The following is a 57,671-nucleotide window of genomic DNA, read 5'->3' on the forward strand; positions in this document are numbered from 1 at the left end:
CCTTTTTGCTCGAAGAAGTGATCAAGCGGCCTTATATACTGGTGGGCGCAGTGGCGTATAGTATTTTGCTTTTGCTCAGCGTAACGTCATTTATGATGGTTAGAAAGAAGATGGGTAAGCGTTGGCAACAACTGCATAATTGGGTTTACCTAGTGGCTTTATTGGCACCCATTCATTTTTATTGGTCAGTAAAATCTGAAATTATTGAGCCCAGTATTTATATAGTGATTTGTGTGGTGCTGGTATATTTACGCAAACAAAAGCTAGCAAAATACTTACCGCAGGGCTAACTGTTGTTAAATAAGTCGCTTCATCTTTAGTGTTGCGGCTTAATAATATAAATGTAATCCTTTGTTGCGTTTTGTTAAGCCATTGCAGCAATAGGCTGCAAATAAAGTAAAAGTCATCACGCCACCCATAATACACGCCAGTCTAATCCAGGGCGCATCCATTGCCATACGCATTTGCACAAAATCAACCGTTGATACTCCCCAAACAAAAATACAGCTTAAAACTAAACCTAACTGTAACAATCTGGTCACAACGATATGTTTTATAAACATCAAGCTCGGTAACATTGCCGCAGTAATGGCTAATTCAATCTGGTTGAATCGAAGAAAATGCGCACCAATTAATAAATAGGCGATTGAAATAATCAACACTCTCCACCACATAAATCCCCTCCGCAATCAATTTTTGGTTATTCTACGCCCGATTAAAGCAGTATTATGTTTGCTTGTTCACAATTAATGGTTTTACTTCAATTATTGCAATAAAAAATATTGATGATTTTTTGTAAAAATATTTAAAATCAGTAATTTATGTGTTGGTGGTGCTGTTTTTTTAGGTGTGTTTAATCGTAAATGCTACGAATGAATTGTGTAGTTAACAATGAAAACAAAGGCGAGGGGAACTTTGAAAAGTCAAACCAACAATGAAAAACAGGTTCGCTTTATCATGAACCTGTTGTGATCAGTTGTCGTAAGTGCGTTAAGCTAAAATTGTGCCGTTAAGCTCGGGTAAACTATTCTGGCTTACAGTATGCCTCAACATTGCTTTGATTATGTTCAAAACCCGCTTGTTCAGCTAGCTCCCATGGTCGTTCACACTTATTGGTTTTCGCACACCACATATAACCTGCCGAGGCGATACACCCATGTTCATCTTTATCTGCCCCAACGGCAGCTTGTCCTGTGGTTTCAGCATTTTCACTGCATCCAATTAAAGATGTCATTAATATTAAGCTTAGTAGGCTGATTTTTTTCATTTGTATGATCTCCTTAGTCCATTAGGGGGAAATAAATGCTTTTTATAATACATTTCAATAGAACAACTAAATCATAATATCGTGTTAAATATTTATGGTAATTCTTACTGCACTGATATCGATTATTTTAATGTTTTGATCGTTAACCCTGTTGATCGTGTGGCGCATTATTTAAATACTGATTAATGTCCACATCATCTATCTGACTTGGGGCTAAAAACTTTTTGGCGTACTCAAGATAGACGCCGCTAGTGAGAAACAACTTAAACACCTCATAATCGATATGCTGATCTAATGCCATCTTGTGTAAAATATTAATGGCGACACTCATCGGCTTAGCTTTTTTATAAGGTCTATCAGCTGCGGTAAGGGCTTCAAATATATCCGCTAATACTAGAATTCGCTCTGGAATTGATAGATCTTCGGCACTCAGTTTTCGCGGATATCCTGTTCCCTTAAGGGTTTCATGGTGAGTGGATGCATAACGCGGAACCTTAGCAAGCTCTGGCGGAAACGGTAAGTTCTCTAACATTTTAATCGTACTGGTGATGTGCTCATTAATCTTAAATCTGTCTTCGGCGGTGAGTGTACCTCGCCCGATGGATAAGTTGTGCAGCTCACCTTGGTTATAAAGGTGTTCGGGGATCTCCATTTTTATGCCAAATTTTTCATCAAAATGCACCGGAAAATCGCGCTTAATAATGTGTTGTGGTTTATTACTCAATAAAGACTCAGTCACAGGGAGCGATTTTTCGCCTTTAGGGTAATTGAGTTCTTCGACAGGTGAAAGGCCTAGCTTGTCACTGAAATGCCTAACCCAAGGTATTTTTGCTAGCTGATTTAATTTATCGATATGTGCCTGATCCATAAATTCACCGCCTACATTGGCATTGGCTATAAAGGTAAAATCTTCTGTCAGCTTGATAAAGGCTACATCTAGCTCTAATTTATGTACTTCTTGTTCATTGGGACTGGCAATGCATTGGCTGTAGTAATGGATTTGTGCGTCACGCCAAAGCACTTCAAAGCGCATTCTAATCTCATGAATACGGTTATAAATGACCTCTAATTTAGTGCCTTTATCGACAATATGTTCCGGTGTAGTAATTTTACCGCAATCATGTAGCCAGGCAGCAATTCTAAATTCTCGTTGTTCATCTTCATTTTTAAATCTAAAATCTTTAAATGCTGGTGACTTAGACTTTGAGGCTTGTTCAGCCAGCATTAACCCTAGTTCTGGCACCCGGTTACAGTGACCTGCGGTATAAGGGGATTTATCATCAATGGCCTGTGCAATGAGCTTAATAAAGGCTTCCATCAGCTCTTTTTGATTTTGCTCGTGTACTTTTATTGATTCAGACATGTCCACCATAGAGTATGCTAAGTCATCAATCTCTTTAATGAAAGATTCAACTCTCACTACATCATCATATTGACGATGCTTAATTTTATTATTTTCTAGCGCTAACAAATTGATTGGCTTGATAATAGGTGAAGCAAATAGCCAAGACAGTGGCAATACCAACAGTAAACAAACTCCAGTCACTAAAATCGATTTTTTTACCTTGTCATGTGTCGATGCTAGTAACACATTGGTTGGCACTACAATAGCAAAATACTCGTTTTGTGATGCGGCATGCCCCAAGGGAGTAACGTAGACAAATCGTTCAACGCCATCAATTTTTTGTACGTTTAATTTTTTTTGCAAGTTCGGGGTAGCCGCTATTTCGATAAGCTGCTTGTAAGGAACGGTTCCTTGAACTATTTCTGGCGCACTTTTTTTGCCATGAGAAAACCACTTATCACGAAGAGCTTGAAACTGCGCAGGAGTAATATTTTTGATTGCTAAATTTATTATTTCAACCAACGGTGCATTTTTAGGTTGCATAACAATGCTAAGGCCGGATTCTATTTGGACTGGCGAGTAATCAATGGTTTCATGAAATTGTAAATTCTCAATAAAATAATGTTTTGCCGTGTAGTGCAGCACAATACTGTTGTCTAAGGTGGCAAACACCTGTTTTTCTTTAACGGCCTTTAAAGTATCTAAAGTCGATAGATACTCGACCACCTCAATTCGGGGAAAGTGCTGCTGAATCATTTTTGTGATTGACCAGCCCTTTGGGATTGCGACTCTTTTGTTGTTAAGTTCACTTATGTTGGTAATAGGGCCGACACCATCTTGAGTGACGACCGCAAAAGGCAAACTCAAAAAAGGATCACTAAACACACCTAAATTGGCATTTTCTTCAATTTTCATCATGGAATGCAAGATATCTATCTCACCCTTTTTGAACTTCTCAACAAACTCAACCCAAGTAAAACCATTATTGTATTTGATGGTCAATCCGGTCATTTGCGCCACAATATTGAGCAGGTCTATGCTGTAACCTTGGGGCTTACCTGCAATAGTAAAATCAATCGGTGGCCAGTTGGTCTCGTTTGATGCAATCAATGGCAAAGTATTCGCTATGAGTGACTGTTGCGCTTCAGTTAGTTGTAATGGTACTGAGGGAGGGATCTCCATGTCATTAATGGGTTCAATATTTGAGGCAATAAGATCACCGCTAGCCTCAAAGATAAATACTTCTTTGGTTTTGTCGCCTTCCGTGTTTTTACCTAATCTATTTAAATAATCTGACAGGCTAGATAAGGCAATATCCACTCCTAATACTGCATTACCTTGGGATACTGGGATCGAATAGGTTATACCTGGGGACTGTAAATTTTGAAAAAGGTAAGGCTCGGTTTTAGTGACAGTATCTGCAACCGCATTGATGTACCAAGGACGAAGTGTTGCATTAAATTCGGCATGTTCGCTGTTCATTGTTCTTAGAGTAAACTTATGATCATAAAAGCGCTTATTACGCACTTTTTTACCTTGTTCATTTTTAATATCAATAATGACCCAACGATCTGAATGAGATGCGCCAAGTTGATCTCGTACAATTGGGTGCGCATTGAGGTTAACTAATTCAAATAGATCACCATTGTTAGAACCAATATAAATGGCGTAAATAAATGGGATTGAGCCCATCACATCGGCAAATATATTCAATGATTCCAGCGTTAAACCATTGTCGTCATATAAGGTATTATAATGCGCCAAAAGACGTGTCGTATTAATGGCTTGGTTATCGACTTGCACGAGGAATGAGCCAGTGCTGTTGGCACTGTGGTCATACAACTTTAGTGCAGCCTCAGTTGCTAGGCGTTGGCTAAAATAAAACTGTAATCCGATAGCAATAGTGGCTGTAAATAGGGTGGCAATAATAAAAATGCTCACAACAGTAAACCGTATCGTTAACCGTTTGTATTTTCCTGCTGTCCCTGCGTTCATCAGCTATTCCTATATGCTTGCAATCTAAACTCGTTCAAATAGTATAACAAGTTGACAACAAGTCAATGAATTATGTAAAATAAAACAATAAAATCAATAGCTAAATGGGTATGTAGTTATCCATGCCATAAAGGTTTATAGGGGCGTGAGATGGCTGTTAAACCGAATAATTTGAAATATTGGTGTTTATTGACACTTTGCATAGATAGCTGAAATTGATTGTTATTTGATGGATAAAAAGCCGCCAAATAATTAAGATTTGGTTATTGATAGGTTTAGCCACAGTGTTTCAACCAACAACCTGACGACCCAGAGCTGCATGATGAATTCAGTAAAGACATCGCTCTTGTTATTCCATTGATACTTACCTTAGAAATGAACATTATCGCCATTTGATATGGCGTCAATTCTAGACGCTAAATTCATATTATGAGCAATAATTAGCGGGGAGCTGAGGTGAAGATAAATGTGGCCTCTAACTTAGATATGTTCTAGTTCGCATTTGAGTAAATTCAATGTAGCTCTTAACTAGAAATTCGCTGTTAATGCTGTCAATTTGAAGAAATATGTAGCTATAGTTAAAGGTATCAAGAATAGTGATGTGGTAGTTAAGCGGGTAAGGATGATTTAAAGGGGTCTTATGTAATATGCTCACGTCAGGCTGTACAAAGCATTAGCTCCATGAAGGTAAATGTTCAAAACAATGTTCCTTTTGGTTCATGCAAAGTGACAGTGGTGAAGCAGTATTTTTTGAATGAATTATTAGCTTTGTTTTAGCGGTATATCGCGCAGCCTTGTCGCCAGATCATATGTCTTGCGAAAAAGGGGGGGCCGAATCTGTCATGTTAGAAAAGCAAAAAGCCAGCTATTAAGCTGGCTTCTTTAATTTGGTCGGTATGAGAGGATTCGAACCTCCGACCCCTTCACCCCCAGCGAAGTGCGCTACCGAGCTGCGCTACATACCGAATTTTGTTGCATTACTAAGTTTCAAATTAATGGGGTAAACCTAGCGAGAAAGCACTTTAGCAATTGCCAGAGCTTGACGCAAGTACTTCGTTAATCAGTAATTATTGACTGATTATTATCTATGCAACTGACTAGCAAAAGATAACAAAAACAACCTAAATTGCCCTTGAAAACAATTAGTTTTGGTACAGCCGTCTGCCTTCGCGCATCACTTGAATCAGTTCTGGAGCACTCATTTTTTTGTCTAAACGCTTATTAAAATCTAGATTGTAAATGCGATATTTACCGTAACGACTAAGCACAGTGATCTCGTCTTTTTGGTAAATGGCAAACTCACGGCTATTTCCTATATATATCCAAGATTCACTATTGGGCTCTAAAAGACTTCTGCCTGAACTGTATTCTTCACTAGGAGTGGTACAGCCTAATACTTTGCTTAAAATGGTTGGCGCGATACCGTAATGGCTTGTACGGTAGTTTATTTCGCCGTTTTGCATTTTTGACCAATGAATTATCAACGGTACCTTCACATTACTTGGAGATAAGTCGCGTCGTGCATCTTCAATATCACTGGTGAATACTTGTCCGTGGGTACCAGTAATCAAGACTATAGTATCTTGGGGCAGGGTAGGTAAAAGTTCACTGAGTTGGTTATCAATAAATTTTAACGACTGGCGATACTGATTAAACAACACTTTTTGCGCAGGCTTTAGGGGCACTGGTGATTTAACTGTTTCAATCCCTAAAAATCCCACTGGCGTATCGTAATCTTGTGGTGCGCTTAAATTAATAAGGCTAAACCAGGGCGAGGTTTGAGTTTGTTGCCATTGGTTAAACGCGGCAATATTTTTGAGATCGGTTGTTGCTGTACCATCATCACTTTCACTAATTGTGGGAGTAAAACCGTTAAATATGGCTCCCATTGAGGCTAATTCAGTTGCTGTGCGTCCAGTAAACAAACCTAACTGGTAGCCCTGACGTGTGAGCTCTTGGTTCATTACGGGAGCGATAATATTAAAATCTTTTTTATCGCTATAGTTGCCCTGTAGTCCATACATCAAAGTAAACATACTGCTGTCAAACTGAGTTCCACCACTATAATGCTGAGTGAATTTGAGTGATTTATCAGCATATTGGCTTAAAAACGGCATAGTGACATCATCAACCATGTCGGCACGTAGACTATCAATGGTCAGTAAAAGGATATTGGGTTGGGCTTTTTCAGCTTTACATTGTAATGGCACAATTGGGTATTGTAAGTTTGATGTTTTGTGCACCTCAGTTTCATCCATGTCGGCTTGGCTGTCTACGCCATGGTTTTCCATAAAGCTTCTTGCAGTGGCTGGATAAGAAACCGGATAGGCATCATCAAAACGGGTTATGTCAGTTACGTTGGCTGCATCGGCCCAAATGTGCACCAAATGACTACTCACAAAACATATGCCGACAAACAGTACAACTTTATTACCCCATTGTTTCTTTTGGATTTTATCGATTCTCTTCCAAATAAAGTTAGCTGCGGTGAGTTCGATTACGATAATTGCAAGTGGGGTAATGATGTAAGACGTGCTGTGTAATAAGGCGTTTAAATCTTGCCAGGCAAGGTCAAATGCAAATGGACTAAGGTGGATACCGTAATCGTCATAAATGATGGTGTCGTATAACAGAATATACAAACCCATCGAGGCAATGAAAGCGGCATAACCGCGCAGGATTTTTGAATAGGGCAAAAGTAGGCTGATTGGAAAAACAAACAGCACATAAACAATAAATGCTAAAAAGGTGAAGTGGCCAATAGTGCTGAGGGCAAGATACCCCCAGCTAATTAGCGAGTCTGGTTGACCTACACTACTGATGTAACGCGAGCCGATGATCATGGCGAGTAAACCATTAAAGAAGGCAAACCAGTGCCCCCAATTAATCAGACGCGAGACTTTGTCTCGAGTCATCTGTTTTCTGCGCTCGATCATGGGTTAAATCATCCCTAAATTATCAACAGTAGAATAAGGCAAATAAAAATTCACAATCAATTCGTTACTTAAGTGATTGGGTTAACGCTTTAGCAAATTGTTCTGCTACCACTTTACGAGACTCTGCTGGTACTTTCTTTTCTAAAAGATGCGTTACGCAATTGCCTAAAACCATTAAGCTTAAATCGGTTGGGGCTTGATGCTTGTTAAGTAGCGCTAACATTTCGGTGATTAGGGCTTCTACTTGGGTGTTACTGTATTTTGATTGAATGGCCATAATATTTACTAGTGTGAATGAGTTATCAATTAATCCATATGATAACGGATTTCAATCAAGCTCGCCTCATGTTTTCTATACCGTCGTGGCTAAAATCGTTATATCATAGCCGACTTCCTTAACAATATCTTGGTCACTAAAGGTTAGCGGATTTATGACGATTAGTATCGAACAAGCCATTATTCATGAAATTTCACTCGACAGTCAGGGGCAAATGGCCTGCCGATTACGTCCACAACCTTTACTAAATAGTCAGGCTGTTGAGGCTATGCTTGAAGAGTTACATCAAACATACTCAAGCAAAGCGGGTAAAGGTTTTGGCTATTTTGGTGTGCCGAATGAAGATGGTGATGCTAATGATGCCTTTGCTAATGCGTTAAAGGCGTATCGTGATGGGCAATCCGGTTTTGTTGACTTTACTGTTGCCGCCAGTCAATTGCTGCAAGCCGAATTAGCTAAGTATGATTTCTCGCAGGGCGGATTTTTGCTGATGTCTTGTTATTCAGCTATGGCAAGTGATTATCTTTTTGTTGCCTTGTTAAGTGCTAAATCATCGATGACGGTGTTAGATGATATGGAGCTATCGCAAAATAACCACCTTGATTTGAATAATATTCAGCTTGCTGCACGTATTGATTTAACTGAACTACAGGCAGATAAAGCTTCGAAAAAATACATTTCGTTTATTCGTGGTAGAGCAGGGCGCAAAGTTGCCGACTTCTTTTTAGATTTTATGGGCTGTGTTGAAGGGGTAAATACCAAAGCACAAAATAAAACCCTTATTCATGCCGTTGAAGATTTTGTCGCAGGAAGTGAGTTAACCAAAGATGAAAGACAGCAATGCCGTGACAGAGTATTTGAATATTGCTCAGAGCGTGCTGAAGTGGGTGCTGATATTGAAGTAAAAGATTTAGGTGACACCCTAGCTGATCAAGGAATGGACTCATTTTATGATTTTGCCTGTGGTGGCAACTATGAGTTAGATGATGAGTTTCCTGCAGATAAAGCCAGTCTCCGTAGTTTGAAAAAGTTTTCGGGTACGGGGGGCGGAGTAACACTCAGCTTTGATGGCGGCCACTTAGGCGAACGAGTGATTTACGACCCTATCTCAGACACTATCTTAATTAAAGGTGTTCCGGCAAACCTTAAAGACCAATTAGATCGTCGTTTAAAAGGTGAGTAAGCCTCAACGGTCTGTACAGTGAATAAAGCAGTGAACAAAAAAACATCTTTTTTAAATTAAGCACCGACTAAAGGTGCTTTTTCTTGTCGATAAAGTGGCAAAATACTGCTTTGAGGCTAAATTTAGGCATAAATCGATTTAATTCACGCTTTTTACTTTTCATTGCATTCAAAATTAGTAAACTAGCGCCAGTTTTTACCAACACCTTTGTGTTATACATTTGTGTGCACCACATGTATATGGGGAACTTCTATGATCACCGCTTACGCCTATCAAGACCGCAAACTCACAATCACTGAGCTGTCTGTTCAAGACATTTTGCCAGATAACACTCTATGGCTAGACTTATACAAGCCCAATGATGAAGAGCGTAATTGGTTACGTCGATTTTCTGCAGAGGAAGTTCCCGACGAAGAAGATATCAAAGAGATTGAAGCATCTGCGCGTTTTTTCCAAAATGAAGATGGCTTGCATATTAACTCATTATTTCCGCAAAGAGCCGGTTCTGATGTACGTGCTGTCAACGTGTCGTTTAACTTGCGTGAACATTTTTTACTGACCATGCGTGAAGAAGACATTGGTCTTATTCGCTTGTTACGTAACTATATGCGCTTAGGCCGCCTTGAGACCGAAACGCCTGAAGGATTATTGTTAGAACTGTTTACACTAAAGGTAGATTACTTATCTGACTTAATTGAAGATGTTTACACAGTGCTGGATAATGTAAGTGAGCAGGTATTTAGCGACGAAGAGCTTGATGCTGTGTTTAAGCAAATTACTTTGCAGGAAGACTCAAACGGTAAAATTCGTTTAAGTTTGCTGGATACCCAGCGCTCGTTAAGGCATTTACAGCGTTATTATCGCAAACATTTGTCTGATGAAAACTTAAAAGACATTCGTGAAATGCTGTCTGACATTGAGTCACTTATGCCCCATAGTCAGTTTATTTTTGATAAGTTGAAGTTTTTATTGGATGCGGCAATGGGTTTCAGTGGCTTGCAACAGAACAAGATTATTAAAATTTTCTCGGTTTCTGCTGTGGTATTTTTACCGCCAACGTTAATTGCGAGCAGCTATGGGATGAACTTTGCGTTTATGCCTGAACTTGCCTGGCAATATGGCTACCCATTAGCGGTAGGATTGATGTTTGCCAGTGCTGCGGGGACATATTTATTCTTCCGTCAAAAGGGCTGGTTGTAACTTCACCGGTTGTTATAGCCCCAGCATAGAAAAACGGACACTGTTAAGTGTCCGTTTTTTGTTAGGCTAACCTTTGCCAAAGGCATAGCTAATATTGTCTCGTGGACTTAAATATTTATGGATTTTTTCAGGCAATGCAGCTGCAGGCAAGCTACGAACAATACTCATGCCTTCTTTTTCTAGTTCAACTATTGGTGCTTGTGCAACGGGGACGATAGGGTCATAAGCTATGATGGCAGGGTAGAGAATATTTTTTAGATTGACAGACATTACCATACCAAAATGACCGTTAGATAATTCAACGACACTGCCGGGAGGATAGATCCCCAGTAACTTAATTAGTTTTTGAACGTATTCTAAATTGAGTTTCTTTTGATAATTTTTATACAGTAGCCCAAGCGCCACGCTAGGTGTTTTGGCTTTTATTAGCAAACTGCCATTACACAGGTTGTCATATTCATTTACTACGGCAAGTAGCTGAGAAAACTTATCTAACTGTTCAGCCTTTAACCCTTGAGGCGTGCCACTACCATCTAAAAACTCATGGTGGTTGGCTATCATAGGCTTGGCTTCTTCTGGGAAGGTATCGGCCAATTTTAAAAAGTTCAGGCTCATTAAAGGATGCTGCTTAACCAGATTTTCTTCTGGTGTTGATAATGGCACCACTTTATTCAAAATACTCGATGGAATTTTGAGCTTGCCGATGTCATGAAATAGACACCCAATACCGATCAATTCAATTTCTTCTCGGGTCCAATTTAATTCTTTGGCCATTAACATGCACATCATCGACACATTCAACGAGTGGTGATGAATAACATCGGATGAATTGGCATCACTCATTAAGTGTAAGGCAAGGTTGTCTTCATCAAGTAGCATATTAGTCAAGCTACTGATTAAATCTTTGGCATCATTAATAGCATTAAGAGGGCGACTAGACACTTTGCTGACCATTGAGCGCATCATTGAAATAGAGCGTTCAAATTGTTTTTCGGTTTTTTTAATATTGCGCTTTAGTTGTTGTTGTTTTTCAATTCGCTCTGATTTGTAATCGAGCATTTCTTGCCTGATACCCTCTAGCGATGTTGTATCAACAGGTGCTGAAGCATTTTGGTTTTCAGTTGTCGTTGGCGAAATGTCGCTACGTTGTGGGTCGTAAAGTACTTCTTTTACGCCTAATGATTTTATTAATTCAATTTGTGTTTGTGAGGTAATTTTGAACTTACTAAAAAGAAAAGGATGATCTTTCCACGATACTGGCAGGCTGACATAAACCCCAACTTTGAGTTCTGAGACGGCGATTTTTACATTTTTTTTCATAAAGATGGGTGATTAGGCTCAGGTCAAATACATTCAAAAATTGGGTTTAACTTCAACTTAGTATAAAACTTCGTCTGACTTTACAAATTGGTCACTTACATGCAGCATATTAACATTAACTTTGGAAATTAAGCAGTGAAATATGGACTTTATTGAAGTATACCCGAATGCAATCAGCGATGAACTATGTAACAAGTTAATTGATGCAGTAAAACATCACCCAAGTGTTATTCAAGGTGTAACAGGCAGTGGTGTTGATGTTACTAAAAAGTTGAGCCGAGATTTAATGTTAGATCAACACCCTGATTTAGCAGATCTTAAAAATGAATTACTGCAACTGACACTTGCGAACAGTGTGGAATATTTTAAAAAGTACGCCTTAGCTTTAATGGGGGCGGTATCAGTATCGGTTAATGATGAAAATGGCCAGGCAGTTGCATTGCAACCTGATAATTTCGATAAATTTGGGGCGGATAAAGTCAATGCCATTGTACGTTATCTATTTCGCAGTGGCACAATTAACGTACAGCATTATCAGCAGGGTAAAGGTGGATATCCGCATTGGCATTCAGAACAGTTCCCTCAGCAAGGGCACAATGAAGCTTTACACCGCGTAGTTCTGTATATGTTTTACTTAAATGATGTGGAAGAGGGCGGCGAAACCGAGTTTTATTATCAACAACGTAAAATAAGCCCGAAAAAGGGCACAATGGTGATAGCGCCTGCAGGTTTTACCCACAGCCATCGTGGTAATGTGCCTGTTAGTGGCGATAAGTTTATTGCGACCTCCTGGATTATGTTTAACCGAGCAGAGCAGCTATATGCAGCGATTTCACCCAGTAAGTAAGGCCCTGTGAATAAATGCCAATTACCCCTTATAAGGCAGCTGAATAATAAAGGCTGCTCCTTGTAAATGGCTGGTTTTAATTTCAAATGAGCCGCCGTAACTGCTGACAAGTTCCACACACACAGCTAAACCTATGCCTTGCCCTGCGTACTGTGTATCTGCACGAACACCTCTTTGGGTGACTTTTTTACGATAGTGTTCATCAACACCCGGGCCGTCATCGTCTACCTGTAACTTAAGTAAGCCATTTGTTTGTTGCTGCGCCGTGATCTCAATGGTACTTATGCAAAATTTGGCGGCATTTTCTATCAAATTTCCACAAAGCTCCATTAAATCGCCTTTACTGACAGGAAAAGCCAAATCGTCAGGGCAATGTATGATGAAGTTGATATTTTTATTCTGATACAACTTAGACAACATTTGGATAAGCTGGTCAAGAACAGGCCTAATGTCGGTATACTCTTTTAATAATCCTTGTCTACCCATCATGGCTCGTTTCAATTGATACTTAACAAGGTGGTCCATATCTTGAATCTGTTGCTGTATTTGTTGGTCTTTGTCTTGTTGTGTTAGAGATGAATCATCAATTAATGCGATACTTGCCGCCAAGCGTGTTTTCAAGCTATGGGCAAGATCATTCATGGCATCCTGGTAACGACTTTGTCGTTGCTGACTTTGAATAATCAATTGGTTGAGTGCCTGCGTGATCTCTTGTAATTCAACGGGGTAATCATCGGACAAACTTTGCTGTTTGCCTTGCTTTAGTTTAAGTAACTCTTGCTTAAGTTGCTTTAGCGGTAGCATTCCCCAATAAGCGGCACTGATTAACAAAAAGAGGGCTGCACCTAGCACAATGGCAAGACGAAAATAGGTTAATCGATTGAACTTTTTTAATTCAGAGGTGATGTTTGCCGCATCTTTTAGGATTAATAAATGAAATGCTTTACCATCGATAACCGTGCTGAGTTTAAATACCAGATAAGAGGGTAACCCATCAAAATCAAGATAGTAGGCTTGGTAATCATCTTTGATGTCTGAATATTTTTCGCAAATTTCAGTAAGCTGTAAATCTTTTGCCAGCTGTGAACGCCATAGGCTGTTAAAATGGTTATTACAGGTGGCCATGATGTAACTGGTTTCAATGTTGTCATTATCTTCGGCTTCGGTGATGGGGATTAAGTTGTTTTCACGAAATTCAGCAGCAATAACGGGTAGTTCTGCGATATATTCGGCGGTAATTTGGGCGTAGCGATTTTGGGCATGCAATACCGTTACCGACCACGCAAAGCCAAAGCCCACAAGCGCGATAATGCTAAGTGATGTCACAAACATTCTTGTTAAAAGACGTTTTTTCGGCTTGTAAATTAATTGCATGGTAAGTTGAATTTATATCCTTGGCCACGAATGGTCATAATGGCATCTTCAATACCCCCATTGGCTAGTTTTTTACGTAAACGACTGACCATCACCTCAATCGTATTTGGGTCGCCTTCTTTGTCACCGTAAACCACATCTAATAATCGTTGTTTTGCAACCACTTCATTACAGTGACGCATTAGGTATTCCAATATGTTGTATTCAAAGGCTGTAATGTCTAAATGCGCTTCATTTAGACTCACCTGTTTACTCGCCAAATCAACAGATAAAGTGCCGCAGCTGATCATAGGTTTTACAAACCCCGCGCTTCTGCGTACCAATGCGTCTAGCCTGGCAATCAACTCTTCTTTTTGAAAAGGTTTCACTAAATAGTCATCCGCGCCAGCGTTTAGGCCTTCTACTTTATCCTGCCAGTTAATTCTTGCCGTTAGAATCAGCATAGGAGCGGTCACTTTGGCTTCTCGTAGTGACTTAATCAGGCTGATGCCGTCTTGATCTGGTAATCCTAAATCGACAATCGCAATATCAATAGGATAATTGGTTGCTTGAAAGAAGCCCTCTTTGGCGGTAGAGGCAACCTGTACCTGATTGCCAAGTTTAGTAAGTTGTACGTTTAAATGATGAGATAAAATGGCATCGTCTTCGATCACTAAAATTCGCATGTGCAACTCCTTGTACTGAAATATGGTAACTGTAGATAAAATAACGTGTGGCTTAAAAACTGCTTATTAAGCTGATGGCAATAGTGAATGACACACCGATAAAAATGATCCCAACTAACGCATCAATAATATGACTAACGTTGAGTAACTTTACTTGAATGCTGGGCTTGGATAATACCATGGCTAACAGACTAAACCATATCAGCGATAAGGAAAACAACAGTACAGTTGCCGCTGTTTTGGTTATAAGGTTGACTTCAGGAGTAATCAGCACAGTAAATAACGTGATAAAGAAAATTAATGCTTTAGGGTTAAGTAAATTGGTTAACAAACCGACTTTAAATCCGTTAAATACTGACTTTTGTGGAGCATCAGGAACAACTGATGTAACAGTTTGAACTGGCGCGTGTGTAGAGGCTGCAATAGCTTTGAAGCGTCCTATAGCTGATTTCAGTGCTTGAAAGCCCATCCAGGCCAAATAACTCACACCAATACATTGAACTAAGGTGTAAGCAAGAGGAGATTGACGGATCATTAAACTGATCCCCACAAGCGATAATAGCGTGTGGATTAAGATAGCTATTGAAATACCCAATGCGCATGCTAATGCGGTTTTACGATGTTGTTGTGTGGCCATTTTTACAATAATGGCGAAATCAGGCCCTGGACTTATTAATGCGATGCAATGAATAACAGCCAAGCTGGCTAATAGGGTAAAGTCCATTTATGTTCCTGATTGTAATAAAATTGTTTTATTCTTTATAAAGTAAAAATAAAAAAGGCGCAACCAGTGCGCCTTTTAAGAGTGCCTAACTGTGTTAGGTTTTTGAATTTGCTTTTGCATTCAAGACTTGTTCTTCAAAACTTGTCGCAGCTTTACCTGCTTGTGAGTCATTGAACACCTCTTCGTTGAAAGCACCTTCTGATTTAGCAATAATAACTGTTGCGACGGTATCACCAGTAACGTTGACAGCGGTTCTTAACATATCAAGTAAACGGTCTACACCAATGATCAAGGCAATACCTTCTACAGGCAGTCCGACCTGGTTTAATACCATTGCTAGCATAATCAAGCCTACGCCTGGCACACCAGCGGTACCAATTGATGCTAAGGTTGCAGTTACAACGACCATAGCATAATCAGTTAAACTCAGCTCGATACCAAATACTTGAGCGATAAATACGGTCGCCACCCCTTGCATAATCGCCGTGCCATCCATATTGATGGTTGCGCCAAGTGGCAATGTAAACGAAGCAATTTTGTTATCTACACCCATACGATGCTCAGATGCTTCGATCGTTACGGGTAACGTGGCATTCGAACTTGCGGTGCTGAAAGCGAACAGTTGTACGTCACGTATTTTACGTAAAAACATTAATGGGTTTAATCCCGAGAACACTTTTAGCAGTATTGGATAAACCACAAGCGCTTGAATTAACAGCACCGCGACGACCAATAAAAAGTACTTCACAACACTGCCGAAGGTTTCCATTCCTAACGTTAAACTCAGTTTCGCCATTAACGCGAACACACCATAAGGTGCTAACTGCATCACTAAGGTGACAACGCGCATGATGATTTCGTTTAAATCGTTGAAGAACAGAGCCACTCGTTCGCCACGTTCACCAATATGGGAAATAGCAAAACCAAAAATGACAGCAAATAAGATAATTTGCAGCATGTTACCTTGTGTCATCGCTTGAATGGGGTTGTCAGGGACGATATTGATGATCACTTCAGATAAGCTTGGAGCCTCTTTTACCGTGAACTCCATAGTTGAACTCACTAAGCTAGCATTGCCAGGATGAATCAAAATGGCGGCCACAATCGATATGGTTAATGCAATAGCCGTAGTAAACAGGTAAAACGAAATGGTTTTACCGCCTAAGCGACCAAGCTTAGAAGGGTCACTTAATGAGCAGGTACCACAGACTAAAGAGACAAACACTAACGGTACAACTAACATCTTTAAACTTGAAATAAATATTGCGCCGATAACGTGCAATAATCCTTCAGTGATGTAATCTTTAACAAATAAACTGTCAGGTAAAAGGTTTCGTAGAAGCAAGCCAAGTAAAATACCTGAAGCCATGCCAATTAAAATTTTACTCGTAAGTCCGAGCTGTTTTTTATTGCTCACAATCGATCCTTCCAATTATTTTTCTAAGTATTTGGGGGCTAACCCGCTAAAGCCTAGCAGGAAAGGGTAACTTATGAAATGGTATAAAAGTTAAAGTTTATGTCTAAATGTGCCGATTAAAGTGTTCAGGTTGTGGCATAGTTATCAGATATTTGTGTATTATTGTCTAATAGGTAACTATTATAAATCATAAGTATTATTCTAATGTAACAGGGAGCCTGACAATGAGGTCAGCAATTAAAGTTTATTTAGCACTAATTTGTTCTTTTTTACTCGTCGCCTGTGGTGGCGGCGGCAGTATTACCGATGACGGTAGTGGTGTGACACCTACGCCTGTCACCATTTCTGTTGCGTTATCTATCGATAACACTCAAGTTTCAGTTGCTGAACCCGCAACAATTACCGCGACAGTTGTCGATTCGACAGGTAGCCCGGTAAGCACTCTGGTCAGTTTTGAATTAAATGATGACAGTTATGGTACTTTTTCTCCTGGAACGGGTCAGGTATCAACCAATGCTGATGGTGTAGCAACGGTTACCTTGAATACAGCCTCAGTCAATACTGGTGCGACGGTTACCGCCACTATTACTTCTGGTGAAACTGCCTCGTTAAACCTCACCATGGTTGGTGACGGCGGTGAAGCGGGTGGGGGAGCTCAAGTTTCTTTAGTGTTAACAGATACTGCAGGCACACCGGTACAGACTATTAGTACATTATCTCCTGGTAAATTAACGGCTACCGTTACGGGTATCACTAAGCCTACGATTGTCACTTTCGAGTCAGATATTGGTGATTTACCCATTAAAACAGCAGTGACTAACTCAGCAGGTAAAGCTGTTGTTGATATCTATGCTGGTAGCGCTTTAGGTGCAGGAGAAGTCAGAGCGACCTTACCTACCAATGAAGTAGGTAAAACTATTGTAGTAGTAGGTGCTACCAATGTAGTAATGGGCAGTGGTTCTGGTACTTCTTTTGTTGTAGGTCAAGCAGAAGTCAGTACAACTAATTTATCTGCAGGTGGTACGGCAACCATTACGGTACGTATTCAGGATGATCAAGGGCAACCTTTTAATCAGCCTGTAGATGTTAACTTTTCTTCAACCTGCGCGACTAAAAATCCAGCACAAGCCGAGTTGAGTTCTCCGGTTTCATCAAGCAATGGTGTGGCCACTTCAACATATCTTGCTCAAGGCTGTGTCGGTGAAGACCAAATCAATGTGACCGCAAATGCGGGTGGCATTAGTTTGTCAGCAGTCGGTACTATTAATGTTTTACAAGCCGACGTTGGCAGTATTTCATTTGAATCAGCTGTGCCTGAAAATATCAGTATTTTAGGAACTGGTGGTGTTGAATCATCTACGGTTAAATTTAAAGTATTAGATAAAAATGGCAACCCTGTTAGTAATCAATCAGTATCGTTTAAATTAAATACCGTCGTAGGCGGCGTGGCAATTACCCCAACAATAGCCACAACCAATAATCTAGGTATTGTACAAACGGTAGTCACAACCGGTACCGTGGCAACATCTTTACGAGTTACCGCCACTGTTGAAAACGGCTCTACACCGGTAATTTCAAGTCAATCTAAGCAATTAATTGTATCAACGGGTATTCCTGATCAAGACAGTTTCTCTTTATCCGCTGAAGTTGTTAATGCAGAAGGTTGGAACATTGATGGTACAAAAGTAGTTGTGACAGCTCGCATGGCTGATGCGTTTAATAACCCTGTGCCAGATGGAACCACTGTTTCATTTACCACTGAAGGTGGCTCGATTGAAGATGCCTGTCAAACCATTAAAGGTGAGTGTTCAGTAAATTGGACCAGCCAACTACCTCGTCCAGAAGGCGCAGTTTTAATTGATGGTACCGGTGCTATGGTACGTAATCCGATGTCGGCATTGTCTTATGATGCAACATTAGGTTTGTATGGCAACTTTTATGGCCAAAAATACGGCGGACGTGCAACCATTACCGCGACAGCAATTGGTGAAGAATCTTTCCCTGACTTAAATGGTAATGGTCGTTTCGACGCCAGTGAACTCAGTGAGTTTAGAAATGGTGTTGATGTAACGGGGCAAGCGTTCGATTTAAATGATGCATTTAATGACTATAACGAAGATAGACTATTTAACCCACAGCAAGCGGGTGGCCAGAGTGGTGGTACATTAGAAGAGTTAATTGACTTTAATTCAAACGGCACCTTCGACGTCAAGGATGGTTTATATAACGGTGTACTATGTTCATCACCTGCTCATGCTGGCTGTGCAGATGGCAGCAATAATTCTAAATCGTTATATGTTCGTCGTAGCTTAGTGATGGTGATGTCAGGCAGTACAGCCTACGCAACAGAGTCAAGCCAGATATTAATCGATGATAGAGATGGTCAGCATTTAGGTGGCAACATTACGATTGTTGGTAAAGGTTCTGCTTCTGTGTTCTTCACTATTTCAGACTTACACAATCAGCAAATGCCAGCAGGCACAATTGTAAGATTTAAAACCTCAGCAGGCTCGGTGGTCAGTGCGAGTGAATATGTATGGCCAAGCACTAACTATAATGGTGGCCGAGACTTTGGTGTAACCATTAAAGGTGAAGATGAACCAAACTCTGGGGTGTTTTTAGTTGAAGTAGAAACACCTGGTGGCACTGTTACTGAAGTTGTCGCAATTGGCGTAACTATTTTATAGAACAAATTTAGCTATACCATGATTAAAAAGGGCGCATTATGCGCCCTTTTTAATGTCTATCTTGAAAGTTATACCCGTAAAAAAGCCGCTGTTATTAACAGCGGCATTTCATTTATAGGTAAACCATTACTTTTGGAACTGATACACGCTGCCCAGTTTCAATATTTGAGTTAGCTCATCTAACGCGGTGCGTGACTCCGTAATTAATTGTGGGTCGGCTAAATCTGCTACCGTTAACCTGTCACGGTAATGTTTTTCTACCCATGTATTTAATCGGCCAAATAGCATGTCATTCATTAACGTGTTTTGATTTACTGCGGCCACTTCAAGCTCATTCATTGCCACGCGTAAACGTAAACACGCTGGGCCTCCACCGTTTTGCATACTTTGTTTTACATCAAAGTACTTCACTTGCTTGATTGGTGTACCCAATGTGGTTAGCTCATTCAAATAAGCAAATACAGCGGGGTTTTCCTGACAATCAGTTGGTGCCACTATAGCCATTTCACCGTTTGGTAAGGTAATAATTTGCGTATTGAACAAGTAACTTCTTACGGCATCATCAATCGATACTTGCGCTGTAGAGACTTTTATAAAATGCATTTCGGCGTTCATTTTTCGGCGGATCTCTGCAAATTTTGACTCGGTGTCTAAAAATGCTTGTTCATGATAAAACAACACATTTTGGTTACCGACAGCAATCACATCGTTATGAAACACGCCTTGATCAATCACGTCAGGGTTTTGTTGCATAAACACGCAGCTTTCATCTTCCAATTGATGTAATCGAGCAACAGCTTGCGAGGCCTCTAATGTTTGACGGGCAGGATATTTAACAGGCTTTGGTGCATTAGGGTTGGTTGCACTTTGACCGTATACAAATAACTCCACACCGGCTTTACCATAGTCACTGCATAAACGTGTATGGTTTGCTGCCCCCTCATCACCAAAGTTGGCATGCTCAGGTAGATGTAAGTGATGTTTGAAATGACGATCATTATTAAATGTGGCTTTTAAAATATTACCGGTAGTCAGAGGTTCAATACTTCTGTGCAATTTATCAACCAGGTTGGCTGGAGTGAAATGCACTTTGCCATCTCGGGTGTCAGCGGAAGGTGACACTGTTGCCGCATTCGCGGTCCACATGCTTGAGGCGCTACAACAAGCGTTGAGTAACGCAGGAGCCTGCTTAGCGGCTTTTTGTAACACTTCTGCGTCAGATCCACTAAATCCAATTCTACGCAAAGTACAAAGGTCTGGTCGCTCTTGAGGAGCAAGCACACCTTGCACCATACCTAAATCCGCAAGCGCTTTGGCTTTTTGCAATCCTTGTTTGGCTGCAGCCTTGGGGTTAGAGGCTTGGGCAGCATTAGAATAAGACGCCACATTACCAAAAGATAAACCGGCATAATTGTGCGTGGGTCCTACAAGGCCGTCAAAGTTTGCTTCAAATTGCTTCATGGCTAATCCTTCTTGATTATAGTTATTGTGATTTCGACATGGAAATAACACTCAATTTGCATGTAAGAAATGACTAAATTACCGCAAGTATACGCAAGCTAAGCAGGTTAACAAACTGTTGGTTTTTTGTGCTCAGCCCCATTTTTGACTAAAAATGCACTCAATCAGCTTTCAAAAGTGTTTTATTGAGAAATTAGTTTTAAAAATCGCATATTATTTTTTCCATTTTTTTATTTTGGTAGAAAAATCACTCACAAATGCACATAAAAAGCAGATTTACTTGAAACTCTTGTCCTAACACTCTATATATGGAATCAATTTTGTTACTTTCTGAGACTATTTGGCGCAAATCAAACTATGGGTAAATCGTTAGTTATTGTCGAATCGCCGGCCAAAGCCAAGACTATTAATAAATATCTTGGTAAAGAATTCATCGTTAAGTCGAGCGTAGGTCACATCCGTGACTTACCGACTTCGTCCACTTCTGATGGCACTCCACCAGCTAAAACAGCTGCTGAAGTGCGTAAGATGTCACCTGAAGCTAAAGCTATATATAAGCAGGCAAGAGATAAACAAGCGCTAGTTGGCCGTATGGGGATTGACCCTGAAAACGGCTGGGCTGCGAAATATGCCGTATTACCCGGTAAAGAAAAAGTGGTCAAAGAATTAAAGACCCTTGCAGAATCCGCTGACCAAATCTATCTCGCAACCGATTTGGACCGTGAAGGAGAAGCTATCGCCTGGCATTTACAGGAAATTATCGGTGGTGACGCTTCACGGTATCAACGAGTGGTATTTAATGAAATTACTAAAACTGCAATTCAAGATGCTTTTAGTAAACCGGCAACATTAGACACTAACATGGTAAACGCGCAGCAGGCTCGTCGATTCCTCGACCGCGTTGTTGGCTTTATGGTGTCGCCGCTACTTTGGAAAAAAGTGGCGAGGGGATTATCGGCAGGTCGTGTGCAATCGGTTGCCGTTAGGTTAGTGGTTGAACGTGAAAGTGAAATTAAAGCGTTTGTGCCAGAAGAGTTCTGGGACATACATGCGGATTTAAATACCAGCAAAGCTGAACAGCTTAAAATGCAGGTAATGAAATTTCAATCAGCTGCTTTTGAACCCATTAACGAGGCCCAAGCTAAGGTTGCTGTGGATGCGTTAAAAGGAGCGTCTTTCAAAGTTGCAAATCGTGAAGATAAAGCAACCTCAAGCAAACCTTCAGCCCCTTTTATTACCTCTACTTTGCAGCAGGCAGCCAGTACGCGCTTAGGTTTTGGGGTGAAGAAAACCATGATGATGGCGCAACGTTTGTATGAAGCAGGGCATATCACTTATATGCGTACTGACTCAACAAATTTGAGCCAAGAAGCGCTTGATAATGTCCGTGAGATGATTACTAACGAGTTTGGCGATAAGTATTTACCTGCTGAACCAATCCGTTATGGCAGTAAAGAAGGTGCCCAAGAAGCGCATGAAGCTATTCGCCCATCCAATGTTGCCATTCAATCGGCAACATTAACGGATATGGAGCGTGACGCTCAACGTCTTTATGAGCTGATTTGGCGTCAATTTGTAGCGTGTCAGATGACACCTGCGCAATACGATGCAACTCGATTGACTGTAGTTGCTGGTGATTACGAATTAAAAGCCAGTGGACGTACATTACGCTTTGATGGTTGGACACGCGTTCAGCCACCTATGAGTAAGAAAAATGACGACACCAGCACCTTACCTGTGGTTGAGATCGGTGACAGCTTAAGTCTTGAACAATTACTGCCTAAACAACATTTTACTAAACCGCCAGCGCGTTATGGTGAAGCGTCATTAGTAAAAGAGTTAGAAAAGCGTGGTATTGGGCGCCCATCTACTTATGCGACCATCATTTCAACCATTCAAGACCGAGGTTATGTACGGGTTGATAACCGTCGTTTCTTTGCTGAAAAAATGGGTGAAATTGTCAGCGAGCGTTTAGTTGAAAGCTTTAAAGATTTAATGAGCTATGACTTTACAGCTAGTATGGAGCAGACATTAGATGATGTTGCCCATGGAAAGCTGGATTGGAAAAAAGTACTTGATGGTTTCTATGGTGATTTTACCAAGCAATTATTAATGGCTGAATTGGATCCTACTGAAGGCGGAATGCGTCTGAACGATCCGGTTTTGACAGACATCGAATGTCCAACATGCCAACGTAAAATGGGTATTCGTACCGGTTCTACTGGTGTGTTTTTAGGCTGTAGTGGTTATGCATTACCGCCAAAAGAGCGCTGCAAAACAACGGTGAATTTAACCTCTGGTGATGAAGCTATCAGTGACAATGAAGATGCTGAAACCGATGCTCTTCGTGCTAAACATCGTTGTGGAAAATGTGGCACCGCAATGGACAGCTACCTAATTGACGAATCGCGTAAATTGCATGTCTGTGGTAATAACCCAAGCTGCGATGGCTACGAGATTGAAAAAGGTCAATTTAAGATCAAAGGTTATGAAGGCCCGCTCATTGAGTGTGATCGTTGTGGCAATGATATGGAATTGAAAAACGGCCGTTTTGGTAAATATTTTGGTTGTACCAATAGCGAATGTAAAAATACTCGTAAACTGCTGAAAAATGGAGAAGCTGCGCCACCAAAAGAAGATCCTATCTTCTTACCCGAGCTTAAGTGCTCCAAGTCAGATGCACACTTTGTGTTACGTGATGGTGCAGCAGGGATATTTTTAGCGGCCAGTACTTTCCCTAAATCGCGCGAAACCCGTGCTCCTTTAGTGGAAGAGTTAGTTAAATATCGTGATCTACTTTGGGATAAGTATGCATTTTTAGCCGATGCCCCCGTTGAAGATGATGACGGTAATAAAACCGCTGTTAAATTTAGCCGTAAAACTAAAGAGCAATATGTTGCTACTGAAGTAGATGGTAAAGCGACGGGGTGGTCTGCCAAATTTGTTGGTGGAAAGTGGGTCAGTGAATCGACTAAAACACCAAAGAAAAAAGCAAAAAAGTAAGTTAATATTTTTCGCATAACAAAAACGCCATCATTTTGATGGCGTTTTTGTTTCAGCCCAAAAACTTAATCATTGACAAGCCAACGATTGAACTACAATGAGAATATGTACTAATAGCCTAATAGTTGTTTATTGTGATCTATCGTATTGTTGCGTTGCTTACATTTTTGCTTTTATCTGAGTTTGCTGCTGGGCAAGACTCCTTCACTAATGACAGCGTGAATACGGTGCAGCCTGTTGGTGATTTTGAGGTGATTGCTGTTGAATATCCTCCCTTTACGACCATGGAAGAACCCGAACATGGTGTTAACTTTTTGTTGCTCGATGAGTTAATTATTCGGCATGATATGCATAAACTGACACCATTATTTTTGCCTCCTGCTAGAGCACAACTGCAAGTACAATCAGGGAGATGGTGCTTAAGTTTTTTTCCTCCACCGGAATATTTACCTAGTACATTTTTACCATTAAGCGATCAAAAAGTAATTTTGGGTTTATTTAGACGAACTGAATCATCAATGTTTGACTGGCAACATCTTTCAGAGCTAAAAGGTCAGAAACTCGGCATCATGCGATATAAGCGTGAAGGTGCATTTCAGAAACAGTTTATTGATGCGGGGATTGAAATTGTGCAAGTCGAGTCGTTAGCTCAAGGCTTTAAAATGCTGCAGTACAATAGAATCGATTTGGTTTTTTCAAATCAGTTTCCTGAGTTTTTAAAGCACTTATCTGAGTCAGAAAGAGCGCTATTTCAGTTTTCAAACACGTCGATAATGGAAGTTAATGTTGGTGTTTATATAAACAATAAATGTCTAGAGCAGTTTCGATCATTGCTTCCTAGCACACAGTGATGTCGTAAAAAACATCAGTTGACCCTGATTAATCCTCATAAATTATCCTTTTAATCCCTTGATGTGGTAATTTGTTCGTTTGATTTTTTTAATGGTAGATTTCATGATTGTTGGTTTTGATTACGGTAGTGCTAATTGCTCAGTGGGAATATGGGAAAATGAACAAGTTAAACTACTTCCACTGAGTGTTGATTCTAACTATCTACCATCAACACTGTATGCAATGGACCGAGAGCTGATAGCTGAAGCGGTTTACGCTGGGTTACCCGATAAGTTAAAGGCTGAATATTCTCATTTACGCAGTTCACAATTAATGCGCGCTAAACAAATTCGCCATGAACTTGATCTACTCACCGATGAACAAGTCGTGTTTGTTGGCCAATCGGCAATCGAAGCCTATCTAGAGATGCCCGAAGAGGGTTTTTATGTTCGTTCCCCCAAGTCATTTTTAGGGGCAACAGGTTTACGCCCAGAGCAAGTCGCCTTATTTGAAGACATTGTGACCCTGATGATGATGCACGTGAAGCAATTGCTTGACCAGCAGCTGATTGCTAAGGGGTTGCCATGTGCAACTCACGCCATGATAGGTCGTCCGGTTAACTTTCAAGGCATTGGCGGAGAACAAAGTAATCAGCAAGCTGAAGCCATATTGACCCTAGCAGCAAAACGCGCTGGTTTTAGTGACGTTGGTTTTTTATTTGAACCATTAGCTGCCGGAATGGATTTTGAATCAACCTTAGTTGATGCAGCTAATGTGCTTGTTGTGGATGTTGGCGGGGGCACCACCGATTGCTCTTTAGTTAAAATGGGTCCCGACTTAATGGTAGCTGGCCAACGAGATAAAGATTGTTTAGGCCATAGCGGCCAGCGTATTGGGGGGAATGATTTAGATATTGCCTTAGCCATGCAAGGATTTATGCCAAGCTTTGGCAGTGGCAGTAAAATGCTTGACGGTAAGCCGATGCCGTCAAATCTATTTTGGAATGCAGTCGCAGTTAATGACATTAGTGCCCAGCGTGATTTTTACCAATTAGCGAGTAAAAAGTTAATTGAAGTGTTGATTAAAGAGTCGCAGACACCTCATATGATTAATCGGTTGCTCATATTGCAACAAAACCAAATGAGTTTTCAATTAGTGCGTCAAGCAGAGTTAGCCAAAATCGCCTTGACTCAAGCCCCCCAGCATCAGACCTATTTAGACTTTATCGAAGATGATTTTTCGGTAGAGGTCAGTGCTAAACAGTTTGAGCAAGCCATTACACCCTCGTTGGACAAAGTGAGTCAATTAATGCAACAGGCAATGACCTGTGTTGATATTGACGGCAAACGTTTTAATAGTCCTGATATTGTGTATATTACCGGAGGGACGGCACGCAGTCCGGCTATCTATAATCAAATTGCCAACGTTTATCCTGATGCAAAAGTGGTTGTTGGTGACCATTTTGGATCTGTCACTGCGGGATTAACCCGTTGGGCACAACAATATTTTAAGGTAACTTAATGAACATGAAACTAACGTTAATATCCGTTCTTACACTTAGCAGTATGTTAATGGGGTGCAGTGATGATGTGGGCAAAGTCAGTTTAGGATTGTTTACCACGAAAGATGTGATTATTGATGCGAAACATGATCCTAAAATTCCAGGTGTGACTTGCCATATAAGTCGAATTAAAGCTGATTTAGATTTTGCTGACCCATCCGATATGGGGATCAGTTGTCGCCAAACAGGGCCTATTAGTGCCAATGATCTTGCTGATATTGACATGAGTAAAGGCGGCGAAATTGTCTTTCAAGAATCGTTAAGTATTTTGTTTAAAAGCTTAAAAGTAAGACGTATTTTAGACAAAGAAAATCAAACTTTATTGTATTTGTCATATTCTACTAAAGAAACCAATGGCAGTCATAAGCATGCACTTTCAACAGTACCTTTATATGGCACCGAAGCTTGGAATGCGTTAAACCTTGATGTTAAAAATTAATCGCATAAGCATTTGATCATCAAATGAAAAACAAAGAGTTCAACACAGGGTGATATGAGCATTTTTCAATAGTATTTTCGGATTGTTTATGATGTTTGTGCTTGATTAACCGTCTGCAGTTGTCACTAAACAGAATAGTAAATAAATCGTCCAGATTTGCATATCAAAAGGCTACGATTAACGTAGCCTTTTTGACTTGTTTGACGTTAGTTTTTAAAGTCTGTTACTTTAAAATCTGATGATAGCGCTCAAATCCTCGTTCAAGATCGGCAATTAAGTCCTGGGTATCCTCTAAACCAATATGTAATCTGATAAGCGGTTTTGAACTGTCCCATTGGGTCGCGCTACGAATTTTATCAATACCAAACACGCCCAGAATTAAGCTTTCATATCCTCCCCAAGAAAAGCCCATTTTGAAGTGCTGCATGTTTTCAACAAAGGCTGTGACACTGCGTAAATCACCTTGCTTCAATACAAACGAAAACAAGCCATTTGCAGAAGTGAAATCTCGTTCAAAAAACTCATGTCCTGGGCAGGTATCAAATGCCGGATGACGAACATGATCAACTTCTGGCCGTTGTGCTAACCATTTCGCCACGGCTAAGCCATTTTTATGGTGTTGTGCCATTCGCACACCTAAGGTTCGTAAACCTCTAGCGGCTAGAAATACATCGTCAGGAGAAGTTGTTTGGCCCATCAAGTAGCTGTTTTCACGCAGTTGTGGCCAGTAAGTCTCATTTGCTGTTGCGGTACCCATCATCACATCTGAATGGCCAACGATGTATTTTGTCGCTGCTTGAATAGAAATATCGACCCCCATTTCAAAGGGGCGTGAGTTGATAGGAGATGCCCAGGTATTATCCAACATTACAATAATATTGCTTTCGTGTGCTATACGACAAAGCGTGGGTACATCTTGAACTTCCATGGTAATCGACCCAGGGGACTCTAGAAATAGCACTTTTGTATTTGGACGAATTAGCTCGCGAATGCCTTCACCTATCATAGGGTCATAATAGGTCGTTTCAATACCAAAACCTGCAAGCATTTTGTCACACAAATCTCGGGTCGGCTCATAGGCGGTATCGACCATCAACAGATGATCTCCCGATTTTAAAAATGACAATAAAGCGGCACTTATCGCGCCAGCGCCGGATGGGTACAAGGCTGTACCAGCACCGCCTTCAAGTTCAGCTATCGCTTCTTGGAATGAAAAATGGGTTGGGGTGCCACGGCGACCATAAAAAAGCTCACCATTAGTTTTGTTTTTAATGGCAAAACGCATGTCATCCATAGTGTCAAACACCACAGTCGATGCTCTAAACACAGGGGGATTAATGATGCCCTTGGTGTATTTCTTGTCTCTGCCTAAACTTACAATTTGAGTCGCTTGCTTACCATGTTTTGCCATAATGACTTCATCCCTTTTAACTTTATTTGGCCATCCTACCATCTATACGGCTAAATGAAAGGGGCAACTGTTGGATTTAATATTTTTACTTTGATTGAATCAGGTGCTTTCGATAATGGGCAAGGTTAAACACAGCTCAACGCCATACAGGGATGAACGGGAAACTTGATCACTTTCGGTAAAGGAAGATACATTAGTCGCTTTTATCGTACCTTGGTGAAAATCTGTAATTAACCGTGCAATATACAAACCCAAGCCAAGATGAGGTTTATTCGACGGCGCTTGTGGTCTAATAGACACCATGGATTCAAAAATTTGTTCGCTCATATCTTGTGGCAAACTAGAGCCCCAATTGGTGACTTTAACGATGGCCTGCTTATTATGTTGATGTAAACTCACAATAATTGGACTGTCAGGCAAGCTAAATTCAATGGCGTTACAGATTAATTTGTCCATCAATTGGGCTATGTATTCAGGCACACCATCACACAGCATGCTTTTCTCTTCAATGGCTACGCTAAATATCTGTTCAGGGTAGGTCATTTGATAACCTTGCATACATCCGCTGATGACTTTATTAAGTGGGAACACACTGCGCTCGGCATGGCCTAAGCTTGCTTCAAGGTTGGTTGCTTCCGTTAAATTATTCAAAATAAGGTGAAGTTGATTGACACCATCTTGAGCTCTATCAACATATTTTTTACTCGACTTTTCTAAAGATTGGTTGCCTAGATGCTCCAAAGAACTGCGAACAACGGCCACTGGAGTACGTAACTCATGTGACAGACGAGATGACATGTTTTCTAAGTAATGCGTGTATTGTCCTAGCCTACCGACAATATTGGCAAAGCTGCGTGATAAATCACCGATTTCATCGCGGTTTCTTGAGGGGGTAATTTGTTGTCTTACACGTCCTTGACTATCAATCGCCAATTCAGCTTGATCGCGTAAGCGTCTAATGCGACTAGATATACTTGAAGCAAAAATAAACAAAGCTAAAGTGCCCATACTCATAATGGTGAGAATAACATTAAATAGCTTTTCTAACGCTCGGTTACGTAAGCTTCGAATACCGTGGGTCGTTTCTTCGGCGATAACAACCCCCATCACTTTGTCATCAATCCAAATGGGACTGGCTGCAGCTAATACCACCGCTTTGCTGTCTGGCGTTAATCGCCAAGTTGAAGCGGGTTTACCTGCTAGCGCATTTTCAATATGGCTGCCACTTAATTCAGTCGAATCTTGTAATGAGTCAATAAAGTCCTGTGGCGGGCGAGTAAGAATTTTATAATATAACGGCAATAAGTATTGTTTATGAAAATGCGACCAGGTGCTTTCGGTTTGGATATCATCTAAATCAGAGTCCCAGGCGTTATTTGATGCGCGAATATCACCAGAACGGGCTAATACTCTGCCATGGTTATCAACCACCCAAATACGTGAGCTATTGTGCCCCATGCCTTTAACAATACTTTCAATTTCAGGAGAGGGAACTAACACTGTGCCTAACTCCGCAACTGAATTGGTTGCAGAGGTACCGACAATATTTGCTAGATTGCGTGTTTCGATGTCATCTACATTATGAATGGCAAACCCAAGCTTACTGCCGATCATGTCTAACGGTACCCTGAATTCGATGATGTAACCATTGGGTGTTTTTTGCCATTGCCCTTGAATGCGATTCTCTGGAGTAACGGGCATCGATTGCGTTGGGTCGTCAGGGAGTTTAAATGCACTTAACCAACCATCTTGAGTATTGGCAATCACGTATCGGGTGAACTGATTATTCGGCGCTAACGTTGCAATCACTAAGTGATCGTTTCTGTCTACCCTTAAGCTGTTTTTACCTCGGTAGATAACCTTGTCATCATTCACTTCAAAAAAACCATACAAATAGCCGGCATATTTACCCACCATATGGGTAAAATTTAGATTTACGACTTGTTCCTCATTTTGTTGGTAAACCACGTGTTCATTACCATATTGCAACATGCGGTGACGATAAAGTTGCCAGTCATCTAATTTTCCGTCCAGTCGGATAGGGCCGGATAAAGGGTAAGCGTATAGATCTCGACCTTTTTGAACTTGAGTTAAAAAGCTTGCCTGATTATCAAATAGTTTTGGGCGCTCATGTAATGCTGTCGCTAAAGCCTGAGTAGTACCTTCAAGGGTTTTTTCTTGGCCATGGCGTAAGTATTTTTCCATTTCCCATACATATTCATACCCTAACCAAGGAAGGCAGAGTAAAAATAATGACAAGACAATGACTTTGGCCCTAAGCCCTAACGGCAAATACATAGTGAATTGCTTTCCTTACAGACTGTCCCAGCGATAACCCATTCCATAAACGGTATCGATGCAATTAAACTCGCTGTCGATGGCAATAAACTTTTTCCTGATCCGTTTGACATGCGATGTGATGGTGCTGTCGTCGACAAAAATTTTAGCTTCTTGCATCAAGTCCTGACGACTGCGTACATGCCCTGGGTGTTTAGCCATGGCATGAACCATCCAAAACTCAGTCACGGTTAATTCTATGGGATGCTGTTTCCAAGTAACCTGAATACGGTTACCGTCAATTTGTAAATGATTGCGTACCATCAAGTTGTCTTCAATCGGGCTTGAGCCTATTAATTCTGAACGACGAAATAGCGCGGCGATACGAGCTAACAAATGTGGAAAACTCACATCTTTAGAAAGGTAGTCATCAGCGCCAAGACGTAAACCACAAACGGTATCAAAATCACTACTGCGCGCGGTCAAGAAAATAATTGGTATGCTACTCGACATGGCCCTTAGGGATTGGCACAGGGTAAAGCCGCCATCAATCTCACCTTCAAGGCCGATATCAATAATGGCTAAATCGGGTAGGCGAGCATTAAAGGCCAGCATCGCTGTTGGGCGATTAGGGTAGGCTTGAACGCTGTAACCTTGTTGCTGTAACACTTCTTTATAGTTGTCACGAATAGCCGCTTCATCTTCCACAATGGCAATACGTTTCATCAATCAATTACTTCCCGTCGGCTGTTTATTGTTGTGACTATACAGCAATTTATTGCCGGTTAAAGTGTGCTAAAGCAATTGCCATATTGTTGCCACAATTGACCTTTAGATTGCCATATTTGCTCCCATAAAAAGCCATTTATTTGTTGTTTAATGATTCCATCGAATCGATAGCGACAGATATCCATCGATTTTTAACATCAAGTAACAGGACACAATTATGAAAAAGCATATTATTAACGCCGCAATTATCTCATCTTTACTGATGAACAATGTAAGTTATGCCGCCTCGGCTGAGACTGCTGAAACGCTAAAAGATCGCGAACACACTGAAGAACTTGTTGGCCTGAGTTCAGGAGCTATTCTAGGCGCCGTGATTGGTGGGCCAGTTGGGGCATTTATTGGCGCATTAACTGGAACCTTTATTGGAAAATCTGTCGGAGATGAATCTGAAATCAATGCTCAAAAATCTATATTAGATCAACAGCAATTTGCCCTAAATGAAAAAAATGCCAAACTGGCCGAGATGGATAAACAGCAACAAACACTCTTTGAGGTACAAACCGAATTAGCCCGAATTCAAGCCCATCAAGAACAAACTTTAACGGAACTGAGCATTGGCATGAATGTGCAGTTTAAAACTGGGTCAGCTCAAATTGAACCTTTGTTTCAGCAACAGCTTGATAACGTCGCTTACATGATGGCATCCATGCCAGATTTGCATGTCAACTTAATGGGCTACGCCGACCGTCGAGGCAATGATGCCTTTAATCAAGCCTTATCTGAGCAACGTTTGCTGGAAGTCATCAATTATTTGGCTGCCCAAGGAATAGATAAAACAAGATTAACAGGCCAAGCCTATGGTGCTAGCGCGCCTATGCATGAGGAACAAAATTTTGAGAATGATTTCTTTGACCGCCGAGTCACATTAAAGCTCCTTTCTGAAACAGAACAACTTGCTGCCAATTAAGCATCCGTAAACTCATTTAATGAATGGAATAAACCAAAGGCATCCGAGCATGCCTTTAAGGAGCGGTTATGTTTGCAAAATTGCCATTTTTGTTTGGTTTAATTGGGTTGTTGTTACCAATTGTGACCAACGTGAGTGAAGCCTCACAAAATAGATATGTAGATGCTAGCAAGCTATCAGATGAGATAACCCAAGGCGTGGTAAGTTATCGCATTAATGGCCAAAGTAAGCAGATATTAGCTTTAGATACTCAGGTTGAAATGACAGTATCGGGATTAATCAATCGGGTTACCGTGAAACAAATTTTCAATAATATTGAAGACGGTTGGATTAATGCAAAATATGTATTTCCATTGCCAGATAATGCAGCAGTGGACGGCATGAATCTGTTGATTGGTGAGAGGGCAATTAAAGGCGTTATCAAACCTAAACATGAAGCGAAAAAAGAGTTTGAGCTTGCCAAACAACAGGGAAAACAAGCCAGCCTTATTAGCCAACAGCGCAGTAATATTTTCACTACTCAATTAGCCAATATTGGGCCGCAGCAGCAAGTCGTGGTTGAAATTACTTATCTAGAAACGCTTAGCTATCAAGATAGTATGTTTAATTTACGATTTCCTTTGGTGGTAGCGCCGCGGTATCGGCCTGATTTTCAGCGTAATGAGTATTCTGAAACACAGCAGCTAGTCGCGCCTATCCTTAATCAAGTTCAACAACCGTCACCAAGCCATAAAGTGTCGATGAATATTAACATTGATAGCGGGTTTGGTCAGATACAGTTATCAAGTCTTTATCATGATATTCAACAACATCATCAAGGCCGACTCACTAATGTTGTGCTACAAGGAAATATACCGCTAGATCGAGACTTTGTGCTGCAATGGCATACGGATGTCGGTGAGGAAGTTGCAGCTGCAGTCTTCTATCAAACAGGTCAAACCCATCAGCTTAGTTTGGGAGAAAAGGTTGAAGTTTCTGATCATATTTATGCCATGGCATTGCTATTGCCTCCCAGCTTAGTGCGTAAACCGCAGCATCAAATCAACCGAGAATTAATATTAGTGATTGATACTTCTGGCTCAATGGCTGGAGAGTCAATCAAGCAAGCTAAGCTGGCCTTGAACTTAGCGTTAACCACACTTAACCCCAAGGATAGTTTTAACATAATTGATTTTAATTCAAGTGCTCAATCCTTATTTGCTCAGGCACAAGTTGCAAATAACGCTAACTTAGTAAAAGCTAGCCGATACATTGCGGCTTTACATGCTGACGGTGGGACTGAAATCGCCCCAGCCTTGGATAAAGCTTTGGCATCCACAATCAATATTGATCAGCAACAGCCGAAATTAAGACAGGTTATTTTTATAACTGATGGCGCAGTGTCAAACGAAGCGCAATTATTCGAACAAATATCCCATCAATTACACGACGCACGTTTGTTCACCGTGGGTATTGGCTCTGCACCTAATTCACATTTTATGGAAAGAGCGGCAACGATCGGCAGAGGCACTTTTACTTACATTGGTAAGTTAGAAGAAGTTGAACAGCAAATGACTCAGCTGATTGAAAAAATAAGCCAGCCCGTGCTAACCGATGTTGAGTTATATCATCTCGATGGCAGTATTCCTGATTATTGGCCTGCTGATATTAAAGATGTTTATCAACAGTCTCCTGTAGCGATAAGTTTTAAACTTCCAGCAGATCAATTACAGCCGGTGATTATCTCAGGACAAATTAATGGTCAATATTGGCAAACCCAACTGGATTTCAATACCGCTGAAGCCGCCGTTGGTCTTGATTTGGTTTGGGCAAATGCAAAAATTACCTCGTTAGAAATGAGTCAAGACTCAGTTAATCGTTCACGTGTCGAGAAACAAATTGAAGCATTGGCATTGCAGTATCATCTAGTGAGCAGCGCCACCAGTTTATTGGCCGTGGATGTCACGCCAATAAATCCTCACCATGTAGATAAAGGCGAGCATCAGCTGGGACAATTAATGCCCGCAGGTTGGCAAATTAACTCTATTCAACAAGGATTTTTACCGCAAACCGCAACGGCCAGCAAATTATGGTTACTGGCTGGGTTAAGTTTATTGGCCTTAACCTTGCTGTTTGGTTTGTGGTTAAAAGGCAAGTTACCCGGACAATTATTTATTATTCAGTCTTTGGATGCAGACCATGTTTAATTTGCATTTAAAACAGTTGTTTAGCATGAAAGGTGAAAGGGGCAATACATTACAATGGCTAGCTTTTGGCATTTTGTTATTGCTTGCTTCGATAATGATAATTAAAGGCGGTTATATGCAGGCTAAAGCACATTTTGCTCAATATTTAATTGAACGAGCATTTATACAAACATTAGTTGATAACAAACCCCATAAACCTTGGTCTTGGGCTGATACACACCCTGTGGCTAAAATGCGTTTTATGAACCCTAAGCTCAAGTCTGTTGAAAATGATCTTTATATATTGGCAGGAATGTCAGGACGCACCCTAGCTTTTGGCCCAGGTTTGTTTTTAGGTGGTGCGGGAGCTGGTGAGCAAGGCAATACCATCATTGCAGGCCATAGAGACAGTCATTTTTCTAGACTTAAATATTTGCAACTGGGAGATGTCATCGAACTGCAAAACACCCAAGGCAATTTAACTCAATATCGCGTGACAGATCTACGAGTGGTACACGAGTCGCAAGTAGAGGAAATGGCAAAAACAGAGGATAGCCGATTAACATTAATTACCTGCTATCCATTTGAGTCTTTATCCGCTAATGCAAACCTTCGTTATATTGTTGAAGCCAAGGCTATGCCTGCAGGACCTAAAAGTTGGATCTAAAGGATAGATTTAACTAGAAATGGGCATCACACGATTACGGCCAAGACGTTTTGCTTCATATAGCAGTTTGTCAGTGGCTTCAATCAGTTGACCGGCATCTTGTTTTGGTTGCCACTGTGCAACGCCAAAAGAGGCAGTGATAGAGTCAATGACTTTGTCGCTGCGTCTATCTTTTACACTGAGTTTTTCCAGAGCTCTTCGAACGGCTTCTGCAAGGTGACGGGCGACTCTTAATTGGCTTTTAGGGACGATAATAGCAAATTCTTCACCACCAAATCGATATAACTTTATGCCATCGCGACAAGCTTCTTGAACACGTTTAGCAACCGTTTTTAATACTAAGTCGCCCAGCTGGTGGCCAAAGTTATCATTAAATTTTTTGAAATGGTCGATATCAATCAAAATTAGGCAACAGCCCTCAGGAGCCAGGTCTATTTGAGCATTAATATCTTCATCAAAAGCACGCCGATTAAGTACATTGGTAAGCGCATCATATAATACATCTTTTTCAGACTCAGCGAGGCGGGTTTTAAGTGAATCAATTTCAGATTGTGCTTTTTGTAATTGCTGGGTAAAGCTTACCGTACTAGAGCGAATGTTAGCTGACTCTTTAACGATATTACGGACAACACCAATCACCTGTTCCAATGAAAAACCTTGATTTTCAAGATCGGCTAAACGCGTAAAGTCCTTATCAATTTGTGCTTGGAATGTCGCTGTATCTGAATTGGTATCTTTAAGTGATTGAGATAAATCACATACCATAGCATCAAGATTTTTACGCATATCACGAACGTCAAGCTCAACAGGGTCGGCAACATGCTTACGGAACAATAACTCACTTGTTACAGGCGAACAGCTTTGATTTTGTTTAATGGTGGCATCAAGTTCAGCATTTAATTGGGGGTTTTGCTCACTGACATAAGCATACCAAAGGGCATAGTTAGTGGGTGTGGTAGGAATTTGATATTTCAGCATTAAAGGAACTGCTTTTTTTAAGTTCGCAGCTGCAAGCTGTAAAAGCGAAGTTGACATATTGATTCTCTAATTGCTTATATAAAACATATTAAAAATATAGCAGTAAAACAGTCAGTTGTAACGGCAAAAAAAAAGCATCCCATGATGCTTTTTATAAAAATAATGGCTTAGAATGTGTATTGCACTGAAATCATTGGCCCTGTGAAGCTGTAATTAATATTGTAGTCTGCAATATTCACATCTTGTTCCAATACCGATAACGTTTGTTCATAATCAACATCAACTTCATAGTAGTTAAAGCCTGCCGTTAATGACCACTCATCAGATATTTTTGTTTCGACAATGGCGCGTACATCAATGAGTGATCCTTTCACTTTATTATATTTTAATGCGAAATATTGAGCATGGGCTTTAAATACCCAGCCTGGTGAAAACTCATAAATGCCATACAAGCCAATATCAGGCAAAGGTGCCGTAACACTGTTATCTACAACACGAGGCGTGCTAATGACTTCATCACAATATTTTGCTAATTCGCTATTAGGGACACATATACCTATGTTGCCTTCAAATGCTGTTTTCACAAACATGGTATGCAAGCCAATGCTTGCGCCTACAATATAATTACTACCTTGAATAAAATCATAGCCATAACCTAAACGCAAAATATCGAGGTCTAATGTTGTACGTAAACTGATACCCGCTTCTACATCATAAACAGTGTCATCAATAGTGACTTGAAAATCTTTTTCAATAGAGGGTGATTGAGCGGTACGATGCAGTGATTTCCAATCGAGATAGATATTATGTCTTTGATTAAATGAATAGGTGAATTCAAAAAAGGGTAAAAACTGTTTTTCTTTGAGGTTTAAATCATCCTCAAAATCTAATGGGAAAGTACCGCCATTTTTAGGATTAGTGACGACCATGTAAGAGTCAGAATTGGCGTAAAAACCACCGATATTAAATGTGTACTGATCAGGTAATTTGGCCGGTTCAACTTTGGCCTGTTCAGAACTGTTATCTGCACTTGCCCATACCAATGACGGTAAGATGAGTAAGAGACAGGACATCAGAGGTTTGAACATAAATAAACTCCGCATTTTTATTATTATGGTTATTGCTCTTTGGACAATAATCTTTTTGTTTACTTGCCGAGTGTTTCGAACTAAGTCGAAAGTGCATTAAATAATGCAAAACTCTAAAAATGTAACTGCAAGGTAGTAATTGTTAAAGCAGATGATGATTAAAACATCACTAGAACACGCTAATCATATTAGCATCATGTAAGGAAGTGTAAATGGTTTGTTGCGATAAGATTGCTTTAAATCAATGTTTTTGAGTATTTAATCATCAAATGGTGACGTGTTAAGCATTTTTTAATAAAAAGCGCTATCTGCAAAGTACAATATAGCCTAGTTTATTCGTCTTGAAGGATTTCATAGCAATAAAAAAGAGCTCTAAAGCTCTTTTTTGTAGGTAAATTTTAAACATCATATGAAGTCGTTAATCGTTACTATCGGTAACTTCTTCATCGTCTGCAGCATCATCAGAAATATCATCAAAATCAAGATCAATCTCTACTTTAGAAGACTGCGCTGGTGCATGAATTGTACCTACAACTGCATAAAAAGGTTTCCCTTTAGCAAGTTTGGTGTATTTTGCCCACAATAACTCTAAAGGTGTTGTTGGTAGAAGTTGCCCTTGTGCTACTTGAACAAATTGATCTTCGTCAGCTGTACAAGGTAGCTGGGTTCCTTCCATTAAGTTCTTCAATGCTTGTCCATGTTGCTCAAGCAATTCAGCCTCTTTATTGGTAAAGTCTCCACAACGCTTAAAACCTTTAGGGAAATTAGCATCATCGTAAAAACGTTTGTTGCTGGTAAAACTAGCACTGCCATTGGCTATAGCGTCAATACTGGCAGCGATATTGGTATATGATTGCTGTGACATGGCATTTACCTATAAGATTGAGTGAACAAGGATTTCAATTGGATTATTGGTCAGGTTGGAATTTTTTTAAATCAAAATATTTTGACCATTTCGGTGAAGAATTTTTATGGATACGGATTTATTAAAGACCTTTCTTGAGGTGTCAAGAACACGCCACTTTGGTAAGGCTGCTGAGAATTTATTTCTTACCCGCAGCGCTGTGAGTTTTAGGATAAAACAATTAGAAAGCATTCTAGGTGTCGAGTTGTTTGAACGCTTGCGTAACAATATTCAACCCACTCCGGCAGGAGAAAGAATGCTTGGTCATGCAGAGGCTGTGCTTACCGCCTGGGAAAGAGCTAAACAAGATGTTAGCTTGCATCAAAGTCATTCTTCACAGCTTTCGTTAAGTGCTGGACATAATATTTGGGATAGCTATTTACAGCATTTTTTTCAGCCTTTGCATCAAGGTCTACCTGGTATATCACTAAGAACTGAGGTCATCACTGCGCAAGCTATGACTCGTCAACTATTAGAGCGAAGTGTTGATATAGCGATTAGTTTTGACCCTCCAAAACTAGAAGATGTTGAGATTATTAAGTTAATGGATGTGAGTTTGTGCCTTGTGTGTCATCAACCGAACATGTCCCTTAATGATATTGAAACCCTCAATTATATAAAGGTTGATTGGGGAACTGCATTTAATATTACCCATGCGCAGAGTTTTTCAATGTTACCTGTTCCAGCACTGCATACTACCTCTGCCAGAATTGCGCTAGATTTTTTGTTGAATAACGGTGGCAGTGCTTTTTTACCGAGTAACTTTGTTGCGCCTTATTTGGCGTCTAAGCAATTATATGAAGTGAAAGATACCATCAGCATTGAGCGTAATGTTTATGGTGCATTTTGGATTGGGAATGAACGTCGCGTTGCAATTGAAAAGGCTTTATTAATATTAAAAGGGGCGATTTAAAATGGATTACGCCTGCTAGGACAACTTTACCGAATGAAACAAAAACCGTTAAGGTAATTTTTGGGTTTCATTCATAAAAAGTATTAAAAAAATACTGGTCCTAAAATAGCAATCCAGCTAATCGCACAAAAAACTAAACTTAAGAAAACGGCAGCAGAGGCGATGTCTTTAGCTTGGCCACTTAATGGATGAATTTCACCACCAAATCTGTCAACAACCGCTTCTACGGCTGAGTTGAGTAACTCAACAATTAACACTAAAAAAAGCCCTAAGATCAGCATTAAACGTTCAACGGTGCTGACATCGACTAACAAGGCTACAGGCAGCATAATCACGGCTAATGCCAACTCTTGCCTAAATGCTGCTTCACATTTAAATGCAGATTTTAACCCCTGTATTGAAAAGCCCGTCGCTCTGATTATTCGTTTAATTCCATGATTATTCTGAGGTTTCATTTAAGCCTACATAATGTACTACACTAAATTATTGGCAAGTATGCCATCATTACTAATAATTGTTAACTAGGGACTCATCCTTGTTAGATTTTGTTAATAACTACAATAAAGCAAAGGACTGCTAATGACTATTTTATTCATAAAGCGACTGCTAGGTTTTAGGATCCTACTTTGTAAATTTCAATTGTTAAATCTTGCCATTTTATTACCTGTATTTTGTGTAATACCAAGTTTTACTTTTGCACAAACATCAATAGTTGAAGCATCTTCAAAGCCATCAATTCAATTAGCAAAATCGGTCGAAGGAACATTGAATATCACTGACTATTTAGTCAGTGAGAAACTCGATGGCGTAAGAGGTTATTGGGATGGGCAACGTTTATTGACCAAAAGTGGCAAGCAAATAAATGCACCACTGTGGTTTACGGCAGATTTCCCTGATGTGGTACTTGAAGGAGAGTTATGGATTGGTCGTGGACAGTTTGAATTGGTTTCTGGTCTAGTTAGACGTAAAGTTGCAGATGATAACCTTTGGAGCAAGGTACGTTTTATGCTATTTGATTTACCTCAATCCCCGTTACCGTTTGAGCAACGTTATGCCGTTTTACAACAACTCGCTAAGCAATCATCTTCTTTAAAGGTAATCACTCAAATCAGCTTATCCTCAGAAATTGAATTGTATCAGCATTTGAACAGAATTGTTTCAGAGGGAGCTGAAGGCCTTATGCTGCACCGGAAATTAGCTATTTATACTGTTGGTAGAACAGATAATATTTTGAAATTGAAACTTAAAAGCGATGCTGATGCAATTGTTATTGGTTACAGTGAAGGTAAGGGTAAATATAAAGGGGCGATGGGGGCGTTAAAAGTCAAAATGGCCGATGGTGTGATATTTGAAATTGGCAGTGGTTTTACTGATATCCAGCGCCAGCACCCACCTCAAATTGGCTCGTTAATCAGTTTTTATCACATAGGTTTTACTAGTAATGGGTTGCCAAGGTTTGCAAGCTTTTGGCGAGTAAGAGATGACGAACCATTGCAATAGATATTCAAAAATAGTGAAAGAGGTGATTTTAAAAAATGAGCATCATTAACTCTGTATTATTTGTCTGCATGGGCAATATTTGCCGTTCTCCAACAGCTGAGGCGGTTTTTAAGCAAAAAGCACAGCAATATAAGTTAGATATTTTTATTGATTCAGCAGGCACCATAGCTTATCACCAGGGCAATCCACCAGATCCTCGCAGTGTTAAAGCGGGCGAGGCGCGTGGGCTAAATTTTACGGGCATGACTGCTAGACAGATAATAGATAAAGATTTTAGTCAGTTCGACCTTATTTTGGCCGCAGATCATGCAAATATGAAGGAGCTTATCGCGCGCTGTCCACCTGAATACAAGCATAAGCTGAATATGATCTTAGCATTTGGTAATACAGGTATCGAGGAAGTACCCGATCCCTATTATGGTGGTGAACGCGGTTTTGAGACCGTTATTGATTTACTTGAAAATAGTTTGACAGCATTAGCTGAAAAATGTCAGCGAACTAACTCATCTTGATGCATAGAGTAACGTTTTGATTGCAAGATTTTGAGTTAAAATCAAAGATTATCAATGGATGTTTCTAAACTCTCTGGTTAGCAGGGTTAGCAGGGTTAGCAGGGTTAGCAGGGTTAGCAGGGTTAGCAGGGTTAGCAGGGTTAGCAGGGGTATGATAATAGCGTTTCACAAGCTAAATTAGAAAATATTGATATCGGCATCGCTAGGGTCTGTTGATCTTTCAAGGTTGTTTTTGCAGCGAATTGTTGGCCATTTATACAAGGCAGAGGCTTTGCTGTGTAGTTATTCTACATAATAAGCCGATAACGTAGTAAAAATGGCCAACAAACGCTGTCCGAAGGATTCGGCTAAAAACGAATTACGCTTTGTTGAGTGAACTTTGCTTAGATTGCTAGGCTACACTCCACTCGCCGCGCTTAATTCGTTTTTATCTCGAAGAAAATTCCACCAACAAAGATCAACAGACCCTAGGGTCTGTTGATCTTTCAAGGTTGTTCTTGTAGCGAATTATTAGTCATTTGTACAAGGCAGAGAGTTTGTTGTGTAGTTATTCTACATAAGAAGTCGATAACGCAGTACAAATGACCCACAAACGCTGCCTGAAGGGTTCGGCTAAAAATGTTTTACTTTTTGTTGAATGAACGTTTGCGAACAAAGAGTGCTTAGATGACTAGGCATCAATCCATTCGCCTCAATTAAAACGTTTTAACTCGAACAAAACTCAACCAGCAAAGTTCGACAGGCCCTAGTCAATCTCACTTGCTTTGCATCTTCTTAAGCATGCATCGCAAGTGAACCGCTGTTTAGTCATCAAAATTAACCTTGATGGCGTTTACCTGACTGTTTTAGCTTACTTAATTCAAGTTTTTTCAATCTTGCCTGTTCTTTTTCAGCCATGATCCGTTCAACTTCAATCTTTTCGATTTCAGCCATAGCTGGCGTTTCCAAGCTCAATTGGCCAATTTTACCCGAACGAAATTCGTGTAGTAATAGTTCAGAAGCTTTATGTAAATCAATACGACCACCAGGTCTTAACGCACCACGTTTGCGCCCAATTTCTTCAAGTAATTCAAAATCTGAGTTGGGTAAATTATCGATTTTATATCGCTCGCAGATCATTTCAGGATAGGCTTTTAAAAAATACTCAGCGGCAAACATAGCTACATCCTCATATTCCATCGCCGTATCTTTAATTGCGCCTGTTACAGCTAATCGATAGCTACTTGCTTCGTTGTCTACTTTGGGCCATAAAATACCTGGGGTATCTGATAACACAATACCATTGCGTAAATTAATACGTTGCTGGGTTTTGGTTACAGCAGGCTCGTTGCCTGTTTTGGCGATGACACGTCCAGCTAAGGTGTTGATGATGGTTGATTTACCTACATTCGGGATACCCATAATCATGGTGCGAATATCTTTTTCAATCACATCACGATGGGGAACTAACTTACGGCATAAATCAGGGATCATTCTGACCATTGCAGGTTGTAGCGTGGTAATTGCAGAAGCTTTTACACCTTGTTCACGTTCTAAATACTCAATCCATTGCTCGGTGACTTTAGGGTCTGCTAAATCAGATTTATTCAGCAGTTTAATACAAGGTTTGTCACCACGTAATTGAGCAACCATGGGATTTTCACTGCTGTACGGAATACGTGCATCTAGCACTTCTATCACCAAATCGACTTGAGGCATGACCTCTTCAATCTCTTTGCGTGCCTTATGCATGTGTCCTGGATACCATTGAATTGCCATGATCTTGCCTTTTACTACTGTTAACAATGGTAATATTGTACCTTGAACCATAGTGAAAAGCATAAAAAAAGCGCCCTAAGGCGCTTTGTTTGGCTTAATCGTTTAAATAACACCTAACTCACGTAGGCGTTCCATCAAGTAACTGTCGGCTGTATGGCGCTCTGACAATACCACCTCAGGGTTTGGGTGAAGGAACAAAGGTAATGAAATACGTGATTTGGTTTTATCTGTGCCTTCAGGATTGATGACGCGATGAGAAGTTGATGGGAAATAACCGCCAGAGGCTTCCTGTAACATATCGCCGATATTAATGATGATATTACCAAAATCGCTTGGCACATCCATCCATTCGCCAGATTTGTTTTTTACTTGTAAACCTGGTTCATTAGCGGCAGGTAGAATTGTGATAAGGTTAATATCTTCATGTGCAGCCGCGCGAATGGCACCTAACTCTTCGTTGCCACTCATTGGAGGATAATGAAGAATACGCAGTAATGTTTTTTGGCTGTTATTGATCATTTCAGATAATTGAATCGAATATTTTTCAGCAACCTCTTGAGGTGAGTACTGTTCTATCCAACCAAGTAATTCAGCCGCAAAAGCATTAGCTTGTTGATAGTAGGCTAAAATATTGTCGCGAAGTGAATCAGGAATCCGGCCCCAAGGATAAACGTGAAAATATTCTTTGATATCTTTTACGCTATGGCCTTTTGCTGTTTCCGAAATTGACGCAGGGAAAAAACCATCCTGAGTTTCTGGCTTGAAGAGGTAAGCTTGTTTTTCGTCGCTATTAAAAAACGCATACCATTCTTGGTATATTTTTTCGACTAATGCCTGTTCTATAGGATGATTTGATAACACCCCAAAACCGGTTTCGTGCAATGAAGTTACAAATTGTTGTGCGCTGTCAGCAGCTCGATAATCAATGGTTTCTAGTTTCATCTTAGTTTCTTATTGGTTTGTTATTTGTTTTGACCCTGTGCAATGGTAACGCTTGCTATCAAATGCTGCAATTTTTTGCATGTTTTAACGGTCTTTAAAGTGAACGAATTGATTTTAACTAGCGTAGAATAGCTTTAGCAGAAACAGGTTTGACGAGAGTAAATTAAAAGATGAAAACATTAACTGAATTCGAAAAGTTTGTTATTGAGCAAAAAGGCACAGAAAGGCCTTTTTCTGGTGAATATGTCGATCACGATGCTGCAGGATTATATCGTTGCAAGAAATGTTTAGCACCCTTGTATAAAAGTGAGCATAAATTCAATGCACACTGTGGTTGGCCAGCATTTGATAATGAAATACCTGGCGCGGTCGATAGAACACTTGATGCCGATGGTCAAAGAGTCGAAATTACCTGTCATCAATGTGGCGGCCACTTAGGGCATGTTTTTGAGGGCGAAAGACTCACGCCAAATAATATACGCCATTGTGTTAATTCTGTTTCTATGGTGTTTGAAGCAACACCAAGTGAGCCAAATACTGCAGATGAATATGAAAGTACCCAGTTAGAGCAAGCTACATTTGGTGCAGGATGTTTTTGGTGCGTAGAAGCCATATTTGCGGCACTAAATGGCGTTGTAAAAGTGCAATCGGGATATGCCGGTGGTGAACAAAAACACGCAAACTATGATGCGGTTTGTTCAGGTAGAACGGGTCATGCTGAAGTTGTTCACATCACATTTGATCCTGCGGTAGTTACATTTGACGAACTGTTAGAAGTGCTATTTAAAAGCCATAATCCTACTACGCTAAATCAGCAAGGTAATGACAAAGGTCCGCAGTATCGCTCGGTTGTATTTGCACATACGGCTGAACAAGTAGACAAAACCAATAAGATGATTTCATCCTTGCAAGAGGCAAAAGTATGGAATGATCCTATCGTAACGGAAGTCTCTGCTTTTGAAACGTTTTACCCCGCTGAGAATTATCATAATGATTATTTTGCAAAGCATGGGGAGCAGCCATATTGTCAAATGGTGGTGAAACCTAAATTTGAAAAATTTAAAAGCCTATTTGCTGATAAGTTAAAGCGGTAATTGGGGCATTTTGAAGCGATAAAAAAGGGCGGCAGTTTCAATACTGTCGCCCTTTCTGTTGAATATTCACCTTACTTACATTTGATATACCAATTCAAATGCTAATCGAGTTTGTCGTCAGCCACTTTGTAGTGTGGATCTTCAATCAAATTCACTTCAACTAAGTCACCCGCTTTATGTAATAAAGCCACACAATCTTGACTCAAATGACGAAGGTGTAATCGTTTGCCTGCATTAACGTAACGTTCAGCTAAAGTATCTATTGCATCTAAAGCAGAGTGATCAGCAACGCGAGAGTTTTGGAAATCAACAATCACATCTTGAGTATCGTTTTGTGCATCAAACAACTCTAGAAAATGAGCAACGGAGCCAAAAAATAATGGACCGTTTAAGCGATAAACCTTCCAGCCATTTTCATCTTCACTGATATCAACATTGATGTGTTTTGCATGCTCCCATGCAAAGACTAATGCTGAAACAATAACACCGACAAATACAGCAAAGGCTAAGTCAGTAAACACGGTAACAGTGGTAACCAGTACAATCACAAAAGCATCATGTTTAGGTACTTTGCGCATCACTTTAAAACTCGCCCATTCAAATGTGCCCAACACCACAATGAACATCACGCCAACCAAAGCGGCAAGAGGAATGATTTCAATAAATGCTGAACCAAATAGAATAAAGGCCAATAGAGCAAGAGCCGCTGTAATCCCAGATAAACGACCACGCCCACCAGAATTAATGTTGATCATAGATTGACCAATCATGGCACAACCACCCATAGCACCGAAGAAACCACTAGTAATGTTACCTACACCTTGACCAACACATTCTTTGTTACCTCGACCACGAGTATTGGTCATTTCATCAATCACAGTTAATGTCAGTAATGATTCAATGAGTCCAACAGCAGCCAAAATACAGGCATAGGGCAAAATAATGTATAAGGTGTCAAAGTTGAATGGCACGCTTGGAATCGAAAAACTTGGTAAAGAGCCAGCTATCGTTGCTGCGTCGTTACCACTCATGGTTTTTAAGAAGTCCAATACATTACGAGTATCCATATCTAACCCGACAACAATGGCTGTCACGGTTAAGATGGCTACCAAGGAGGAAGGAATGGCAGTAGTGATTTTCGGTAAAAAATGAATAATTGCCATGGTCAGAAGAATTAAACCAAGCATGATCATCAAGGGTTCCTGCGCCATCCACACCATATTCCCAGCAGCATCTTTGACTTTGAACTGCCCTAATTGGGCTAAAAAGATCACAATAGCTAAACCGTTAACAAACCCAATCATCACAGGGTAGGGAACAATACGGATAAATTTACCGAGTTTAAATACACCTGCTAATATTTGAATAATACCGGCAAGCACGACGGCAGCGAACAAATATTGCACTCCGTGCTCAACCACAAGCGATACCATGACAACCGCCATAGCTCCTGTTGCGCCAGAAATCATCCCCGGGCGTCCGCCAATCACAGCGGTAATTAAGCCCATGATAAACGCAGCATATAGCCCGACCATTGGTTCAACATGTGCAACAAATGCGAATGCAACAGCTTCTGGGATCAGTGCGAGTGCAACAGTTAAGCCGGATAAAATATCTGCCTTACTACTGGCAGTTTTATGACGAATGATATCGAACATTTAGCCTCTATTAAGTTTATTTTAATGATAATTAGGGGCGCGATCTTAACAAAAATCATACCAGTTCTAAACCAAAAAACTGACATGTGTGGCAATTAATAACAAAGCGTTTGCATGTTGAGCCGTTTAAAGACGATTAAAAATAAAAAAGCCATGCATCAGCATGGCTTTTTGATTCTAGCGAGAGAGCTGATTACTGAGGTTTAGTCATTTCAGCACTTGCACTATTGGTAAAGCTTGATTTTACCGCAACGGATTTTTCTGCGTCGGCATAGCTTTTACCCTGCGGTACAGCTTGCTGTTCACGTACTTCAACTGTTGGTTTAGTGGTTGTAGAACTCACCATAGAACCGAAACGACTGTTACCAGAAGGTTTTACAGGCGCAGCTTGTTCTACTTTAGGCTCAACTGACGCTTCAACTTTCGGTTCAGATGTTTTTTCAACAACTTTACGAGCAATTGCTGCCGGTTTGGCCATAGGGGCATTAACGACAGTTTTAGCGGGTTTAACTTCAGCCTTAACTTCAACCACTGCTTCCACTGGTTTCATCGGCGCAGGCTCTGCAACGGGTAATTCAACCTCAGCCGTTACTGTCGATGGCTTAGTTTCCACTTTATCGACAACGGGTGCACTTTCAATGATTTCAGCTGCAACAGGAGTGGTTTCTACTGCGACTTTAGCCTCTGTTTGAACTTCAACAACAGCTGCAGAAACAGTTTCAACTTTGGCTTCAACTGCAACAGCTTTAGTTTCAACGTCAGCGGCAACAACTTCTGCTTGAGGTTTAACCGTTTCTGCTACAGGCGCAGATGCAACATCGCTTTCAGTTGCTATCGCGGCTTTAGTTTCTGGTGCGGATTGAGCTAGCTCTTCTGTTAACTGTCTATCGAGCTCATCAACAGGGGTGAACACTGGCGCTGCATCAGATGCTGTGCCATCTTCATCGCGGCGACGGCGCTGACCAGCAGCACGTAGGTGACGAGGACTACGGCGGCTACGACGTTGACCTTCACGTTTATCATCATCAGATTCATCTGGATCCGCAGTTGTATCAGTGGTATTCACGCTATCTTCTACTGATACCTGAGTGGGAGTTTCTGTAGTAGATGCAACCGTCGTTGACGCATCGACGTCAGCCTTAACAGCTTGTTCCGTCGTTTCTACTGCATTACTTTCATCAGTTGGCTCGGCATTATCAGTCGTTTTAGTTTCAGACACTTTTTCTTTACGTGGCTGACGTTTGCGTGCTGGTTTAGCCTCTTTTGTTTCAACATCATTTTTATCAGTTGTTTTTGCTTCAACGATAGCGTTAGTTTCAACTTCTTTGGCTTTAACCTCTGTACGAGTGTCTTTTGCCGGTGTTGTTGATTTGGCAACCTTAGCATCGTTATTTTGAGTTACATCTAACGCTGCCGCATCTTGGGTCTGTTCGTTTTCGATACGCACTTTTCTGCGCATGTTACGACGTTGACGACGCTCACGAGCGGCTTCCTGCTTTGGTGTTTTCTCTGCAGTTGCTGGCGCATTGCGTTTATCGTTATTATCGACCTTTACTGGTTGTTCAGTTTTGTTACTTTGCTTAGCATCATCCTGATCACGATTGCGTTTATTACGGCTGCGTGGGTTTTTGCTCTCAGTACTAGATGCATCTTTATCCGTGCGTTTACGGCGGTTATCGTTACGGCCTTCATTGCGATTGTCGCTACTGTCATTACGACGGTTATTACGACGTGCATTGTTTCTATCCTGTGGCGCTTTTTTCTCAACCGGCTTTTCATTTGTTTCAGTCGCTTCGCTACTAAAGAATGCGCTGATAGCTGAAACGATACGGCTGAAGAATCCTGGTGCCGTTGCTGCAGGTGCTGCAGGTGCACTGTTTACGGCTTGTGGCGCTTCAACTGTTTTTTGTGGTGCTGCAAAACCTTTTAACGCGGGCTCGGTAACGGCTGTGCGTTCTAGTTTGCGAGGCTCATACAATTCTGACTTAGGGGCTTCAACACGCTTAAAGCTTGATTCGGTGATTTCATCATCGTTTTTACGACGGATAACACGGTACTCAGGCGTTTGCATGTGTGCATCAGGAATAATGTACACTTCAACTTCGTGACGTTCTTCTGTAATGCGAATGGCTTTGCGTTTTTCGTTAAGTAAAAATGCGGCAACATCAACAGGAACGATAGCTTCGATTTGAGTGGTATGCTCTTTAATGGCTTCTTCTTCCATTAAACGCAAAATAGATAACGCTAAAGACTCTGTGCTGCGGATGGTGCCTTGACCATGACAACGAGGACATAAGTGCGCGGCAGACTCTTCTAATGATGGACGTAGACGTTGACGTGACATTTCCATCAAACCAAAACGTGAAATACGGCCTAATTGAACGCGTGCACGGTCATGATGCACAGCATCACGCATGCGATTTTCAACTTCACGTTGATGGCGCACTGGAGTCATATCGATGAAGTCGATAACCACTAAACCGCCTAAATCACGTAAACGTAATTGACGTGCAATTTCGTCTGCGGCTTCAAGGTTGGTGTTTAATGCCGTTTCTTCAATATCACCACCTTTGGTAGCACGGGCAGAGTTGATATCGATAGACGTTAATGCTTCTGTTGGGTCAATTACGATTGAACCACCTGAAGGTAGGCGCACTTCGCGTTGGAAAGCTGACTCAATTTGAGATTCAATTTGGAAGTGTGTAAATAACGGCACTTCAGACTGGTACATTTTAACGCGTTCAACGAAATCTGGGCGAACTAAACCAATATGCAGCTTAGCATCTTCGTATATACGAGGATGGTCGATTAGGATCTCACCCACATCACGGCGTAAATAGTCACGAATAGCACGAACAATGACGTTGCTTTCCTGATGAATTAAGAAGGGTGCAGGTTTACTTTGTGCCGCTTCTTGAATCGCATCCCAATGATGTTGTAGAACTTTTAAGTCCCATTTTAATTCAGTTGCTTCTTTGCCAACACCTGCGGTACGAACGATTAGGCCCATTCCGTGGGGGACTTCTAGCTCAGAGATCGCTTCTTTTAATTCTGTGCGCTCATCACCTTCGATACGGCGAGAAATACCGCCAGCACGCGGGTTATTTGGCATTAACACCAAATAAGATCCAGCAAGGCTAATAAAAGTGGTTAATGCTGCGCCTTTGTTGCCACGTTCTTCTTTGTCGATTTGAACGATAACTTCCTGACCTTCAGATACCACTTCTTTGATATTTGGGCGACCTTGGAACGAGTAACCTTTTGGGAAGTACTCACGGGCAATTTCTTTTAAAGGAAGGAAACCATGGCGATCTGCACCATAATCAACAAAAGCTGCTTCTAAAGAGGGTTCTACGCGGGTGATTTTACCTTTGTAAATATTTGATTTTTTCTGTTCGTGGCCTGGGCTTTCAATATCCAGATCATACAGTTGTTGTCCATCTACAAGGGCAACACGCAACTCTTCTGATTGAGTTGCATTAATTAACATACGTTTCATGATGACATCATTCTTCTATAAAGGTCATCAAACAACAATTATTTGCATTACGGGCCTGCGAATAATTAGCAGCCTCACGGCTTGTTACAGGCAATTTAGGCGCGCAGTACGACTGTTAGACGCATTCTCTGCGTGTCGCGGCCTAATTTATGGCTTATTTTCTAGTGTTTACAAAAACAAGGAATCCGTTGCTGAGCAACCAACCCCATAAATATCAGTCTTTTTCCAGTAATGCCTTATCGAATCGGTTGTTTGATAACAAGCTAAAATATTGTTCGAATTTGGCGGTGAAATCAGGCAGTTTTTACATTTTTTTAAGATGAAACTTACGGTTTAATTATAAACACGTACTTTTGACGTTTTCAAAAGTTTATAATTTGCAAATCAATGGTTTGCTACCGATAAAGTTCATGTGTAAATTGCGCTGAGTCTCATTAATGCATGAGGTTGTGAACACTTTATCCACTGTTTGTCCTCATCCAATGCGCAAATATAGCAACATTAGCTAAGTTCAGCAATAAAAAGCCATTAATCTTTTAAATTGGGGTCATTTTTTATCGCGCTTGTACCGCGATAAAAATTACCGTCACTAGGGATAGCTTTAATAGCCAATTTTTATTGAAATAAGTTACAATAGCCACGTTCTCACAAATTGGCGCATCATGAATACTGAAACTACTCCCCAAGTTCAACTCGTCACGATTGACGAAGATAACGTTGAACAACGCATCGATAATTTTTTATTAACTAAACTCAAAGGCGTTCCTAAAAGCATGATTTATAGAATTGTGCGCAAAGGAGAGGTGCGAGTGAATAAAAAACGCATCAAGCCAGAATATAAACTGCAAATTGATGACGTTGTTCGTATTCCTCCTGTCAGAGTGGCGGAAAAGGATTATCGCACTGCTCCTTCGCCTAATTTATCGCGGGTCTCGCAGTTAGAAGATCGCATTATTCACGAAGACAAGCACCTTATTGTATTAAATAAGCCTGCAGGTATTGCTGTTCATGGCGGTAGTGGTGTCGATTATGGCGTGATTGAAGGGTTAAGATCTTTACGACCACAACAGAAGTTTTTAGAGTTAGTTCACCGTCTGGATAAAGATACCTCTGGTGTGTTACTCGTGGCTAAAAAAAGAAGTGCATTAAAACATTTGCATGAGCAACTACGCAGTAAAACAATGCAAAAAGATTATATGGCATTAGTAAGGGGCGATTGGCAGGCTAAAGATAAAGTCATAAAAGCGCCGTTATTAAAGATCACTCTAAAATCGGGTGAACGCATTGTCAGAGTTAACGCAGAAGGCAAAGAGTCTGAAACTCGTTACAAGATTATGCAGCGTTTTGATGGTGCGACTTTAGTGAAAGCAAGCCCCGTGACGGGCCGTACTCATCAAATTCGTGTACATTGTCAATTTGCAGGGCATGCTATTGCCTGTGATGACAAGTACAGCGAGCAAAAGTTTGATGACAGCATGCGCGCAATTGGTTTAGACCGTTTATTTTTGCATGCGGCTGAGTTGAAGTTTACTCACCCAGAAACAAACACCACGATGCAAGTGAGTGCGCCACTTGATGATGTTCTTATTAATACATTAGATAGACTTAAAAAAGTGTAATGATTTAGCTACAAATTTAACCAGCAATTTAAGAGTGAGTAGATGGCATTACAAAACAAATATGATTTAGTCATTTTTGATTGGGATGGCACTTTAATGGATTCCATTGGTGCCATAGTCAGTTGTATGCAGGCCGCTGCACGTGATTTGGCTATTAACATTCCAAGTGAACGTGCGATCAGAGATTTGATTGGTTTGTCATTGCCCAAAATCTTGCATCTTTTGTTTGGTGATATTTCCCATCGGCACGATGAGATTGTTGAGCGGTATCGGCAGCACTTTTTGTCGTCAAAGGCTATAAGTCCGTTATTTGATGGCAGCGAGCATCTTCTGCGGCAGCTTTCAAGCCATGGCTACATTTTAGCTATAGCCACTGGCAAGGGACGTCAAGGGCTAGATCGCGTCTTGAGCGAAAGTGGAATGGGGCATTATTTTGCGGCGAGTCGTTGTGCTGATGAAACAAAAAGTAAACCAGACCCATTAATGATCCATTCATTATTAGCTGAGTTTAATGTACCGGCCCATCGCGCGGTGATGATTGGCGACTCAGTACATGACTTGAATATGGCCAATAATGCCGGTATTGCTGCTATTGGTGTTAGCTATGGGGCAAACCTGCTTGAGCAGTTACAAACCGCGAATCCATTAGCAATTATTGATGATGTCAATAAACTCGCTTCTCACCTTTAACATATCGTCTCAAAATAAAGACGTATGCTATCTGGTAGCAGATTAATCCTCCGCTAATATCTCAACCTCATGCAAAGCCAATAGATCAATAAGCTTAATCAATGGCAGACCTATCAAAGTGTTAGGATCTTCACCTTCAAGCTTGTCAAATAAAGCAATACCTAAACCTTCACTTTTAAAACTCCCTGCGCAATAGAGTGGTTGTTCTGTCTTTACGTAATAATGAATTTGTTTCTCAGTTAATTGCCTAAAATGAACTGTAAAAGGCTCGACACAGCTTTGCATGGATTTTGTTGTCGGACAATAAACGGCAAGACCGGTATAAAAGGTAATCGCCTGTCCGGAGGCTAACTGTAATTGCTTAATGGCATTAGCTTCAGTATGTGGTTTGCCAACAATCTCACCGTTTATCATGGCAACTTGATCAGAGCCAATAACAACACATTGGCCGTCTTCATCACTATTTTCTTTAATTAATTGACTACCCGCTAATGCTTTTAATTGGGCAAGGCGCTCGACAAGTTGGATTGCCGTTTCACCATTTATAGGCGATTCATCGATATTGGGATTTACCGATATAAAAGGGCGGTTTAATTTCGCTAATAATTGTTGGCGATAAATAGATGTAGAGGCAAGTACTAAGGATTTTGACATGAATTAGTCTCTAACAAGTCTTTGATGACGCAAAGTTTAACATTAATCGCTTAAATGGGCTAAATAAGCACTGCAAATGCTTGTGTCTATTAGGACTGTTCGGTAAAATTTGCCATCATTCAAATTCAATGTTGGCAGTAATTGAGAACTTAGACACACCCTAGGGTTGGTTTAACTGCATTTTGCAGAAATTTTCTTTGACTCCAGCGTTTTCAAACTATAATATGCGCGCCTTATGCAAACAGTAAAGATACCGGTTTCACTTGATCCTTTTCGTGCTGCGAGTAGCGGTCTTCGTTATGAAGGCATTGTTCCTAGTGGCAACAATAAGCGATTAAATGAGTTATGTGCCGGCGACTGTTCCGACGTAGTTGTGTCGTTGGAATGTGGTGTCGACTTACAGGGGATAGTCTACCTTCGCGGGAAGGCTGTGACGGAGCTCACTCTGCTATGTCAACGTTGCATGACACAATATGCTACTGAGGTTACGGTCGACTTTTGTTTCAGTCCTTGTAAGAATGAAACAGAAATCGATGAGCTCCCGGATGCGTATGATCCAATTGAGTGTAATGAAATTGGTGAAGTACGTCTGCATCAATTGATTGAAGATGAATTGATAGTCGCTATGCCGATTATCCCTATGCATGAAGATACTGATTGCAGTTCGGGATCAAAAGACATAGTTGTAGGCGAGATCGACCCCGCTCATGAGGAGCGTCCAAATCCGTTTGCAGTGTTAGAAAAACTGAAGAGCAAGTAATCGTAGGAGACAAGTCAAATGGCTGTACAACAGAATAAAAAATCTCGTTCAAAGCGCGGAATGCGCCGTTCACATGATTCATTGAGCACTGCTCAATTATCAGTAGACGCAACTAGCGGTGAATTACATCTACGTCACAACGTGACTGCTGATGGTTTCTACCGCGGTAAAAAGGTTATCAACAAGTAATTTGTTGACAACCTGATGACGAATCTGACGCTTGCGTTAGATGCGATGGGGGGTGATCATGGTCCCCACGTCACAGTGCCTGCAGCCTTGCAGGCACTGAAATCTAATCCTTCAATTCAAATTATCCTTATCGGCAATCAAGCTGATATCGAACCTTTGCTTTTATTTGCTGAACCTTCCATTTTAAAACGCATAGAGCGGATCCATACCACAGAAGTGGTTACCATGGGCGACAGGCCTGTACACGCTTTACGTACGCGTAAAAATAGTTCCATGCGTATTGCATTGGAACAAGTGCGAGATGGAAAAGCCGCTGCATGTATCAGTGCTGGAAATACTGGTGCCTTAATGGCCATGGCCAAAGTGTTACTTAAAACCTTGCCCGGTATTGACCGTCCTGCATTAGTGACCTGTTTACCTACTGTCACGGGCAAACCAGTTTATTTATTAGATCTGGGTGCCAACGTTGCTTGTGATTCTGAAACCTTGTTTCAGTTTGCGGTAATGGGCTCGGTATTATGCGAAGCTGTACATAAAAAAGCACGTCCCAAAGTGGCATTACTCAATGTCGGGATTGAAGAGATAAAAGGTAATGATCAAGTTCAGCAGGCTGGCCAAATATTACAGCACACCGAACAGGTCAATTATGTCGGTTTTGTCGAAGGTGACGAAATCTACACCGGTAATTTAGATGTTATCGTTTGCGATGGTTTTGTTGGTAACATAACCTTAAAAACCTCAGAAGGTATCGCTAAGCTTTTGGTTCACCAATTGAAACGGGGTTTAAATAGTGGTCTATTTGTCCGTTTACTGTCCAAACTCATCGCGCCACGCATTCAAGCTGTACTCAGTAAGATGAACCCCGACCACTATAACGGTGCAAGTCTGATAGGATTGCGCGGAATAGTAGTAAAGAGTCATGGAAACGCTGATGAAGCTGCCTATCTACAAGCCATTAATTTAGCTGCAACTGAAGCGAAACGTCGTCTTCCTGAAATGATCAATGATCGTTTGGAGTCGATTCTTTTAGACATCAATAGCTGATCTCATTATATGCATACAAAAATTCTCGGAACAGGCAGTTATCTGCCTGTGCAAGTGCGCAGCAATCAAGATTTAGAAAAAATGGTCGAAACCACTGACCAATGGATTAAGGACCGTACTGGTATTTCAGAGCGCCGTATTGCGGCCACAGACGAATCTGTATCCACTATGGGCTATCAAGCCGCGCTAAAAGCTATCGAAATGGCCGGTATTGATCCATCTGAGCTGGATATGATTGTGTGCGGTACCACTAGTGCACCGAATGCATTTCCTGCAGCGGCATGTGAAATTCAAGCCATGTTAGGCATTAAACAAATTCCAGCTTTTGATATTGCAGCAGCATGTTCTGGCTTTGTTTATGCGTTGTCGGTCGCGGATCAATTTGTTAAAACTGGCGCGGCAAAGAAAGTACTGGTTGTCGGCGCCGATGTATTATCTCGTTTATGTGAACCTGATGACCGTTCGACAGTGATTTTATTTGGTGACGGCGCGGGAGCTGTTGTCATTGGCGTAAGTGATACGCCTGGCATTATTAATACCCATATATATGCAGACGGTAGTCAGGGGGATTTACTGAAATGTTCATTTCCGCCTCGTGCCAATGAATCTTCAGAAGCCGTGGGTTATATGACCATGAAAGGCAATGATGTATTTAAAGTTGCGGTGACACAATTATCAAACGTTGTCACAGAAACACTCAGAATCAATAACGTTGATAAATCTGAAATTGATTGGCTAGTACCACATCAAGCCAACTTTAGAATTATTAATGCCACAGCTAAAAAGCTCGATATGAGCTTAGATAAAGTGGTATTAACCTTAGCCAGACATGGCAACACTTCCGCTGCATCTGTGCCAATAGCATTAGATGAGGCTGTTCGTGATGGCCGAATTCAACGTGGTCAATTATTACTTTTAGAAGCCTTTGGAGCAGGATTTGCTTGGGGCAGTGCGTTAGTGCGTTTCTAATTCATTTTATTTAATAACAGGTAATTAATAATGGAAAATGTGGCTTTTGTATTTCCCGGTCAAGGTTCTCAAGCGGTTGGCATGTTGGCTGATTTAGCACAAGAGCATACTGTGGTTTCACAAACGTTCGCCGAAGCCTCTGAAGTGCTTGGCTATGATTTATGGGCCCTTATACAAGATGGTCCAGTTGAATCGTTAAATGAAACAGATAAAACCCAACCCGCTTTATTATCAGCCAGTGTCGCTATTTGGCGTGCATACCAGGCCAGCGGTAAGCCTGCTCCTGCGTTATTAGCAGGTCATAGTTTAGGTGAATACTCAGCACTTGTGTGTGCAGGTGTTATCGATTTTAAAGATGCGGTTAAGTTAGTTGAGCTTCGTGGCCAATTAATGCAACAAGCTGTGCCAGCAGGCACTGGCGCTATGTATGCCATTATCGGTTTAGACGATGACGGTATAGCTCAAGCATGTGAAGCATCTGCTCAAGGTGATGTTGTGAGCCCTGTAAACTACAACAGCCCAGGACAAGTGGTCATTGCAGGTGAGAAGAACGCTGTTGAGCGAGCTGCTGCTGCATGTAAAGCGGCAGGAGCCAAAATGGCAGTAGCCTTACCTGTCAGCGTGCCTTCACATTGTGCCCTAATGAAACCTGCGGCAGATAAATTAGCCCAAGCATTAGCAGAAATCACGTTTTCAGCGCCTGTAATCAATGTAATTAATAACGTTGATGTCGCTATGCCAACCGAGAGCCAAGACATTAAAGATGCCTTAGTGCGTCAGTTATATTGCCCTGTACGTTGGAGCGAGACGGTCTCGTTCATGGCAGAACAAGGTATTAATCAATTAGTTGAGATGGGACCAGGAAAAGTATTAACTGGTTTGACAAAACGTATAAATAAAGCCGTTTCAGCCCAAGCTGTAAATGATACAGCCTCATTAGCAGCATTAACTGAGTAAGGAATAAAAATGAGCATTAGTTTTAATTTAGAGGGTAAAGTTGCCCTAGTTACCGGTGCTAGCCGTGGTATTGGCCGCGCAATTGCTGAAACCTTAGTACAAGCCGGCGCGGTAGTTGTGGGTACTGCGACCAGTGAAAAAGGCGCAGCAGCGATTCAGGATTACCTAGGCGATAAAGGTTTCGGACTTGTGCTGAATGTCACAGATAGTGAATCTGTTGCCAATTTATATAGCCAGATCAAAGAAAAAGCTGGCGATGTTGATATTCTCGTGAATAATGCAGGTATCACACGTGATAATTTATTAATGCGAATGAAGGACGATGAGTGGCAAGATATTATTGACACTAACCTTACTTCATTATTTAAATTGTCTAAGCCAGTAATGCGATCTATGATGAAAAAGCGCTTTGGACGTATCATCAGTATCGGTTCAGTCGTTGGCACGATGGGAAATGCAGGTCAAGTGAACTATTCTGCTGCTAAAGCAGGTTTAATAGGTTTTACTAAATCGCTTGCAAGAGAGGTTGCATCTCGTCAAATAACAGTGAATGCTATTGCTCCAGGTTTTATCCAAACAGATATGACAGATGAGCTGACACCAGAGCAACAACAAGCTATTATGTCGCAAGTTCCGATGGAACGTTTAGGGCAAGCGCAAGAAATTGCCAATGCAGTATTGTTTTTGGCCTCAGATTCAGCCGCTTACATCACAGGCGAAACATTGCATGTGAATGGCGGAATGTACATGGTTTAAAGCGATAGGTAGGAAACTACCTTCATTTGAGTCAGAGTTAGAAACAGTGTAGATTTATATCTTTGTGGTTAGACCACAAAATCTAAGCTTGCAATGTTATCTAAATCGAATAAACTACTCGCAATCTTACGCAAGTGCGTAATTTGAATAGGAAAGAGAACTAATGAGCAACATCGAAGAACGTGTAAAGAAAATCATCATTGAGCAACTAGGCGTTAAAGAAGAAGACGTTAAACCAGCTGCTTCTTTCGTGGACGATTTAGGTGCCGATTCTCTGGACACCGTTGAATTGGTTATGGCTCTAGAAGAAGAGTTTGATACCGAGATCCCTGATGAAGAAGCTGAAAAGATCACTACTGTTCAAGCAGCGATCGATTACGTTTCTAAGAATCAGTAATCCAGAATTCACAGAGACAGGCGGCATTTATTGTCGCCTGTT

General features: G+C 40.9%; 48 protein-coding genes and 1 tRNA gene (1 of these 49 only partly in view). 25 read left to right on the plus strand and 24 right to left on the minus strand.

What is annotated here, in order from left to right; translation table 11 throughout:
* Positions 1 to 290, plus strand: partial view of a protein-methionine-sulfoxide reductase heme-binding subunit MsrQ gene (gene msrQ, locus NE535_RS10215; protein ID WP_261298540.1) — the 3' end only. Its footprint begins 313 nt before the window's first position; 290 of the gene's 603 nt are visible here — the last part of the coding sequence; the start codon falls outside the window, past its left edge; the stop codon is at positions 288 to 290.
* 39 nt (positions 291 to 329) lie between these two features.
* Here the strand turns inward: msrQ and NE535_RS10220 are convergent, their stop codons facing one another.
* The 6 genes from NE535_RS10220 to NE535_RS10245 form a co-directional block, all read right to left on the minus strand.
* Positions 330 to 674 carry a hypothetical protein gene (locus tag NE535_RS10220; protein WP_261298541.1) on the minus strand — a complete coding sequence of 115 codons (345 nt, stop codon included), beginning with the start codon at positions 672 to 674 and terminating at the stop codon, positions 330 to 332.
* Between the two features lie 350 nt (positions 675 to 1,024).
* On the minus strand, positions 1,025 to 1,267 hold the full coding sequence (locus NE535_RS10225) for a hypothetical protein (protein WP_261298542.1): 243 nt from the start codon (positions 1,265 to 1,267) through the stop codon (positions 1,025 to 1,027).
* A gap of 142 nt (positions 1,268 to 1,409) precedes the next feature.
* Positions 1,410 to 4,607, minus strand: coding sequence for an HD domain-containing phosphohydrolase (locus NE535_RS10230; RefSeq protein ID WP_261298543.1), 3,198 nt, complete (start codon positions 4,605 to 4,607; stop codon positions 1,410 to 1,412).
* A gap of 888 nt (positions 4,608 to 5,495) precedes the next feature.
* Positions 5,496 to 5,572: transfer RNA gene (locus NE535_RS10235), tRNA-Pro, on the minus strand.
* A gap of 177 nt (positions 5,573 to 5,749) precedes the next feature.
* The gene (locus tag NE535_RS10240; protein ID WP_261298544.1) at positions 5,750 to 7,543 is read right to left on the minus strand and encodes a DUF3413 domain-containing protein; all 1,794 of its coding nucleotides are present in this window, start codon (positions 7,541 to 7,543) and stop codon (positions 5,750 to 5,752) included.
* A 64-nt stretch (positions 7,544 to 7,607) separates the two neighbouring features.
* Positions 7,608 to 7,820: a YejL family protein gene (locus NE535_RS10245; protein WP_261298545.1), complete on the minus strand. Its 213-nt coding sequence runs from the start codon at positions 7,818 to 7,820 to the stop codon at positions 7,608 to 7,610.
* A gap of 154 nt (positions 7,821 to 7,974) precedes the next feature.
* Here NE535_RS10245 and yejK point away from each other — a divergent pair, with 154 nt between their 5' ends.
* Both yejK and corA read left to right on the plus strand, forming a co-directional pair.
* On the plus strand, positions 7,975 to 9,003 hold the full coding sequence (yejK, locus tag NE535_RS10250; RefSeq protein ID WP_261298546.1) for a nucleoid-associated protein YejK: 1,029 nt from the start codon (positions 7,975 to 7,977) through the stop codon (positions 9,001 to 9,003).
* Positions 9,004 to 9,255: 252 nt separating this feature from the next.
* Positions 9,256 to 10,203, plus strand: coding sequence for a magnesium/cobalt transporter CorA (gene corA, locus NE535_RS10255; RefSeq protein ID WP_261298547.1), 948 nt, complete (start codon positions 9,256 to 9,258; stop codon positions 10,201 to 10,203).
* Positions 10,204 to 10,269: 66 nt separating this feature from the next.
* Here corA and NE535_RS10260 read toward each other — a convergent pair whose 3' ends face one another.
* A complete protein-coding gene (locus NE535_RS10260) occupies positions 10,270 to 11,523 on the minus strand; it encodes a cyclic di-GMP phosphodiesterase (protein ID WP_261298548.1) in 1,254 nt (417 codons plus the stop codon).
* A gap of 142 nt (positions 11,524 to 11,665) precedes the next feature.
* Between NE535_RS10260 and NE535_RS10265 the strand changes: the two genes are divergently transcribed.
* The gene (locus NE535_RS10265) at positions 11,666 to 12,370 is read left to right on the plus strand and encodes a 2OG-Fe(II) oxygenase (RefSeq protein WP_261298549.1); all 705 of its coding nucleotides are present in this window, start codon (positions 11,666 to 11,668) and stop codon (positions 12,368 to 12,370) included.
* A gap of 21 nt (positions 12,371 to 12,391) precedes the next feature.
* On the opposite strand, the gene NE535_RS10270 is transcribed toward NE535_RS10265, so the two are convergent.
* The 4 genes from NE535_RS10270 to NE535_RS10285 form a co-directional block, all read right to left on the minus strand.
* On the minus strand, positions 12,392 to 13,744 hold the full coding sequence (locus tag NE535_RS10270) for an ATP-binding protein (RefSeq protein WP_261298550.1): 1,353 nt from the start codon (positions 13,742 to 13,744) through the stop codon (positions 12,392 to 12,394).
* Complete coding sequence (locus NE535_RS10275) at positions 13,735 to 14,409, minus strand: response regulator (RefSeq protein ID WP_261298551.1); 675 nt, start codon at positions 14,407 to 14,409, stop codon at positions 13,735 to 13,737. The genes NE535_RS10270 and NE535_RS10275 overlap by 10 nt, the downstream gene beginning before the upstream one ends.
* Before the next feature lie 52 nt (positions 14,410 to 14,461).
* Positions 14,462 to 15,133 (minus strand): LysE family transporter, encoded by a 672-nt coding sequence (locus tag NE535_RS10280; RefSeq protein ID WP_261298552.1) that lies wholly within the window; start codon positions 15,131 to 15,133, stop codon positions 14,462 to 14,464.
* 94 nt (positions 15,134 to 15,227) lie between these two features.
* The gene (locus NE535_RS10285; protein ID WP_261298553.1) at positions 15,228 to 16,550 is read right to left on the minus strand and encodes a dicarboxylate/amino acid:cation symporter; all 1,323 of its coding nucleotides are present in this window, start codon (positions 16,548 to 16,550) and stop codon (positions 15,228 to 15,230) included.
* Between the two features lie 224 nt (positions 16,551 to 16,774).
* Here NE535_RS10285 and NE535_RS10290 point away from each other — a divergent pair, with 224 nt between their 5' ends.
* Positions 16,775 to 19,237 carry an Ig-like domain-containing protein gene (locus tag NE535_RS10290; protein ID WP_261298554.1) on the plus strand — a complete coding sequence of 821 codons (2,463 nt, stop codon included), beginning with the start codon at positions 16,775 to 16,777 and terminating at the stop codon, positions 19,235 to 19,237.
* A 126-nt stretch (positions 19,238 to 19,363) separates the two neighbouring features.
* Here NE535_RS10290 and astB read toward each other — a convergent pair whose 3' ends face one another.
* Positions 19,364 to 20,698 (minus strand): N-succinylarginine dihydrolase, encoded by a 1,335-nt coding sequence (gene astB, locus NE535_RS10295; protein WP_261298555.1) that lies wholly within the window; start codon positions 20,696 to 20,698, stop codon positions 19,364 to 19,366.
* A 357-nt stretch (positions 20,699 to 21,055) separates the two neighbouring features.
* Here astB and topA point away from each other — a divergent pair, with 357 nt between their 5' ends.
* The 4 genes from topA (at position 21,056) to NE535_RS10315 (ending at position 26,532) form a co-directional block, all read left to right on the plus strand.
* Positions 21,056 to 23,701, plus strand: a complete 2,646-nt coding sequence (gene topA / locus NE535_RS10300; protein WP_261298556.1) for a type I DNA topoisomerase — start codon at positions 21,056 to 21,058, stop codon at positions 23,699 to 23,701.
* Between the two features lie 134 nt (positions 23,702 to 23,835).
* Entirely contained in the window at positions 23,836 to 24,552 is a 717-nt protein-coding gene (locus NE535_RS10305) for a type 2 periplasmic-binding domain-containing protein (RefSeq protein WP_261298557.1), read from the plus strand.
* Between the two features lie 103 nt (positions 24,553 to 24,655).
* On the plus strand, positions 24,656 to 26,053 hold the full coding sequence (gene yegD, locus NE535_RS10310) for a molecular chaperone (RefSeq protein WP_261298558.1): 1,398 nt from the start codon (positions 24,656 to 24,658) through the stop codon (positions 26,051 to 26,053).
* Positions 26,054 to 26,058: 5 nt separating this feature from the next.
* Complete coding sequence (locus NE535_RS10315) at positions 26,059 to 26,532, plus strand: CreA family protein (RefSeq protein WP_261298596.1); 474 nt, start codon at positions 26,059 to 26,061, stop codon at positions 26,530 to 26,532.
* Positions 26,533 to 26,755: 223 nt separating this feature from the next.
* Here NE535_RS10315 and NE535_RS10320 read toward each other — a convergent pair whose 3' ends face one another.
* The 3 genes from NE535_RS10320 to pdsR form a co-directional block, all read right to left on the minus strand.
* Complete coding sequence (locus tag NE535_RS10320; protein WP_261298559.1) at positions 26,756 to 27,943, minus strand: cystathionine beta-lyase; 1,188 nt, start codon at positions 27,941 to 27,943, stop codon at positions 26,756 to 26,758.
* 99 nt (positions 27,944 to 28,042) lie between these two features.
* Complete coding sequence (gene pdsS / locus NE535_RS10325; protein WP_261298560.1) at positions 28,043 to 30,241, minus strand: proteobacterial dedicated sortase system histidine kinase; 2,199 nt, start codon at positions 30,239 to 30,241, stop codon at positions 28,043 to 28,045.
* Between the two features lie 15 nt (positions 30,242 to 30,256).
* Positions 30,257 to 30,946 (minus strand): proteobacterial dedicated sortase system response regulator, encoded by a 690-nt coding sequence (pdsR, locus tag NE535_RS10330; protein WP_261298561.1) that lies wholly within the window; start codon positions 30,944 to 30,946, stop codon positions 30,257 to 30,259.
* A 220-nt stretch (positions 30,947 to 31,166) separates the two neighbouring features.
* Here pdsR and pdsO point away from each other — a divergent pair, with 220 nt between their 5' ends.
* From pdsO to NE535_RS10345, 3 genes are all read left to right on the plus strand, one after another.
* Complete coding sequence (gene pdsO / locus NE535_RS10335; protein ID WP_261298562.1) at positions 31,167 to 31,916, plus strand: sortase-associated OmpA-like protein PdsO; 750 nt, start codon at positions 31,167 to 31,169, stop codon at positions 31,914 to 31,916.
* A 68-nt stretch (positions 31,917 to 31,984) separates the two neighbouring features.
* Positions 31,985 to 34,102, plus strand: a complete 2,118-nt coding sequence (locus NE535_RS10340) for a marine proteobacterial sortase target protein (protein ID WP_261298563.1) — start codon at positions 31,985 to 31,987, stop codon at positions 34,100 to 34,102.
* Positions 34,095 to 34,748, plus strand: a complete 654-nt coding sequence (locus NE535_RS10345; RefSeq protein WP_261298564.1) for a class GN sortase — start codon at positions 34,095 to 34,097, stop codon at positions 34,746 to 34,748. Before NE535_RS10340 ends, NE535_RS10345 begins: the two co-directional genes overlap by 8 nt.
* A gap of 9 nt (positions 34,749 to 34,757) precedes the next feature.
* On the opposite strand, the gene NE535_RS10350 is transcribed toward NE535_RS10345, so the two are convergent.
* From NE535_RS10350 to NE535_RS10360, 3 genes are all read right to left on the minus strand, one after another.
* On the minus strand, positions 34,758 to 35,783 hold the full coding sequence (locus NE535_RS10350) for a GGDEF domain-containing protein (protein ID WP_261298565.1): 1,026 nt from the start codon (positions 35,781 to 35,783) through the stop codon (positions 34,758 to 34,760).
* A gap of 110 nt (positions 35,784 to 35,893) precedes the next feature.
* On the minus strand, positions 35,894 to 36,814 hold the full coding sequence (locus NE535_RS10355; protein WP_261298566.1) for a hypothetical protein: 921 nt from the start codon (positions 36,812 to 36,814) through the stop codon (positions 35,894 to 35,896).
* Positions 36,815 to 37,232: 418 nt separating this feature from the next.
* Positions 37,233 to 37,679, minus strand: coding sequence for a MaoP family protein (locus NE535_RS10360; protein ID WP_261298567.1), 447 nt, complete (start codon positions 37,677 to 37,679; stop codon positions 37,233 to 37,235).
* Between the two features lie 106 nt (positions 37,680 to 37,785).
* Here NE535_RS10360 and NE535_RS10365 point away from each other — a divergent pair, with 106 nt between their 5' ends.
* Positions 37,786 to 38,631 carry a LysR family transcriptional regulator gene (locus NE535_RS10365; protein WP_261298568.1) on the plus strand — a complete coding sequence of 282 codons (846 nt, stop codon included), beginning with the start codon at positions 37,786 to 37,788 and terminating at the stop codon, positions 38,629 to 38,631.
* A gap of 83 nt (positions 38,632 to 38,714) precedes the next feature.
* Here the strand turns inward: NE535_RS10365 and NE535_RS10370 are convergent, their stop codons facing one another.
* Positions 38,715 to 39,086, minus strand: a complete 372-nt coding sequence (locus NE535_RS10370; protein ID WP_261298569.1) for a diacylglycerol kinase — start codon at positions 39,084 to 39,086, stop codon at positions 38,715 to 38,717.
* A gap of 124 nt (positions 39,087 to 39,210) precedes the next feature.
* Between NE535_RS10370 and NE535_RS10375 the strand changes: the two genes are divergently transcribed.
* Both NE535_RS10375 and NE535_RS10380 read left to right on the plus strand, forming a co-directional pair.
* Entirely contained in the window at positions 39,211 to 40,131 is a 921-nt protein-coding gene (locus NE535_RS10375) for a DNA ligase (protein WP_261298570.1), read from the plus strand.
* A 35-nt stretch (positions 40,132 to 40,166) separates the two neighbouring features.
* Complete coding sequence (locus NE535_RS10380) at positions 40,167 to 40,643, plus strand: low molecular weight protein-tyrosine-phosphatase (RefSeq protein WP_261298571.1); 477 nt, start codon at positions 40,167 to 40,169, stop codon at positions 40,641 to 40,643.
* Positions 40,644 to 41,459: 816 nt separating this feature from the next.
* Here the strand turns inward: NE535_RS10380 and ylqF are convergent.
* Positions 41,460 to 42,401 (minus strand): ribosome biogenesis GTPase YlqF, encoded by a 942-nt coding sequence (ylqF, locus tag NE535_RS10390; RefSeq protein ID WP_261298572.1) that lies wholly within the window; start codon positions 42,399 to 42,401, stop codon positions 41,460 to 41,462.
* Between the two features lie 102 nt (positions 42,402 to 42,503).
* A complete protein-coding gene (locus NE535_RS10395; protein ID WP_261298573.1) occupies positions 42,504 to 43,343 on the minus strand; it encodes an isopenicillin N synthase family dioxygenase in 840 nt (279 codons plus the stop codon).
* Between the two features lie 170 nt (positions 43,344 to 43,513).
* Between NE535_RS10395 and NE535_RS10400 the strand changes: the two genes are divergently transcribed.
* Positions 43,514 to 44,437, plus strand: coding sequence for a bifunctional methionine sulfoxide reductase B/A protein (locus NE535_RS10400; protein ID WP_261298574.1), 924 nt, complete (start codon positions 43,514 to 43,516; stop codon positions 44,435 to 44,437).
* A 101-nt stretch (positions 44,438 to 44,538) separates the two neighbouring features.
* On the opposite strand, the gene NE535_RS10405 is transcribed toward NE535_RS10400, so the two are convergent.
* Together NE535_RS10405 and rne are read right to left on the minus strand one after the other, a co-directional pair.
* Positions 44,539 to 46,095, minus strand: a complete 1,557-nt coding sequence (locus tag NE535_RS10405; RefSeq protein ID WP_261298575.1) for a SulP family inorganic anion transporter — start codon at positions 46,093 to 46,095, stop codon at positions 44,539 to 44,541.
* A 193-nt stretch (positions 46,096 to 46,288) separates the two neighbouring features.
* Positions 46,289 to 49,594, minus strand: coding sequence for a ribonuclease E (rne, locus tag NE535_RS10410; RefSeq protein ID WP_261298576.1), 3,306 nt, complete (start codon positions 49,592 to 49,594; stop codon positions 46,289 to 46,291).
* Positions 49,595 to 50,256: 662 nt separating this feature from the next.
* Here rne and rluC point away from each other — a divergent pair.
* Positions 50,257 to 51,213 (plus strand): 23S rRNA pseudouridine(955/2504/2580) synthase RluC, encoded by a 957-nt coding sequence (gene rluC, locus NE535_RS10415; protein ID WP_261298577.1) that lies wholly within the window; start codon positions 50,257 to 50,259, stop codon positions 51,211 to 51,213.
* A gap of 42 nt (positions 51,214 to 51,255) precedes the next feature.
* Complete coding sequence (locus NE535_RS10420) at positions 51,256 to 51,903, plus strand: HAD-IA family hydrolase (protein ID WP_261298578.1); 648 nt, start codon at positions 51,256 to 51,258, stop codon at positions 51,901 to 51,903.
* 42 nt (positions 51,904 to 51,945) lie between these two features.
* Here NE535_RS10420 and NE535_RS10425 read toward each other — a convergent pair whose 3' ends face one another.
* On the minus strand, positions 51,946 to 52,557 hold the full coding sequence (locus tag NE535_RS10425) for a Maf family protein (protein ID WP_261298579.1): 612 nt from the start codon (positions 52,555 to 52,557) through the stop codon (positions 51,946 to 51,948).
* Positions 52,558 to 52,792: 235 nt separating this feature from the next.
* Between NE535_RS10425 and yceD the strand changes: the two genes are divergently transcribed.
* From yceD to acpP, 7 genes are all read left to right on the plus strand, one after another.
* Positions 52,793 to 53,317 (plus strand): 23S rRNA accumulation protein YceD, encoded by a 525-nt coding sequence (gene yceD, locus NE535_RS10430; RefSeq protein ID WP_261298580.1) that lies wholly within the window; start codon positions 52,793 to 52,795, stop codon positions 53,315 to 53,317.
* 18 nt (positions 53,318 to 53,335) lie between these two features.
* Positions 53,336 to 53,506 (plus strand): 50S ribosomal protein L32, encoded by a 171-nt coding sequence (gene rpmF / locus NE535_RS10435; protein ID WP_011636967.1) that lies wholly within the window; start codon positions 53,336 to 53,338, stop codon positions 53,504 to 53,506.
* A gap of 15 nt (positions 53,507 to 53,521) precedes the next feature.
* Positions 53,522 to 54,550, plus strand: a complete 1,029-nt coding sequence (gene plsX, locus NE535_RS10440) for a phosphate acyltransferase PlsX (RefSeq protein WP_261298581.1) — start codon at positions 53,522 to 53,524, stop codon at positions 54,548 to 54,550.
* A 9-nt stretch (positions 54,551 to 54,559) separates the two neighbouring features.
* Complete coding sequence (locus tag NE535_RS10445) at positions 54,560 to 55,519, plus strand: beta-ketoacyl-ACP synthase III (RefSeq protein WP_261298582.1); 960 nt, start codon at positions 54,560 to 54,562, stop codon at positions 55,517 to 55,519.
* 30 nt (positions 55,520 to 55,549) lie between these two features.
* Positions 55,550 to 56,476: an ACP S-malonyltransferase gene (fabD, locus tag NE535_RS10450; protein ID WP_261298583.1), complete on the plus strand. Its 927-nt coding sequence runs from the start codon at positions 55,550 to 55,552 to the stop codon at positions 56,474 to 56,476.
* A 9-nt stretch (positions 56,477 to 56,485) separates the two neighbouring features.
* On the plus strand, positions 56,486 to 57,232 hold the full coding sequence (gene fabG, locus NE535_RS10455) for a 3-oxoacyl-ACP reductase FabG (protein ID WP_188839939.1): 747 nt from the start codon (positions 56,486 to 56,488) through the stop codon (positions 57,230 to 57,232).
* Between the two features lie 163 nt (positions 57,233 to 57,395).
* Positions 57,396 to 57,629, plus strand: a complete 234-nt coding sequence (gene acpP / locus NE535_RS10460; RefSeq protein ID WP_011865403.1) for an acyl carrier protein — start codon at positions 57,396 to 57,398, stop codon at positions 57,627 to 57,629.
* Positions 57,630 to 57,671 lie beyond the last annotated feature (42 nt).

Origin of the sequence: Shewanella holmiensis, assembly GCF_025370255.1 — a bacterium.
Classification (GTDB): Bacteria; Pseudomonadota; Gammaproteobacteria; order Enterobacterales; family Shewanellaceae; genus Shewanella; species Shewanella holmiensis.

Excerpts from the sequence above, each read along its gene's own strand:
- NE535_RS10220 (WP_261298541.1), bottom strand. The coding sequence starts at position 674 with ATGTGGTGGAGAGTGTTGATTATTTCAATCGCCTATTTATTAATTGGT.
- NE535_RS10225 (WP_261298542.1), bottom strand. The coding sequence starts at position 1,267 with ATGAAAAAAATCAGCCTACTAAGCTTAATATTAATGACATCTTTAATT.
- NE535_RS10230 (WP_261298543.1), bottom strand. The coding sequence starts at position 4,607 with ATGAACGCAGGGACAGCAGGAAAATACAAACGGTTAACGATACGGTTT.
- NE535_RS10240 (WP_261298544.1), bottom strand. The coding sequence starts at position 7,543 with ATGATCGAGCGCAGAAAACAGATGACTCGAGACAAAGTCTCGCGTCTG.
- NE535_RS10245 (WP_261298545.1), bottom strand. The coding sequence starts at position 7,820 with ATGGCCATTCAATCAAAATACAGTAACACCCAAGTAGAAGCCCTAATC.
- yejK (WP_261298546.1), top strand. The coding sequence starts at position 7,975 with ATGACGATTAGTATCGAACAAGCCATTATTCATGAAATTTCACTCGAC.
- corA (WP_261298547.1), top strand. The coding sequence starts at position 9,256 with ATGATCACCGCTTACGCCTATCAAGACCGCAAACTCACAATCACTGAG.
- NE535_RS10260 (WP_261298548.1), bottom strand. The coding sequence starts at position 11,523 with ATGAAAAAAAATGTAAAAATCGCCGTCTCAGAACTCAAAGTTGGGGTT.
- NE535_RS10265 (WP_261298549.1), top strand. The coding sequence starts at position 11,666 with ATGGACTTTATTGAAGTATACCCGAATGCAATCAGCGATGAACTATGT.
- NE535_RS10270 (WP_261298550.1), bottom strand. The coding sequence starts at position 13,744 with ATGCAATTAATTTACAAGCCGAAAAAACGTCTTTTAACAAGAATGTTT.
- NE535_RS10275 (WP_261298551.1), bottom strand. The coding sequence starts at position 14,409 with ATGCGAATTTTAGTGATCGAAGACGATGCCATTTTATCTCATCATTTA.
- NE535_RS10280 (WP_261298552.1), bottom strand. The coding sequence starts at position 15,133 with ATGGACTTTACCCTATTAGCCAGCTTGGCTGTTATTCATTGCATCGCA.
- NE535_RS10290 (WP_261298554.1), top strand. The coding sequence starts at position 16,775 with ATGAGGTCAGCAATTAAAGTTTATTTAGCACTAATTTGTTCTTTTTTA.
- astB (WP_261298555.1), bottom strand. The coding sequence starts at position 20,698 with ATGAAGCAATTTGAAGCAAACTTTGACGGCCTTGTAGGACCCACGCAC.
- topA (WP_261298556.1), top strand. The coding sequence starts at position 21,056 with ATGGGTAAATCGTTAGTTATTGTCGAATCGCCGGCCAAAGCCAAGACT.
- yegD (WP_261298558.1), top strand. The coding sequence starts at position 24,656 with ATGATTGTTGGTTTTGATTACGGTAGTGCTAATTGCTCAGTGGGAATA.
- NE535_RS10315 (WP_261298596.1), top strand. The coding sequence starts at position 26,059 with ATGAAACTAACGTTAATATCCGTTCTTACACTTAGCAGTATGTTAATG.
- NE535_RS10320 (WP_261298559.1), bottom strand. The coding sequence starts at position 27,943 with ATGGCAAAACATGGTAAGCAAGCGACTCAAATTGTAAGTTTAGGCAGA.
- pdsS (WP_261298560.1), bottom strand. The coding sequence starts at position 30,241 with ATGTATTTGCCGTTAGGGCTTAGGGCCAAAGTCATTGTCTTGTCATTA.
- pdsR (WP_261298561.1), bottom strand. The coding sequence starts at position 30,946 with ATGAAACGTATTGCCATTGTGGAAGATGAAGCGGCTATTCGTGACAAC.
- pdsO (WP_261298562.1), top strand. The coding sequence starts at position 31,167 with ATGAAAAAGCATATTATTAACGCCGCAATTATCTCATCTTTACTGATG.
- NE535_RS10340 (WP_261298563.1), top strand. The coding sequence starts at position 31,985 with ATGTTTGCAAAATTGCCATTTTTGTTTGGTTTAATTGGGTTGTTGTTA.
- NE535_RS10345 (WP_261298564.1), top strand. The coding sequence starts at position 34,095 with ATGTTTAATTTGCATTTAAAACAGTTGTTTAGCATGAAAGGTGAAAGG.
- NE535_RS10350 (WP_261298565.1), bottom strand. The coding sequence starts at position 35,783 with ATGTCAACTTCGCTTTTACAGCTTGCAGCTGCGAACTTAAAAAAAGCA.
- NE535_RS10355 (WP_261298566.1), bottom strand. The coding sequence starts at position 36,814 with ATGTTCAAACCTCTGATGTCCTGTCTCTTACTCATCTTACCGTCATTG.
- NE535_RS10360 (WP_261298567.1), bottom strand. The coding sequence starts at position 37,679 with ATGTCACAGCAATCATATACCAATATCGCTGCCAGTATTGACGCTATA.
- NE535_RS10365 (WP_261298568.1), top strand. The coding sequence starts at position 37,786 with ATGGATACGGATTTATTAAAGACCTTTCTTGAGGTGTCAAGAACACGC.
- NE535_RS10370 (WP_261298569.1), bottom strand. The coding sequence starts at position 39,086 with ATGAAACCTCAGAATAATCATGGAATTAAACGAATAATCAGAGCGACG.
- NE535_RS10375 (WP_261298570.1), top strand. The coding sequence starts at position 39,211 with ATGACTATTTTATTCATAAAGCGACTGCTAGGTTTTAGGATCCTACTT.
- NE535_RS10380 (WP_261298571.1), top strand. The coding sequence starts at position 40,167 with ATGAGCATCATTAACTCTGTATTATTTGTCTGCATGGGCAATATTTGC.
- ylqF (WP_261298572.1), bottom strand. The coding sequence starts at position 42,401 with ATGGCAATTCAATGGTATCCAGGACACATGCATAAGGCACGCAAAGAG.
- NE535_RS10395 (WP_261298573.1), bottom strand. The coding sequence starts at position 43,343 with ATGAAACTAGAAACCATTGATTATCGAGCTGCTGACAGCGCACAACAA.
- NE535_RS10400 (WP_261298574.1), top strand. The coding sequence starts at position 43,514 with ATGAAAACATTAACTGAATTCGAAAAGTTTGTTATTGAGCAAAAAGGC.
- NE535_RS10405 (WP_261298575.1), bottom strand. The coding sequence starts at position 46,095 with ATGTTCGATATCATTCGTCATAAAACTGCCAGTAGTAAGGCAGATATT.
- rne (WP_261298576.1), bottom strand. The coding sequence starts at position 49,594 with ATGAAACGTATGTTAATTAATGCAACTCAATCAGAAGAGTTGCGTGTT.
- rluC (WP_261298577.1), top strand. The coding sequence starts at position 50,257 with ATGAATACTGAAACTACTCCCCAAGTTCAACTCGTCACGATTGACGAA.
- NE535_RS10420 (WP_261298578.1), top strand. The coding sequence starts at position 51,256 with ATGGCATTACAAAACAAATATGATTTAGTCATTTTTGATTGGGATGGC.
- NE535_RS10425 (WP_261298579.1), bottom strand. The coding sequence starts at position 52,557 with ATGTCAAAATCCTTAGTACTTGCCTCTACATCTATTTATCGCCAACAA.
- yceD (WP_261298580.1), top strand. The coding sequence starts at position 52,793 with ATGCAAACAGTAAAGATACCGGTTTCACTTGATCCTTTTCGTGCTGCG.
- rpmF (WP_011636967.1), top strand. The coding sequence starts at position 53,336 with ATGGCTGTACAACAGAATAAAAAATCTCGTTCAAAGCGCGGAATGCGC.
- plsX (WP_261298581.1), top strand. The coding sequence starts at position 53,522 with ATGACGAATCTGACGCTTGCGTTAGATGCGATGGGGGGTGATCATGGT.
- NE535_RS10445 (WP_261298582.1), top strand. The coding sequence starts at position 54,560 with ATGCATACAAAAATTCTCGGAACAGGCAGTTATCTGCCTGTGCAAGTG.
- fabD (WP_261298583.1), top strand. The coding sequence starts at position 55,550 with ATGGAAAATGTGGCTTTTGTATTTCCCGGTCAAGGTTCTCAAGCGGTT.
- fabG (WP_188839939.1), top strand. The coding sequence starts at position 56,486 with ATGAGCATTAGTTTTAATTTAGAGGGTAAAGTTGCCCTAGTTACCGGT.
- acpP (WP_011865403.1), top strand. The coding sequence starts at position 57,396 with ATGAGCAACATCGAAGAACGTGTAAAGAAAATCATCATTGAGCAACTA.